The organism is Mesorhizobium sp. M1307 (genome assembly GCF_040318155.1).
Taxonomy (GTDB): domain Bacteria; phylum Pseudomonadota; class Alphaproteobacteria; order Rhizobiales; family Rhizobiaceae; genus Mesorhizobium.
The window spans coordinates 55,910-111,152 of the sequence record NZ_JAMYLR010000012.1 but is presented as its reverse complement, the minus strand read 5'-3'; the positions used below and the strand labels follow the sequence as shown (position 1 = coordinate 111,152).

At 62.0% G+C, this 55,243-nt stretch carries 56 protein-coding genes and 1 tRNA gene (2 of these 57 cut by a window edge); 33 read left to right on the top strand and 24 right to left on the bottom strand.

Annotated features, from left to right (window positions below; translation table 11 throughout):
• The 7 genes from NKH16_RS16645 to NKH16_RS16615 form a co-directional block, all read right to left on the bottom strand.
• Positions 1–395, bottom strand: partial view of an O-acetyl-ADP-ribose deacetylase gene (locus NKH16_RS16645; protein ID WP_352900468.1) — the 5' portion only. It extends 136 nt beyond the left edge of the window; 395 of the gene's 531 nt are visible here — the first part of the coding sequence; its start codon is at positions 393–395; its stop codon lies beyond the left edge, outside the window.
• Between the two features lies 1 nt (position 396).
• Positions 397–2,004 (bottom strand): carboxyl transferase domain-containing protein, encoded by a 1,608-nt coding sequence (locus NKH16_RS16640; RefSeq protein WP_352743258.1) that lies wholly within the window; start codon positions 2,002–2,004, stop codon positions 397–399.
• A 4-nt stretch (positions 2,005–2,008) separates the two neighbouring features.
• Entirely contained in the window at positions 2,009–2,392 is a 384-nt protein-coding gene (locus NKH16_RS16635; protein ID WP_023677795.1) for a type II toxin-antitoxin system VapC family toxin, read from the bottom strand.
• Positions 2,389–2,781 (bottom strand): AbrB/MazE/SpoVT family DNA-binding domain-containing protein, encoded by a 393-nt coding sequence (locus NKH16_RS16630; protein ID WP_352449021.1) that lies wholly within the window; start codon positions 2,779–2,781, stop codon positions 2,389–2,391. The genes NKH16_RS16635 and NKH16_RS16630 overlap by 4 nt, the downstream gene beginning before the upstream one ends.
• A gap of 82 nt (positions 2,782–2,863) precedes the next feature.
• Positions 2,864–4,027 carry an isovaleryl-CoA dehydrogenase gene (locus tag NKH16_RS16625; protein WP_352743260.1) on the bottom strand — a complete coding sequence of 388 codons (1,164 nt, stop codon included), beginning with the start codon at positions 4,025–4,027 and terminating at the stop codon, positions 2,864–2,866.
• Positions 4,028–4,075: 48 nt separating this feature from the next.
• The gene (locus NKH16_RS16620; protein ID WP_352743262.1) at positions 4,076–4,738 is read right to left on the bottom strand and encodes a TetR/AcrR family transcriptional regulator; all 663 of its coding nucleotides are present in this window, start codon (positions 4,736–4,738) and stop codon (positions 4,076–4,078) included.
• A gap of 148 nt (positions 4,739–4,886) precedes the next feature.
• Complete coding sequence (locus NKH16_RS16615) at positions 4,887–5,165, bottom strand: acylphosphatase (RefSeq protein ID WP_352449018.1); 279 nt, start codon at positions 5,163–5,165, stop codon at positions 4,887–4,889.
• A gap of 197 nt (positions 5,166–5,362) precedes the next feature.
• Between NKH16_RS16615 and NKH16_RS16610 the strand changes: the two genes are divergently transcribed.
• The gene (locus tag NKH16_RS16610) at positions 5,363–5,863 is read left to right on the top strand and encodes a MarR family winged helix-turn-helix transcriptional regulator (protein WP_352449017.1); all 501 of its coding nucleotides are present in this window, start codon (positions 5,363–5,365) and stop codon (positions 5,861–5,863) included.
• 32 nt (positions 5,864–5,895) lie between these two features.
• Here NKH16_RS16610 and NKH16_RS16605 read toward each other — a convergent pair whose 3' ends face one another.
• The gene (locus NKH16_RS16605) at positions 5,896–7,002 is read right to left on the bottom strand and encodes a pyridoxal phosphate-dependent aminotransferase (protein ID WP_352449016.1); all 1,107 of its coding nucleotides are present in this window, start codon (positions 7,000–7,002) and stop codon (positions 5,896–5,898) included.
• Between the two features lie 120 nt (positions 7,003–7,122).
• Between NKH16_RS16605 and NKH16_RS16600 the strand changes: the two genes are divergently transcribed.
• Entirely contained in the window at positions 7,123–8,775 is a 1,653-nt protein-coding gene (locus NKH16_RS16600; protein WP_352449015.1) for a tetratricopeptide repeat-containing sulfotransferase family protein, read from the top strand.
• An 80-nt stretch (positions 8,776–8,855) separates the two neighbouring features.
• Positions 8,856–10,508 (top strand): tetratricopeptide repeat-containing sulfotransferase family protein, encoded by a 1,653-nt coding sequence (locus tag NKH16_RS16595; RefSeq protein WP_352449014.1) that lies wholly within the window; start codon positions 8,856–8,858, stop codon positions 10,506–10,508.
• A 263-nt stretch (positions 10,509–10,771) separates the two neighbouring features.
• Here the strand turns inward: NKH16_RS16595 and NKH16_RS16590 are convergent, their stop codons facing one another.
• The 3 genes from NKH16_RS16590 to NKH16_RS16580 form a co-directional block, all read right to left on the bottom strand.
• Positions 10,772–11,923 carry a porin gene (locus NKH16_RS16590; protein WP_352449013.1) on the bottom strand — a complete coding sequence of 384 codons (1,152 nt, stop codon included), beginning with the start codon at positions 11,921–11,923 and terminating at the stop codon, positions 10,772–10,774.
• A 124-nt stretch (positions 11,924–12,047) separates the two neighbouring features.
• Complete coding sequence (locus NKH16_RS16585) at positions 12,048–12,173, bottom strand: hypothetical protein (protein WP_352449012.1); 126 nt, start codon at positions 12,171–12,173, stop codon at positions 12,048–12,050.
• Positions 12,174–12,360: 187 nt separating this feature from the next.
• Positions 12,361–12,451, bottom strand: a tRNA-Ser gene (locus NKH16_RS16580).
• A 449-nt stretch (positions 12,452–12,900) separates the two neighbouring features.
• Between NKH16_RS16580 and NKH16_RS16575 the strand changes: the two genes are divergently transcribed.
• Both NKH16_RS16575 and NKH16_RS16570 read left to right on the top strand, forming a co-directional pair.
• On the top strand, positions 12,901–14,097 hold the full coding sequence (locus NKH16_RS16575; protein WP_352449011.1) for a porin: 1,197 nt from the start codon (positions 12,901–12,903) through the stop codon (positions 14,095–14,097).
• A gap of 238 nt (positions 14,098–14,335) precedes the next feature.
• Positions 14,336–15,394 (top strand): tyrosine-type recombinase/integrase, encoded by a 1,059-nt coding sequence (locus NKH16_RS16570; protein WP_502895000.1) that lies wholly within the window; start codon positions 14,336–14,338, stop codon positions 15,392–15,394.
• A gap of 306 nt (positions 15,395–15,700) precedes the next feature.
• Here the strand turns inward: NKH16_RS16570 and NKH16_RS16565 are convergent, their stop codons facing one another.
• Positions 15,701–16,594 carry an alpha/beta fold hydrolase gene (locus NKH16_RS16565; RefSeq protein ID WP_352449010.1) on the bottom strand — a complete coding sequence of 298 codons (894 nt, stop codon included), beginning with the start codon at positions 16,592–16,594 and terminating at the stop codon, positions 15,701–15,703.
• Positions 16,595–16,824: 230 nt separating this feature from the next.
• Positions 16,825–18,864, bottom strand: a complete 2,040-nt coding sequence (locus NKH16_RS16560; protein ID WP_352877200.1) for a lytic transglycosylase domain-containing protein — start codon at positions 18,862–18,864, stop codon at positions 16,825–16,827.
• A gap of 328 nt (positions 18,865–19,192) precedes the next feature.
• Here NKH16_RS16560 and dapA point away from each other — a divergent pair, with 328 nt between their 5' ends.
• The 3 genes from dapA to NKH16_RS16545 all read left to right on the top strand — a co-directional run bounded on the left by dapA (position 19,193) and on the right by NKH16_RS16545 (position 21,414).
• Positions 19,193–20,074: a 4-hydroxy-tetrahydrodipicolinate synthase gene (gene dapA, locus NKH16_RS16555; protein WP_352449009.1), complete on the top strand. Its 882-nt coding sequence runs from the start codon at positions 19,193–19,195 to the stop codon at positions 20,072–20,074.
• A 25-nt stretch (positions 20,075–20,099) separates the two neighbouring features.
• The gene (gene smpB, locus NKH16_RS16550) at positions 20,100–20,579 is read left to right on the top strand and encodes an SsrA-binding protein SmpB (RefSeq protein WP_023768487.1); all 480 of its coding nucleotides are present in this window, start codon (positions 20,100–20,102) and stop codon (positions 20,577–20,579) included.
• Positions 20,580–20,685: 106 nt separating this feature from the next.
• Entirely contained in the window at positions 20,686–21,414 is a 729-nt protein-coding gene (locus NKH16_RS16545; RefSeq protein ID WP_352900457.1) for a glycoside hydrolase family 25 protein, read from the top strand.
• Positions 21,415–21,539: 125 nt separating this feature from the next.
• Here the strand turns inward: NKH16_RS16545 and NKH16_RS16540 are convergent, their stop codons facing one another.
• The 3 genes from NKH16_RS16540 to NKH16_RS16530 all read right to left on the bottom strand — a co-directional run bounded on the left by NKH16_RS16540 (position 21,540) and on the right by NKH16_RS16530 (position 23,326).
• On the bottom strand, positions 21,540–21,956 hold the full coding sequence (locus tag NKH16_RS16540; protein ID WP_352900455.1) for a hypothetical protein: 417 nt from the start codon (positions 21,954–21,956) through the stop codon (positions 21,540–21,542).
• A 114-nt stretch (positions 21,957–22,070) separates the two neighbouring features.
• The gene (locus tag NKH16_RS16535) at positions 22,071–22,748 is read right to left on the bottom strand and encodes a uracil-DNA glycosylase (RefSeq protein ID WP_352771598.1); all 678 of its coding nucleotides are present in this window, start codon (positions 22,746–22,748) and stop codon (positions 22,071–22,073) included.
• Positions 22,745–23,326 carry a LabA-like NYN domain-containing protein gene (locus tag NKH16_RS16530; RefSeq protein ID WP_023677774.1) on the bottom strand — a complete coding sequence of 194 codons (582 nt, stop codon included), beginning with the start codon at positions 23,324–23,326 and terminating at the stop codon, positions 22,745–22,747. The genes NKH16_RS16535 and NKH16_RS16530 overlap by 4 nt, the downstream gene beginning before the upstream one ends.
• Positions 23,327–23,604: 278 nt before the next feature.
• Between NKH16_RS16530 and rpoZ the strand changes: the two genes are divergently transcribed.
• The 19 genes from rpoZ to NKH16_RS16435 all read left to right on the top strand — a co-directional run bounded on the left by rpoZ (position 23,605) and on the right by NKH16_RS16435 (position 43,491).
• Positions 23,605–24,006, top strand: a complete 402-nt coding sequence (rpoZ, locus tag NKH16_RS16525) for a DNA-directed RNA polymerase subunit omega (RefSeq protein WP_023677773.1) — start codon at positions 23,605–23,607, stop codon at positions 24,004–24,006.
• Between the two features lie 111 nt (positions 24,007–24,117).
• Positions 24,118–26,346 carry a RelA/SpoT family protein gene (locus tag NKH16_RS16520; protein ID WP_023677772.1) on the top strand — a complete coding sequence of 743 codons (2,229 nt, stop codon included), beginning with the start codon at positions 24,118–24,120 and terminating at the stop codon, positions 26,344–26,346.
• Positions 26,347–26,478: 132 nt separating this feature from the next.
• Positions 26,479–27,057: an orotate phosphoribosyltransferase gene (gene pyrE / locus NKH16_RS16515; RefSeq protein ID WP_352771599.1), complete on the top strand. Its 579-nt coding sequence runs from the start codon at positions 26,479–26,481 to the stop codon at positions 27,055–27,057.
• Positions 27,058–27,099: 42 nt separating this feature from the next.
• A complete protein-coding gene (locus tag NKH16_RS16510) occupies positions 27,100–27,510 on the top strand; it encodes a VOC family protein (RefSeq protein ID WP_352900452.1) in 411 nt (136 codons plus the stop codon).
• Positions 27,511–27,741: 231 nt separating this feature from the next.
• Entirely contained in the window at positions 27,742–28,323 is a 582-nt protein-coding gene (locus NKH16_RS16505; protein WP_023677769.1) for a DUF2062 domain-containing protein, read from the top strand.
• A complete protein-coding gene (acpS, locus tag NKH16_RS16500) occupies positions 28,320–28,733 on the top strand; it encodes a holo-ACP synthase (protein ID WP_023719885.1) in 414 nt (137 codons plus the stop codon). The genes NKH16_RS16505 and acpS overlap by 4 nt, the downstream gene beginning before the upstream one ends.
• Before the next feature lie 77 nt (positions 28,734–28,810).
• Positions 28,811–29,560, top strand: a complete 750-nt coding sequence (gene lepB, locus NKH16_RS16495) for a signal peptidase I (protein ID WP_352449002.1) — start codon at positions 28,811–28,813, stop codon at positions 29,558–29,560.
• 4 nt (positions 29,561–29,564) lie between these two features.
• A complete protein-coding gene (gene rnc, locus NKH16_RS16490) occupies positions 29,565–30,290 on the top strand; it encodes a ribonuclease III (RefSeq protein WP_352449001.1) in 726 nt (241 codons plus the stop codon).
• Complete coding sequence (era, locus tag NKH16_RS16485) at positions 30,287–31,213, top strand: GTPase Era (protein WP_023677765.1); 927 nt, start codon at positions 30,287–30,289, stop codon at positions 31,211–31,213. The genes rnc and era overlap by 4 nt, the downstream gene beginning before the upstream one ends.
• A 367-nt stretch (positions 31,214–31,580) precedes the next feature.
• A complete protein-coding gene (locus NKH16_RS16480; RefSeq protein WP_352745038.1) occupies positions 31,581–32,285 on the top strand; it encodes an antitoxin Xre/MbcA/ParS-like domain-containing protein in 705 nt (234 codons plus the stop codon).
• Positions 32,286–32,644: 359 nt separating this feature from the next.
• Positions 32,645–33,733 carry a porin gene (locus NKH16_RS16475; protein ID WP_352745035.1) on the top strand — a complete coding sequence of 363 codons (1,089 nt, stop codon included), beginning with the start codon at positions 32,645–32,647 and terminating at the stop codon, positions 33,731–33,733.
• Between the two features lie 116 nt (positions 33,734–33,849).
• Positions 33,850–34,638, top strand: coding sequence for a DNA repair protein RecO (recO, locus tag NKH16_RS16470; RefSeq protein WP_352900446.1), 789 nt, complete (start codon positions 33,850–33,852; stop codon positions 34,636–34,638).
• Positions 34,635–34,910 (top strand): PaaI family thioesterase, encoded by a 276-nt coding sequence (locus tag NKH16_RS16465; protein WP_352448998.1) that lies wholly within the window; start codon positions 34,635–34,637, stop codon positions 34,908–34,910. Before recO ends, NKH16_RS16465 begins: the two co-directional genes overlap by 4 nt.
• Before the next feature lie 84 nt (positions 34,911–34,994).
• Positions 34,995–37,694 carry a DUF2339 domain-containing protein gene (locus NKH16_RS16460; protein WP_352900443.1) on the top strand — a complete coding sequence of 900 codons (2,700 nt, stop codon included), beginning with the start codon at positions 34,995–34,997 and terminating at the stop codon, positions 37,692–37,694.
• A gap of 1,419 nt (positions 37,695–39,113) precedes the next feature.
• Entirely contained in the window at positions 39,114–39,632 is a 519-nt protein-coding gene (locus NKH16_RS16455; RefSeq protein ID WP_352900440.1) for a sigma-70 family RNA polymerase sigma factor, read from the top strand.
• Positions 39,629–40,420, top strand: coding sequence for an anti-sigma factor family protein (locus NKH16_RS16450; protein ID WP_352900437.1), 792 nt, complete (start codon positions 39,629–39,631; stop codon positions 40,418–40,420). Before NKH16_RS16455 ends, NKH16_RS16450 begins: the two co-directional genes overlap by 4 nt.
• 209 nt (positions 40,421–40,629) lie before the next feature.
• On the top strand, positions 40,630–41,736 hold the full coding sequence (locus NKH16_RS16445) for a peptidase C39 family protein (protein ID WP_352471055.1): 1,107 nt from the start codon (positions 40,630–40,632) through the stop codon (positions 41,734–41,736).
• Positions 41,733–43,196, top strand: a complete 1,464-nt coding sequence (locus NKH16_RS16440) for a RimK family ATP-grasp domain-containing protein (protein WP_352900433.1) — start codon at positions 41,733–41,735, stop codon at positions 43,194–43,196. The genes NKH16_RS16445 and NKH16_RS16440 overlap by 4 nt, the downstream gene beginning before the upstream one ends.
• Before the next feature lie 22 nt (positions 43,197–43,218).
• Positions 43,219–43,491 carry a DUF3303 domain-containing protein gene (locus NKH16_RS16435; RefSeq protein ID WP_023719871.1) on the top strand — a complete coding sequence of 91 codons (273 nt, stop codon included), beginning with the start codon at positions 43,219–43,221 and terminating at the stop codon, positions 43,489–43,491.
• Positions 43,492–43,620: 129 nt separating this feature from the next.
• Here NKH16_RS16435 and NKH16_RS16430 read toward each other — a convergent pair whose 3' ends face one another.
• The 3 genes from NKH16_RS16430 to ygfZ form a co-directional block, all read right to left on the bottom strand.
• Positions 43,621–45,759: a putative bifunctional diguanylate cyclase/phosphodiesterase gene (locus tag NKH16_RS16430; protein WP_352900430.1), complete on the bottom strand. Its 2,139-nt coding sequence runs from the start codon at positions 45,757–45,759 to the stop codon at positions 43,621–43,623.
• A gap of 64 nt (positions 45,760–45,823) precedes the next feature.
• Positions 45,824–46,456, bottom strand: coding sequence for a YfbR-like 5'-deoxynucleotidase (locus NKH16_RS16425; RefSeq protein WP_352448990.1), 633 nt, complete (start codon positions 46,454–46,456; stop codon positions 45,824–45,826).
• On the bottom strand, positions 46,456–47,316 hold the full coding sequence (gene ygfZ / locus NKH16_RS16420; protein WP_352743296.1) for a CAF17-like 4Fe-4S cluster assembly/insertion protein YgfZ: 861 nt from the start codon (positions 47,314–47,316) through the stop codon (positions 46,456–46,458). Before ygfZ ends, NKH16_RS16425 begins: the two co-directional genes overlap by 1 nt.
• An 83-nt stretch (positions 47,317–47,399) precedes the next feature.
• Here ygfZ and NKH16_RS16415 point away from each other — a divergent pair, with 83 nt between their 5' ends.
• On the top strand, positions 47,400–48,731 hold the full coding sequence (locus NKH16_RS16415) for a dihydroorotase (RefSeq protein ID WP_352900427.1): 1,332 nt from the start codon (positions 47,400–47,402) through the stop codon (positions 48,729–48,731).
• A 32-nt stretch (positions 48,732–48,763) separates the two neighbouring features.
• Here the strand turns inward: NKH16_RS16415 and NKH16_RS16410 are convergent, their stop codons facing one another.
• The 4 genes from NKH16_RS16410 to NKH16_RS16395 form a co-directional block, all read right to left on the bottom strand.
• A complete protein-coding gene (locus tag NKH16_RS16410) occupies positions 48,764–49,567 on the bottom strand; it encodes a hypothetical protein (RefSeq protein WP_352745005.1) in 804 nt (267 codons plus the stop codon).
• A gap of 81 nt (positions 49,568–49,648) precedes the next feature.
• Positions 49,649–49,906 (bottom strand): hypothetical protein, encoded by a 258-nt coding sequence (locus NKH16_RS16405; protein ID WP_023677749.1) that lies wholly within the window; start codon positions 49,904–49,906, stop codon positions 49,649–49,651.
• Between the two features lie 373 nt (positions 49,907–50,279).
• Positions 50,280–50,657, bottom strand: a complete 378-nt coding sequence (locus NKH16_RS16400; RefSeq protein WP_352900424.1) for a TIGR02301 family protein — start codon at positions 50,655–50,657, stop codon at positions 50,280–50,282.
• A 48-nt stretch (positions 50,658–50,705) separates the two neighbouring features.
• Positions 50,706–51,131: an NUDIX hydrolase gene (locus NKH16_RS16395; RefSeq protein ID WP_352745002.1), complete on the bottom strand. Its 426-nt coding sequence runs from the start codon at positions 51,129–51,131 to the stop codon at positions 50,706–50,708.
• Positions 51,132–51,254: 123 nt separating this feature from the next.
• Between NKH16_RS16395 and NKH16_RS16390 the strand changes: the two genes are divergently transcribed.
• Positions 51,255–52,016: an SOS response-associated peptidase gene (locus tag NKH16_RS16390; protein ID WP_352744999.1), complete on the top strand. Its 762-nt coding sequence runs from the start codon at positions 51,255–51,257 to the stop codon at positions 52,014–52,016.
• Between the two features lie 56 nt (positions 52,017–52,072).
• On the opposite strand, the gene NKH16_RS16385 is transcribed toward NKH16_RS16390, so the two are convergent.
• On the bottom strand, positions 52,073–52,222 hold the full coding sequence (locus NKH16_RS16385; protein WP_023677745.1) for a hypothetical protein: 150 nt from the start codon (positions 52,220–52,222) through the stop codon (positions 52,073–52,075).
• Between the two features lie 412 nt (positions 52,223–52,634).
• Here NKH16_RS16385 and cysS point away from each other — a divergent pair, with 412 nt between their 5' ends.
• The 4 genes in view from cysS to NKH16_RS16365 are tightly spaced (at most 6 nt apart) and all read left to right on the top strand, a layout consistent with a single transcriptional unit that may run on beyond the window.
• A complete protein-coding gene (gene cysS / locus NKH16_RS16380) occupies positions 52,635–54,104 on the top strand; it encodes a cysteine--tRNA ligase (protein ID WP_352744996.1) in 1,470 nt (489 codons plus the stop codon).
• Positions 54,101–54,487 carry a VOC family protein gene (locus tag NKH16_RS16375; protein ID WP_352744993.1) on the top strand — a complete coding sequence of 129 codons (387 nt, stop codon included), beginning with the start codon at positions 54,101–54,103 and terminating at the stop codon, positions 54,485–54,487. The genes cysS and NKH16_RS16375 overlap by 4 nt, the downstream gene beginning before the upstream one ends.
• A gap of 6 nt (positions 54,488–54,493) precedes the next feature.
• The gene (locus NKH16_RS16370) at positions 54,494–54,985 is read left to right on the top strand and encodes a GFA family protein (RefSeq protein WP_023677742.1); all 492 of its coding nucleotides are present in this window, start codon (positions 54,494–54,496) and stop codon (positions 54,983–54,985) included.
• On the top strand, positions 54,982–55,243 hold the 5' portion of the coding sequence (locus NKH16_RS16365; protein ID WP_352744990.1) for a GFA family protein. The gene runs 215 nt beyond the window's last position; only the first 262 of its 477 coding nucleotides appear in the window; it begins with the start codon at positions 54,982–54,984; its stop codon lies off the right edge, out of view. Before NKH16_RS16370 ends, NKH16_RS16365 begins: the two co-directional genes overlap by 4 nt.

Here is a 55,243-nt window from a genome sequence, read left to right as displayed (position 1 = left end):
GCCTGATCCTTTGGGTAGCGGTAGACGCCGGTCGAGATCGCTGGAAACGCCACCGTCCGGCAGTCCTTTGCGGCGGCGATTTCGAGCGACCGGCGATAGCAGGAGGCGAGCAGTTCGGCTTCTCCTTTGCTGCCGCCTTGCCAGACCGGCCCGACCGTATGGATGATGTAGCGCGCGGGCAGCTTGTAGCCCTTGGTGATTTTTGCGTCTCCGACCTTGCAGCCATTCAAGGTCCGGCATTCTGCCAGAAGCTCGCGGCCGGCCGCGCGGTGAATGGCGCCGTCCACGCCACCGCCGCCGAGAAGCGAGGTATTGGCTGCGTTGACGATGGCATCGACCGCCAGCTTCGTGATGTCGCCCGTCTGAATATGAATCCTCTGGCCGATTTCGCTCATCTCACATCCTGAACACGCCGAATTTTGTCTCCTCGATCTCGGCGTTGAGCGCGGCCGAAAGGCTGAGCGCCAGCACCTCGCGGGTCTTGGCCGGATCGATGATGCCGTCGTCCCAGAGCCTTGCCGACGAATAGAGCGGGTGGCCTTCATGCTCGTACTTCATCAGGATTGGCTTCTTGAATTTCGCTTCCTCTTCGGCGCTCCACTCGCCACCCTTGCGCTCGATGCCTTCGCGCTTGACCACGGCCAGCACCGTTGCCGCCTGCTCGCCGCCCATCACCGAAATGCGGGCATTCGGCCACATCCACAGGAAGCGTGGCGAATAGGCGCGTCCGCACATGCCGTAATTGCCGGCACCGAACGAGCCGCCGATGATCACGGTCACCTTCGGCACCTTGGCCGTTGCGACCGCCATGACCAGCTTGGCGCCGTCCTTGGCGATGCCGCCGGCCTCGTATTTTCGCCCGACCATGAAGCCGGTGATGTTCTGCAGGAAAATCAGCGGGATCTTGCGCTGGCAGCACAGCTCGATGAAGTGCGCGCCCTTCAGCGCGCTTTCCGAAAACAGCACGCCATTGTTGGCGACGATGCCGACCGGCATGCCGCTGAGATGGGCGAAACCGGTGACCAGCGTGGTGCCATAATTCTGCTTGAACTCATCGAACTCGGAACCGTCGACGGTGCGGGCGATTACCTCGCGCACGTCGTAGGGCTGGCGCAGATCCGTCGGCACGATGCCGTAGAGTTCGTGTGGATCGTGAAGCGGCGGAATCGATTTCTGTAAGGCAAGGCTTACAGTCTTGTTCCGATTCAGGTTTTTGACGATACGCCGGCATATGGCCAGCGCATGCTCGTCGTCGAGCGCATAGTGGTCGGCAACGCCGGAAAGCCTTGTGTGCACGTCGGCGCCACCGAGGTCCTCGGCGGTGACGTCCTCGCCGGTGGCCGCCTTCACCAGCGGCGGCCCGCCGAGAAAGATGGTCGCCTGGTTGCGCACCATGATTGTCTCGTCCGACATCGCAGGCACATAGGCGCCGCCGGCCGTGCACGAACCCATGACGCAGGCGATCTGCGGAATGCCGGCGGCCGACATGTTGGCCTGGTTGTAGAAGATGCGGCCGAAATGATCGCGGTCGGGAAACACCTCGTCCTGGTTGGGCAGATTGGCGCCGCCGCTGTCGACCAGATAGACGCAAGGCAGATTGTTCTGCAATGCGATCTCCTGTGCACGCAGATGCTTCTTCACCGTCAGTGGATAATAGGTGCCGCCCTTCACCGTGGCGTCATTGACGACGACCATCACTTCGGTGCCTTCGACGCGGCCGATGCCGGCGATGAGGCCGGCCGAAGGGATGTCCTCGCCATACATCGACCATGCCGCGAACTGGCCGATTTCGAGGAAGGGCGAGCCTGTATCGAGCAATTGGGCTAGGCGTTGCCGCGGCAGGAGCTTGCCGCGGGAGACGTGCCGCTCACGCGCCTCTTCCGAGCCACCGCGCTCGATGGCGGCGGCTTTTTCAGCAATATCGGCGACCAGCGCCCGCATGCGCTCGGCATTGGTGCGGAAGGCATCGGAGGCGGACGACATCTGAGAGGTGAGGGGGGCCATGGCGCTACCGGATCAGCTCGATCTTGCAGCCGACATCGAGGTCGCCCCAATCGCGATCAGCGGTGACGGCAATGGCATTCTCGCGAATTGCCAGCGCCAGGCAAGCCCGATCGCCCAGCGACAAGCCGCGATGCCGCGTCAATTGGCGAAGCTGCCCGGCGGCGATGCCCATCGCGTCGTCGAAAACGGCGATCGGCATGCCGAGACTGGCGAGGTCGTCCGCGGCCTGTTCCATGCTGCGTCCCTTGTCGATCAGCTTGGCGATGATTTCGGCCGCATTGACTGAACTGCATTGTGCGTCCGGCGCGAACCCCAAAGCATTGTCAGTGCCTTGCTCGTTGAGCAGGATTGCGAGCGCCGCCGAACTGTCCATGACGTAGGGCTTCATTTCGTCCGCTTTCCCGTTGTCCCTTCGGCGTGAAGCCGGTCGAGACGCTTGTCGCTTCGACGCTGCTCTTCCCGTCGCTCTTTCAGAAATTCGTCGACGACGCTTTCACCGGGCTGTTTCAACGCTGACAATTCGGCCTGGACGCGTCGCAGATTCTGCAGCCACGATCTTACCCGCAGCTCGCCGTTTTCGACATGAAGGATCATGTCCTCGCCAGGCTTCACGCCCATCTCCTCGCGCATCGCGGCAGGAATGACGAAGCGCCCGCCCTCGCCAAGCTTGACACGCTCGCGTTTCGCCGGAGCACGAAGCTGTGGTTGGCGAGCGCCGGCATCGAACCGTGCTTGCGGATCTTCGTCAAATCCGGACTTTCCCGTTTTGCCAGCCATGGTCCGTCTCGCCCGTGTTGTGGCACATATTCCGAAGTGTGCCACATCGTGCGGCTTCTGGCAAAATCTCAAAAAGACGCCATCAGGCGCCCTCCACCATGATTTCCCGCCCGATCAGCCAGCGACGGATTTCGCTGGTGCCGGCACCGATCTCATAAAGCTTGGCGTCGCGCAAAAGCCGGCCGGTCGGGTAATCGTTGATGTAGCCGTTGCCGCCCAAAAGCTGGATCGCGTCGAGCGCCATCAGCGTCGCCTTTTCGGCGGCGAAGAGGATGCAGCCGGCGGCGTCCTTGCGGGCCGTCTCACCGCGATCGCAGGCGGCGGCCACGGCATAGACGTAGGCGCGCGCCGCGTTCATCGTCGCATACATGTCGGCGAGCTTGCCTTGCACCAGCTGGAATTCGCCGATCGGCTGACCGAACTGCCTGCGTTCATGCACGTAAGGGATCGCCACGTCGAGGCACGCTGCCATCAGCCCGACCGGGCCGCCGGCCAGCACGGCGCGTTCGTAGTCGAGGCCCGACATCAGCACCTCGACGCCGCGCCCTTCCTCGTGCAGCACATTATCGAACGGCACTTCGACATCCTCGAACACCAGCTCGCCGGTGTTCGAGCCGCGCATGCCAAGCTTGTCGAGCTTTTGCGCCACCGAAAAACCGGCAAAAGCCTTTTCGACGATGAAAGCGGTGATGCCGCGCGAATTGAGTTCCGGATCGGTCTTGGCGTAGACGACCAGCGTCTCGGCATCCGGCCCGTTGGTGATCCACATTTTGGTGCCGTTCAGCACATAGCGATCGTTGCGCTTTTCGGCGCGCAGGCGCAGCGACACCACATCAGAGCCGGCACCCGATTCCGACATCGCCAGTGCGCCGACTTTTTCGCCGCTGCAGAGCGAAGGCAGATACTTTTCCTTCTGCGCCTGCGTCGCCCAGCGGTTGATCTGGTTGACGCAGAGGTTGGAATGGGCGCCGTAGGAGAGGCCGACCGAGGCCGAGGCGCGCGAAATCTCCTCCATCGCCACGACATGGGCGAGGTAGCCCATGCCGCTGCCGCCGAAATCGGGATCGGCGGTGATGCCGAGCAGGCCGAGCCCGCCGAGCTCCGCCCACAGGTGTGCCGGGAATTCGTTCGAGCGATCAATCTCGGCGGCGATCGGTGCGATCTTTTCCTGGGCGAAGCGCCGCACCAGGTCGCGCAGCGCCTCGATGTCTTCGTCAAGCCCGAAGTTGAGCGTATGCGTGTACATGCCGTTCCTCCCGGCGCACGACCGCGAAAATCGGGATCATGCGCGAAATCAAAGTGCTGCAGCGTCCGTTGCGCGCTCGAATGGACGCACGGCGCCGTGGCTCGTCCTCGCGCCATCGCTCTTTGCTCCAACAAGGCGCATTGTCATTGCTAGATATGTAGCGGTGACTTCGGCGATCGACAGCCGTTCGCCCGGCCGGAACCAGACGATGACGCCGGTCATCATCTGGATCAGCGCCATGGCGGTGAGCCCGGTGTCTTCGATGCTGAATAACCCCGCTTCGACGCCGTCGCGCAGGATGGCGCGCAGCTCCTTCTCGTAGGCCGTGCGCATGCGCAGGATCTGCGTGAGTTTTTCATGCGACAGGCTGCGCAGCTCCATGTTCGAGACATGGGTGGAGTGGCGGCGTTCGATATGGAAAGCGATGTGGTTTTCGACATAAGCGGCAAGCCGCGCTGCCGGATCGGCGCCGACAGGGCGTGTTGCGCGCCACGCCTCGATCAAGCCTTCCATATGCTCACGCATCAGCATGAACAGAAGGTCCTGCTTGGTCGGGAAATAGCGGTACAGCGCCGCTGCCTGGACGCCGACCTCGGCCGCCAGCTGGCGCATCGACATCGCCTCGTAGCCGAGACGCGCAATCAGGCTGACCGCCGCCTCGCGGACCGCAGCTTCGGTCTTCTCTCCGTCGGAACCGGTCGTACGCGCCATGACAAGCCGCCTTTTCGCGGACAATAAAACAAACGTTCAATTAATTCAAGGACCGAGGCATGTCCGGGCAGGGCAATGGCTTCAGGTTTGCTCTATCTGCACCCTGGAGATTTGTGCGATGGAAGCGAATGAGCAGGATCATGCCTTGCTAGGCAACAATCCTGAAACCCGCGGACATATCGCGAACCTCGATCTCCTCGACGTCGACCTTCGAAACCGCTGCCCCCGGCGGCCCTTGCCAAAGCCGTTCGATCATTGTCGAGACCGCCGCACCGGTCCCTGCGATCAAGGCTGTCACCGAGCCGTCAACTTCGTTGCGCACCCACCCGGCAAGGCCAAGCGCCGACGCCTCGCGCCGCGCCCAGACCCGGTAGCTGACGCCTTGCACCTTGCCGTATATGCGTACCTGCACCGTACGATCGGTCATCGCGCTCTCCATCCTCTGAGTCGAGTCTGGCGCATCGCCGTGCAAATTCAACCGCGCAACGTGCATCGAAGGTCTCTCTCCGGTCGCTATCCGCCAGCTTCACGTGCGAGATAGGCGGCGTCTCCATTAATGATTGACTAAGTCAAATAATAGGCGATCATGGCCCTGACGGAGCGGTCCGTCAGAAGGAGGTCGACATGCCGGCCGATCGGAATGCCCTTGTCGCGGAGATACGTGGCTTCAATCGCTTCTACACGCGCCTGATCGGGCTGCTCAACCTGACCTTCACGCACAGCGCCTATACGCTGGGCGAGGCGCGGCTGCTGTTCGAATTGGGCGGCCGATCCCGCGCTGTCGCCAATAGCGGCGGTGAGGCAGGGTTTCTTGCACGGGCGTTCCACCTCGATCTCCGGCCGGCGGCCTCCGAAATCGCTGCCGAACTCCGGCTCGATCCGGCCTATGTCACACGCGTCCTGAGGAGGTTCGCCGCCGCTGGCCTGACCGAGACACGCTCTGACCCAGCCGATCGGCGCAGACGTATCCTGTCGCTGACCGCTCGCGGAAGTGCTGAGCTCGCCAGGCTTCAGGCTGCGGCGGATCGCGACCTCGCCCGGCTGACGGCCGGCCTCGCCGATGACGCGGCTGCCGAATTATCGGACACCTTGAAGCGCGTCATGCGCCTGCTCGGGGAGAAATAGCGGGCAGCACTGGAATCCCGGCGTTGCGCTCTTCAGTTCCCCCGCGCTGCCGCCAGTGCGCCAGGCAGTTCCTCGGCAAAGATGTCGAGCTCGTGGTCGAGGCCGACAGTGACCCGGATGCAGCGGTCGAGAACCGGCACCATCGGCTTGCGGATGAAGACGTCGCGTGACAACAGCGCCTGCAGCACTTTCAGTGCGAAGGCGCCGTCGCGGCCGCAGTCGATGGTGACGAAATTGGTCGCCGAAGCCAGCGGCTTCAGCCCGTTCGCTTCGGCTATTGCGGCGATACGCCCGCGGCCGGCGGCGACCCGCGCCACAACGCTATCCAGCCAGGCCTGATCGGCAAGCGCCTCGACACCGGCGATCTGCGCCATGCGGCTGACGCCATAGTGGTTGCGGATCTTCTCAAAGTCCCGAATCACCTGGGCCTCGGCCACCGCATAGCCGCAGCGTACGCCGGCCAGCCCATAGGCCTTGGAGAAGGTGCGCATGCGGATGACGTTCGGCCGCGCGACATCGATCGGCGGCAGCGCTGAGGCTGGCCCTAATTCGCCATAGGCTTCGTCGAGCACCAGCATTGTGGTCTCCGGCAAGGCTTCGATGAAGCGGCTGAGCTCGGCGGCTTCCCACCAGCTGCCCATCGGATTGTCCGGATTGGACAGGTACACCAGTGGCGCCTTTTCCCTGGCCACTGCCGCCAGCAGGCCGTCGAGGTTTTCCCGATCGTTCTCGTAGGGCACTGCGACCAGCCGGCCGCCGACGCCGGCAACATGAAAGTTGAAGGTCGGATAGGCGCCTAGCGAGGTCACCACCGCATCGCCCGGCGCCACATACATGCGCGCAACCAGGCTGAGCAGCCCGTCTATCCCTTCGCCGACGACGACGTTTTCGGCGCCGACACCGAGATGCCTAGCTACGGCTACCTTCAAATCGTGATTGTCAGGGTCGCAGTACATCCACATGTCGCCGGCAATCTCGGCCATACGGGCAACGACGCGCGGCGAAGGGCCAAAGCTGCTCTCGTTGGCGCCGATACGGGCGCGAAAGGCGCGGCCGCGGTCGCGCTCCTGCGCCTCAGGGCCGACAAACGGCACCGTGGAGGGAAGCGCGGCGATGAGCGGCGTAAGGGGAGGGCGCATGGCAAAGGCTCATTCGAAAAGGGGCCTTCTTGCTAGCCTGCCGGCTTGGCCTGCGCAAGTTCCGCGGCAGGCGGGAACGTCAGGCTGGATTCTCCCGGATCATTTTGCTAGCGAGACATCATGAGCAACCGACTGCCGCCCGCTTGGTCCAAGCACATAAAGTCCCGCCCGGCGCCGAACGTGCAACCGCCGAAAGCGAAACCGCCGTCGCGCGCGCAGGCCGACGATGCGCTGCTGCGACAGGCGTATGGCTTGCAGCAGGCCAAGCGGTTGGCCGAGGCTGAGGAACTGTGCCGTCGCGTGCTGGAGCGCACGCCCAACCATCCCTTGGCTTCGTACATCATGGGCACGCTATTCGTCGGGCTCGACGATGAAATGGCGCTGCGATATTTGGCCCGAGCCGTCGGCGAGGAGCCTCAAAACCCCTTTTATCACCTTAGTCTGGGTGAAGTTTATCTAAAAGTCAGCGAATATTCGCCCGCAATCAGGCATATTCAGCAAGCATTGAAGTTGAAGCCCGATTTGCTGGAGGCGCTTTGCGCATTGGGACGCGCTTACGTCGAATTCGACAAGGCTGACATGGCTGTCCCGGTTTACGAGAAAGCGCTCAAGATCAACCGTGATCATCCTCGCGTTCGGACAGGACTGGCCAGCGCACTCACCGGTCTCGGTCGCGTGGACGAAGCCGAAGTCTATCTGAAAGAAGCGATCGAACGTCGCATCGCGATGCCCGCTGCCTATAACGAGCTTGTGCATGCGCGCAAATTCACCGAAGAGCCGGCCGAACTTAAGTCCATTCTGCGCGAACTGGGCTACCCAAAACTTGACCCCGAAAGTGCGATGAGACTTCATCACGCAGCCGGCAAGGTGCTGAACGACCTTGGGCGCTACAAAGACGCGATAGATCATTTCAAGAAAGGCAAGCGGGCCGCAGGCTATAAGTTTGACCTGGAAGCCTATCGCCGCTGGGTCGACTCTACGATCGAACTCTTCAACCCGGACATGGTGGCTGCCAAGGCGGGTCATGGAAGCCCATCGGAAGTGCCCGTGTTTGTGTTGGGAATGCCCCGGTCGGGGACCACCCTGACCGAGCAGATTTGCGCGAGCCACCCGGATGTTCACGGCGCAGGAGAACTGAGCAAGCTAAGGCGAGCCGCAAATGCTACCGGCCTCACCAGGCTTTCGGCACGGGCTTTGGGCCAATCGATAGTGCCGATCACCCCTGACCTGTCCAAAATCCTGGCCGAGGAGCACCTGTCCTACCTTCGTGAGCGTGCGCCGACCGCACTTCGCGTCGTCGACAAAATGCCCCAGAATTTCGAACTGATCGGTCTCATAGGCCTTCTCTTTCCCAACGCGCGGATTATTCACTGTCGCCGCGACGCCATCGACAATTGCCTCTCATGTTTTTTCCTGAATTTCTCCAAGGGACACAGCTACATCGCCGACCTGCAGACGCTCGGGCTGTACTACCGTGAATACGATCGCCTGATGCGGCATTGGGACAAGGTTTTTCCAGGACGCATCTTCGAAAATCGCTACGAGACGCTGGTTGCGGATCAGGAGGCACAATCGCGCCGTCTTATCGATTATCTTGGATTGCCCTGGGACGATGCCTGCCTGCGCTTCTTCGACAAGGAGGGATCGGTCAACACGGCCAGTCGCTGGCAAGTCCGGCAGCCGATCTACAGGTCATCTGTCAAGCGCTGGAAAAACTATGAGGGCAAGATCCAGCCGCTGATCGACGCCTTGGGCGACCTAGCCGAACTTTGAACAAGGAGGGCGCCCGACAGGATAGGCCAGCCCTTCAGGCCAGGCTGGATTCTCCCGGACCATTTTGCTAGCGAGACATGATGAGCAACCGACTGCCGCCCGCTTGGTCCAAACACATAAAGTCCCGCTCGGCGCCGAAAGTGCAGCCGTCGAAAGTGAAATCGCCCTCGCGCGCGCAAGCTGACGACATGCTGCTGCGACAGGCGCTCGAACTTCAGCAAGCCAAGCGGCTCCCGGAGGCGGAGGAATTATGCCATCGCGTTCTCGCCCGCACGCCCAACCACCCGCTTTCGCTCTACATCCTCGGCACGTTGGGGCTCGGTATCGACGACGAGTTGGCTCTCAAATATTTTGCGCGGGCAGTAAGCCAGACGCCTCAGAATCCATATTTCCACCTTAGCCTGGGAGAGGCCGGTCTGAAGCTTGGCGACAGCTTGCTTGCGATCAGGCACCTGCAGCGCGCCTGCGAATTGAAACCCGATCTGGTGGAAGCGCTTTGCGGACTGGCGCGTGCCTACGTCAACTTCGACAAGGCCGAGATGGCTTTGCCCCTTTACGAGAAGGCGCTAAAGATCAACGGCGACCATCCCATGGTCCGGATTGGTCTGGCTGGTGCGCTCACCAGCCTCGGCCGCATGGACGAAGCCAGAGCCTATCTCGATCAGGCAATAGAACGTCGCGTCGATGTTGGGGCAGCCTACAATTACCTGGTCGACACGCAAAAGTTCACCGAAAAACCTGCCGAGCTCGACTCTATCCTGCGCGAACTCTCCAATCCCAGGCTCGAACCCGTTGCTGCATCGCAGCTCCACCACGCGGCAGGCAAAGTGCTGAACGATCTTCAGCGCTATGAAGAGGCGATAGACCACTTCAAGAGGGCGAAAAAGGCCGCTGGTCACGATTTCGACCTGGAGTACTACCGCCGAAGCGTCGATTCCATGATCGAGATATTCAGCCCATCACTATTGGAAGCCAAGGCTGGCCACGGCAGTCCGTCTGAAGTGCCTGTGTTTGTGCTGGGCATGCCCCGGTCGGGGACGACGCTGACGGAGCAGATCTGCGCGAGCCATCCGGATGTCCATGGCGCCGGGGAGCTTACGAAGCTGCGGCGAATCGCGAACTCGATGGGCTTTAGAACACTGTCGGATGAAGACCTGCGCAATTCGATTATGTCGATGACGAGGGATCAGTCGAGGGCGCTGGCCGAAGAATACCTGTCTTATCTGCGCCAGCACGCGCCTGCCGCGCCCCGCATCGTCGACAAGATGCCGCACAACTTCGAGTTTATCGGCGTCATTGGAATTCTCTTTCCCAACGCACGCATCATTCATTGCCGGCGCGATGCCATCGACAATTGCGTCTCCTGCTTCGTCTTGCATTTCACCAAGGACCACGGCTACAACGCCGACCTTGAGACACTCGGGTTGTACTACCGCGAATATGATCGCTTGATGCGGCACTGGGACAAGGTCTTTCCCGGACGTATTTTCGAAAGCCGCTATGAGACGCTGGTTGCGGATCAGGAGACGCAATCGCGCCGTCTCATCGATCATCTCGGCTTGCTTTGGGACGATTCCTGCCTGCGCTTTTTCGAGAGGAGCGGATCGGTCAATACCCCCAGCCGCTGGCAGGTCCGGCAGCCGATCTATAGTTCATCCGTCAAACGCTGGAAAAAGTATGAGAGCGCAATTCAGCCGCTGATTGACGCCTTGGGCGATCTGGCTGAAATTTGAACAAGTAGGATGCGCCCGATCGGCCGAGGTCGATCGTGACTTGCTGTCGAGATACATTGATCCGGTAGGCCAGCTCTTCAGATCGGCCCAAGTTTTTCTTTTGCACGAACAAGCGTGCGGAGCGAGCATTGCATTCGACCAGCCCTGCGATCGGCTGCTCAGCAGCAGCCTGCATTATGCATCGAGAGTTGACAGCTGCGTCGCGCCGATACGAAAAACCCGGCGGTTGCCCGCCGGGTTCAATCTCAATCTAGCTCGGACTGTTAGAATGAGCGCTGGAAGCGGAGCATGCCGCCGACGCTGTCCTTGTCGTCGGCATTGGTCCAGTTGCGATCGTAGGCTTTGTCAAACTGGCCGTCGCGGGCCCAATCGACTTCGGCAGTGATCGTGAGACCGGGAACGATATCGTAGGCAATGTTCGCGGCGACGCCGTAGTTTTTGTCATCGTCAGCCGACGCCTGGAGGTTGAACGAGGTCTTCTCGTTTATGGTGTAAGTGCCACCACCCCAGACTGCCCAGTTGCCGCCCCATTGCTTGTAGAAGTTGCGGTCGATGTTGTCGTCCGAACCGTAACCGGCCATGAGGAACAGTGTCAGGTTCTGTATCGGCGTAACGTCGACGCGAACCTTGCCGGCCCACTCCTCCCAGGTGCTGTCATAGGCGGCGACACCGGTGATCGAGCCCCAGCCCTGCGTGTATTTGATACCGCCGACGACATACGGGACATAGCTGTCGATGGAATCATTGCCGCTGTTGCTGTCTTGGAAAATGCCAGGATCCGCAGCGGCACTGCCCGAACCGGTTTCCAACGATGCCACGGCCGAGAAGCCGTTTCCGGCATCGAAGTAATACTGGACGACGTTGGTGTCGAAGCCGCCGTAGGGGACCAGCGTATCCTGAATGACGTTGCCGGCGTAGCCGATGAAGGTATCAAAGGCCGATTCGTCCTTGCCGACGCGCAGACCACCAAGCTGGACCCAGGCAAAGTTCAGCGAAACGCTCGTACCGCCGTTAAAGTTGTCATCAAGGTAATCGTTGTGGTTACCCCAGTTGAAGCGGGTCTCGGTGTAGGTCTTCAGGGTGCCGAGCTCGGTTTCCTGGCCGGTCCAGGTCTTCAGCGTGAAGCGGGCGTGCTTGTAGTAGGTATCCTGCGAGTCGCCGTCCTGCTGATCGGTGGTCTTTGCACCGTCGAATGAGCCGACGTCACCGATGCCGATGTCATAGCGGACATAACCGCCGATGCGCAGGCAGGTTTCGGTGCCGGGGATGTAGAAGTAGCCAGCGCCGTAGACGTCGCAAATCTTGACGTATTCAGCGGGTTCCGGCTCGGCGACAACGACGGCGTCGGCGGCGCGCGCACCGGAAACTGCGATCAGTGCCGCAGCGGAGCCGAGAAGAAGGCTCTTGATGTTCATTTTCTGACCTCCAGTCAGAATCGGGACGGTGGCCGGCGAAAAGCAGCTCGTTGGGTCCGTTTTTATTTATATTTCAAATAGATAGTCCTAAGGCCGTCAGTGAGGCCCTGTCGGCCAAAAACGTTTACTCGCAAAGGCCTTGGCCCGAACCGGTCTTGAAATATCGCTCGAGTTGCCGCGCGTTGGCCTCGGTTTCAACCCCGATGTAGGCCTTCAAGATTACAGGCAGATAAGCCTTAGTCGAAGTCACATAGCCTGATCGGTGCGAATCAAAACGGCGTCGAAGATCGTTGGTCGATCCGACATCGCCGTTACGGAGTTGCAGAAATTAGACGTACCACATGGTCCCCCTACGCTACTTCGTAGCTTCGGGCGACACCCTACGCCCAAAATGCGGTTTCGGGTGGCCTGCCACCCAAAGCCCGCAGGGCGTAGGGTGGCGGAGAGGATGGGATTCGAACCCACGAGAAGCTTTTGACCTCTACTCCCTTAGCAGGGGAGCGCCTTCGACCACTCGGCCACCTCTCCGTTGCGCCGGTGGATAAAGAAAAGCGCCGGCACAATCAACAAGCTGACGCTATTATCCTTGAAAAATCGACCCTTCGCCAAAGCGCCGCGCGGCGATATGGCGATTCTGCGGCAATTCCCCGGTTCGCGACTCGGGCCATGGTCACATTTCGGGCCGACCATCGCCGGAATCCGCCGTTTGCAACGGCTTGCGAAGGGCTGTTGGTTAACGGGAGCTTTCGGAGTGAGGCCAAATCGTGTCATTTGTGCAACAACGCTGGGGTATAGCGCCAACACAAACCTTTTGCCGGTACGATCGTGGTTGAACGCCGCCGTCTCATGGGTAATGTCGGGTTTGAAGGAGCGGCGCGGTGCGCATCTTTTTCGGTAGTGGGGATGGGGCAGGGAACGCTGTCCTTCAGCAAAGAATACCCAGACCCGTTTTTTAACTTTTGACTGGAGGTCAGAAAATGAACATCAAGAGCCTTCTTCTCGGCTCCGCTGCGGCACTGATCGCAGTTTCCGGTGCGCGCGCCGCCGACGCCGTCGTCGTCGCCGAGCCGGAACCCGCTGAATACGTCAAGATCTGCGACGTCTACGGCGCTGGCTACTACTACATCCCCGGCACCGAAATCTGCCTGCGCATCGGCGGCTATGTCCGCTATGACATCTCCGTGGGCCAGGCTGGCTCGTTCGACGGCGCCAGGTACCAGGACCTGTCGGATGCCTTGGATGGTGAAGACAACGTCAACGACGGCTATTACAAGCAGGCTCGCTTCACGTTGAGGACCTACACCGGCCAGGAAACCGAGATGGGCACCTTGAAGACCTACACCGAGACCCGCTTCAACTGGGGAACCGGTTATCAAGACGTGCCTGGGTTCGACGAGCACTTTTCCAGGTTTGGTAGCAGAGGCGTTTCGCTGAATTTCGCCTGGATCCAGCTCGGTGGTCTTCGCGTCGGTAAGGACGAAACAGCCTTCAACACGTTCACCGGCTACGCCGGCAACGTCATCCAGGATACGATCGTTCCCTACGGCGGCTTCGACACCAATGTCGTCCAGTACTACTTCGATGCCGGCAACGGCTTCTCGGCCGTGGCGTCGTTGGAAACCGGTGAAGGCTTTATCCTTAACAGCGCCAATACTGCCATCACTCTCGGTCACGACTCGGTCGACAGCTATGTTCCGTATCTCGTTGGCGGCGTGAAGTACACGCAGGGCTGGGGTTCCATCAGCGGTGTTGTTGCCTATGACAGCAGCCTGGAAGAATGGGCCGGCAAGGTTCGCCTCGACGTGACGCCGATGCAGAACCTGTCGCTGTTCCTGATGGCCGGCTACGGCTCTGACGACAATCTCCCGCGCAACTTCTACAAGCAGTGGGGCGGTAACTGGGCAGTCTGGGGTGGTGGCACCTACACCATCAACGAGAAGACCTCGTTCAACCTGCAGGCGTCGTATGACGAAGCCAAGGAAGCTGGCGTCGCGGCCAATATCGCCTACGATATCGTTCCCGGCATGACGATCACGGCCGAAGTGGACTGGGCTCATAACAGCCACCACATCGATAGCGACTCGCTGCCCGGTTATGAATACAACTGGACCGGCATCCCGGGCGACAAGAAAAACGCCGTTGGCGGCTTCCTCCGCTTCCAGCGCTCGTTCTAAGGGCTGGACTTAAGGCAAGTGAAATCCAGCCCGGGCGCCTTAACGCCCGGGCTGTTTTTGTTTTCGCGACTGGTCGCAAACAGAAGGAAAAGGGGGTTCGGTAGCTGAACAGGGTTGTGGAACGATGTCGTTGGGATCCGCCACTGGTGGATGAAATCGGCCACAACGCTTAAAACTCTTGAAAGGGCACCGCCAAGCAGGTAGGTCTAGGCCTATCCACTCGGGGGTGTGGCGAATAATGACGAACGATGCGATTCAAGAGGGAGGAACCTCTGATCATTTTTCGATGTTTTCTTCTCAAACTGCAAAAATAAAATACAGTTACAACAAGATACGAGAAGTAAAGTCGCACAGGATCGGAGAACTTTTTTCAGCATACCGGGACATACTTTGGGATGACGGGCGGCATAAATACAATGTCAGCTCCTTCATCGGCGAAATAGACGAGATCCTCCTTGGGGAGCGTTTCAGCGCCTTTGACCAAAGCACCCTCGACAATCTTATCGGCACCTTGCGCCAGCGCGGCAACAGCAACGCAACCATCAATCGGAAGATGGCTGCCCTCAGCAAACTGCTGCGCAAGGCTCACAAGATGGGAGATATCCACAGCCTGCCCGAGTTCCGCCGCCAGAAGGAGCGGGCGGGACGGATTCGTTTCCTCGAAAGGGACGAGGAGGCCCGGCTGTTCGCTGCCATCAAGAGCCGCAGCGAGGACGCTTATCGGCTTTCCGTCTTTCTCGTCGACACCGGTTGCCGCCTCGGCGAAGCGCTGGGTTTGATCTGGAACGATATCCAGGAGCACCGCGTCAGTTTCTGGATCACCAAATCCGGCCGCAGCCGCACCATTCCGATGACCGAGCGGGTAAAAGAGGTGATCAAGCTGCCGGCCACCGAGGGCCGCCGGCCCAAAGGCCCGTTCACCAAGCTCAGCCAGGCGCAGTTTCGCGCCATCTGGAACGATGCCAAGGCCGAAGTCGGGCTTGGCGCCGACGATCAGGTCGTGCCGCATATATTGCGCCATACTTGCGCCTCGCGTCTCGTCCAGGGCGGCATCGACATCAGGCGTGTGCAGATGTGGCTCGGTCACCAGACGCTGTCGATGACCATGCGCTACGCCCATCTGGCCACCAACGATCTCGATGGCTGCGTCACCGTGCTGGAAACGCCGCGGTGCAGTGGCGCGGACAGAGGCGGTGCAAGCGCTTTGTCTTCTCCACCTCCGGCGAGGCGAGAGCCAAAAAGCGAGCCGGCCGGAAGCAAGGCCCCAAAGCCCGCAAAGAGAAACGCCAAGTCCTGACGGATCTGACGTGAGACATCAGCCCGCTCAGGGTTGCGCTGCCCCTCATTGCCCTGCCGGGCATTTCTCCCCGTATAGCGACGGGGAGAAAGGCGTCCTTGCGAAAGAGTCGCTAATCCCCAGCGTTGCAGACACCTCCCTTCTCCCCGTCGCTATACGGGGAGAAGGTGCCGGCAGGCGGATGAGGGGCAGCGCCGACATCGATAAAAAGTATTTCACCGCTAATTCCAACGGAACTGTCAGCGGCCGTCGGAATGCTTTGACCGACGCAAAACCTGCGCGTGAATTACTTCGCTCGGTCGAGCTTTACTTCCTGCCACCCCGCCGCTCCGCCCGATCGAAAAAACCAGCGATCCTGCCCGGCAGGATCCCGGACTCCAAAAACGGTGCATGGCCCTGGCCGTCGGCGGTGATCGTCTCGATATCGGTATGGCGCGTCCGCATCTGCTCGAGCGTTTCGGCGGACAGCAGCTTCGAATTGGCGCCGCGTATGACGAGCATCGGGATGGCCGCCAGCGCGTCGAACTGTGGCCAAAGATCGGGCAGCGGCCGGCTGGGATCGAGCCCCGCCAGCGTCTCGACCAGTTTCGGATCGAAATCGGGCAGAAATCCCTCCTCGGTCTCGCGGTAGAGGGCTGATGCCATCCGCTCCCAATCCGCATCGGTCAGCGCCGCAAAATCCGCGCCATGGGTGCTGCGCAGGCCGCGGACCACCTCTGCGTACGTCTTCGGCCTGGGCGCGAGGTCGAGATAGGAGCGGATATGGGCGAGACCTTGCGCCTCGATCACCGGGCCGATGTCGTTGAAGACGATGGCCTTCAGCACGGCCGGCCGCATCGCCCCGAGCACATGGATGATCAGTCCGCCGCGCGACGTCCCAATGAAGGCTGCCTTCTCGATGTTCAGCGCCGCCAGCCCGGCAAGGATATCGCCCGCCTCGCTGCCGTTATTGTAATGGGCGATATCGGCATCGTAGGCGGACTGCCCGCGCCCGCGATAATCGAAGGCGACAACCCTGCGCTTCGCCTGCGTCGACAGATAAAGCGCCAATTCGTGAAAGTCACGGCAATTGCGGGTCAGGCCGGGCAGGCAAACGACTGGCCAGTGGCCGGAATTCGCTTCGCCGTAGATGCGGGCGTGCAGGGACAGCCCGTCCGGCGCGGCGTAGAAGAAATCGGAGAAGCCTTCGTCGTTTGGCATGTACACTCGATTCCGTGCTGCTGTCAGATCGTTGCGACTGCTACAGGCGAGGGCAGGGGCGGTCAAATTGGGGGCTCTTCCTTCTCTCCTTGTGGGAGAAGGTGGATCGGCGCGTTAGCGCCGAGACGGTTGGGGGTGTTGGACGGAGCGTTGTCGGAACCAAGCTGGAGCACCCCTCATCCGACCGAGCTTCGCTCGGCCACCTTCTCCCACAAGGAGAGAAGGAAAGGCTAACCCCGGCCGTTCACCAGATCTCCGACAATATCGTACTTGCCGGAGATACGCATCTTGTAGACCTCGTAATTCTCCATCACGCGCTGAACGTAACTTCTTGTTTCCGTATAGGGAATCCGCTCGATCCAGTCGACGACTGCATCGACGTCCTTGCCGCGCGGGTCGCCGTATTTCGTCACCCACTGGGCGGCGCGGGCGGGGCCGGCATTATAGCCGGCGAAGGTCAGCACGTAGGAGCCGTCGAAGCGGCCGAGCTGCTCGCCGAGAAAGGCGGCGCCCAGCGTTGCATTGTAGCCGGCATCAGTGGTCAGCCGGGCCTGCGAGAAAGTCATGCCGGCCTTCTTCGCCAATTGCTTGGCCGTGCCTGGCATCAGCTGCAGCAGTCCGCGTGCGCCGGCGCTGGAGACGGCGCCGATGTTGAACTCGCTTTCCTGGCGGGCAATCGCATAGGCCAGCGCCTTGCCCGAGCCGGAAATGTTGGCGGTGTCGGGAATGACGCCGAGCGGATGCGACAGCGCGCCGACGTCGATGCCACGTGCGCCGGCGATCTTGCCGACCTTCAGCGCCATGAAATGGTTGCCTTGTCTTTCCGCCAGCATCGCAAGCAGCGCCAGTTCGCCGGGGCTGCTCAACTGCCCGGCAAGGTCGCGGTAGAGGGTTTCGGCATAGCGGTCATAGCCTGCCTGCTGCAGCCGCTCGATGGCGCTGACCGCCTCGCGGGTGGCAAAATTCCGGCGGTCGGCGGCACTTGGCTGGGGGTAGACGATGTTGAGGGTCTGCCGGCCGACGCGCTCGCCGGCGAGCTGGCCGTAAAAGGTCGTGCCGTAGCTGGCGGCGCGGCTGAAATAATCCTTGGCACTGCCGGGACCGCCGAGTTCGGCGGCACGGCCGAGCCAGTAATAGGCGCGCGACAGCGACATCGGCCCTTGGGCGAGCTCCGCGATTTGCGCAAAATGCTTGGCGGCGGTGCTCGGGTCGTTGAGGCCGCGCAGCGCGTACCAGCCTGCATGGAATTCCGCCTCGGCAGCATTGGCGGGACTTTCGGCGGCATGCGCGGCGACTATTCTGTAGGCGGTCTTCATGTCGCCCTGGTCGACCAGCTCGCGCGACAGCACCCGGCGTTCGACCCACCAGGCGTCCGGATCGACCAGAGCGTCGCGGTCGCCCGGCGCCTTCAGCACCAGCGCGGCGGCATCGGAAAATTTCTGTTGCTTGCGCAGATATTCGGCTTCGGCAAACAGATAGCCGGCCGCCCGCTGCGCTGCCGGCACCGCCTTCAGCAGCTTGGCCGCGTTCTTGTCGCCTTTGGTGACTGCCGCCCAGGCATCGGCCAATTGCTGGGCGCCGGCGAGACCGGCGACGCGCAGCGCCGAAGCGACCCGATCGGCATAAAACATGCGCTCCATGCGGAAGCGATGGTCGGCGGCCGGGATCAGCGCGCCGAACTCGCGGATGACCGCCGCCTCGTCCGTGGCTTCGAGCTTTTCGGTGCGCCAGAATGGCGACAGCACCGAGCGCGCCGCCTTCGTATCGCCCAGCGCTACATAGGAGCGGGCAAGGATCACCACGCCCTCGAAGGTCAGCGGCTGGCTGCCGTCGAACGCCCGCACCACGACCTGTGGCGCGGGGTTCTCGCGATAGAGCGCGCGCTCGCTGTTCTTGCGCAAGGCGATCGTGCCCGGCCAGTTCGGCAGCATCTTCGCGGCATCGGCGATGTCGCCGCTCGGCACCTGGTCGTCGCCATAGAGCGCAATCGCCCAGGCAAGGATGTGCCGATCGAGCGATTTGGCCGGCAGCGCTTCGCGCACTTGGCGCGCGCGCTGAATGTCGTTTGCCGCCAGCGCATCGAGACCGCTCTTCAGCGCCGCGACCCTGGCGGATGGCGAAGGGGACTGCTGCAGTGCATCGTTCTGCGGCTCCGTCATCGGGATCGCCGACGTGACCTGCCCATCGACGCTGCCGCCGATCGCCGCGCCGGGGATCAGCACAACGATCGCGCCGAGAAGCGCGAAAAGATGAGGCCGCCTGGTCGGCATGGATTTGGTCTTTTCCTATTTCTTCGATGCTACAGCTGGCACAGATGAACTGCAGCCTATTCGTCTGTGATGAAGGGCCCGTAAAGAAAACCTTATCGAGGTCGTTCGAATTGCAATTGCTGGCGCAATGCTTGCCGGGCAACAATGTCGAGACTATGGTGCGCCGCTTCGCTTTCGGCTAGAAGGCGCGCACGACAAACACCTACAGCGCCGCGCGTCTTCTCAGACGCGCAAACGACGCTGTAGCAATTTAAATTTGGCGCATGATCCTTTCCGAAATCGACTGCGATTTTCGGGGTCATGCGCTAGTCCCAAGGAGTTGGACGACATGCTAAGAGGCTCGCTGACCGCGCTCGTCACACCGTTCGAAAAGAGCGGCCGTTTCGACGAGAAAGCCTTTCGCGCGTTCATCGCCTGGCAGATCGCCGAAGGCACGACGGGCGTGGTCCCGGTCGGCACCACCGGCGAGTCGCCGACGCTGTCGCATGACGAGCACCGCCAAGTCGTCAAGGTTTGCATCGAGGTCGCCAAGGGCCGGGTTCCGGTCGTCGCCGGCGCCGGCTCCAACAACACCGACGAGGCGGTCGGCCTGGTCCAGTATGCCGAGAAGGCGGGCGCCGACGCGGCCCTTGTCGTCACGCCTTATTACAACAGACCGACGCAGCGCGGCCTCTATGCGCATTTCGCCGCCGTCGCCAAGGCGACCAGCCTGCCGATCATCATCTACAACATTCCACCGCGCTCGGTGGTCGACATGAGCCCGGAGACAATGGGGCAATTGGTGCACGACTTCAAGAACATCGTCGGCGTCAAGGATGCCACCGGCAAGGTCGAGCGGGTTTCGGAGCAGCGCGCCACCTGCGGCAAGGATTTCATCCAGCTCTCCGGCGAAGACGCCTCGGCGCTCGGCTTCAACGCGCATGGCGGCGTCGGCTGTATTTCGGTGACGGCAAATGTCGCACCCAGGCTTTGCGCTGAATTCCAGGAGGCAACGCTTTCCGGTGACTGCGCTAAGGCGCTCGACCTGCAGGACCGTCTGTTGCCGCTGCACAAGGCGATTTTCATGGAGCCCGGCGTTTCCGGCGCGAAATATGCGCTGTCGAAGCTGGGCAAGGTCGAGAATGTGCTGCGCTCGCCGCTAATGACGGTCGAGCCGTCGACCGCCGAGAAGATCGACGCGGCGATGAAGCACGCCGGCTTGATAAACTAAGGATGAGGCGCCACCTCTCCGCATCATGAATCAAGTCAGAAAAGCCGATCCCAACAACAAGACCGTTGCGGAAAACCGCAAGGCGCGGTTTTCCTATGAGGTGCTCGACACGATCGAGGCCGGCCTGGTGCTGACCGGTACGGAAGTGAAATCGCTGCGCCAGGGCCAGGCCAATATCCAGGACAGCTACGCCTCGGTCGAGGGCGGCGAGATCTGGCTGATCAACTCCTATTTGCCGGAGTATCTGCAGGCCAACCGCTTCAACCATGAGCCGCGCCGCCGCCGCAAACTGCTGCTCAACAAGCGCGAGATGGCCAAGCTGGCGCAAAGCGTCGACCGCGAAGGCATGACGCTGGTGCCGCTGAAGATCTACTTCAACGACCAAGGCCGTGCCAAGCTGCTGCTCGCCGTTGGCCGCGGCAAGAAGCTGCACGACAAGCGCGAGACCGAAAAGCAGCGCGACTGGTCGCGCGAGAAGGGCCGGCTGCTGAAGGAGCGAGGGTGAGGAGCGGCCCGCGAAGCGGAGGAAAAGCCAGCGATTTGGCTTTTCGAGCGACGAACGCCCGGAGCCGTAGCGGCGGGCAGGGCGGACCAAAAGGGATAGGTCTCGTTTGAAAAACCGGATCGTCTTATGGGGCGCGGCCGGTCTGCTCGTGGCGGGCCTCGTTCTGGCCGGCGGCTATACCTACTTCCAGACGTTTTCTCCGGACCGCGGCAAATATCCGGTCAGGGGCATCGACGTCTCCCATCATCAGCGGCAGATCGACTGGCGGCGTGTTGCCGCCGACGATGTCGCCTTCGCCGTGATCAAGGCGACGGAAGGCGGCGACCATGTCGACGATGCCTTCGCCGCCAATTTGCACGCGGCCCGAGCCGCCGGCCTTGCCGTCGGTGCCTATCATTTCTTCACCTTCTGCAGGCCGGGTGCGGATCAGGCACGCAACTTCATCTCGGTGGTGCCGCGCGATCAGCCTTTGCTGCCGCCGGTGGTAGACATCGAGTTCGGCGGCAATTGCCCGCAGCGGCCAACCCCCGAACAGCTGAACGCCGAGCTTTCCGCCTTCCTCAGCCCGGTCGAGGCGGCGTTCGGCAAGACGGCGATCCTCTATGTGACCGACGAGGCGGCGCAAGCCTATGCCGGGCAGCTAGCCAGCCGCCCGCGCTGGCTGCGTTCGCTGGCGCTGCGGCCGGGCCATGACAACTGGATCTACTGGCAGTATCACAACCGGGGCCGCGTCGACGGCATCAGCGGCGACGTCGACCTGAATGTTCTCCAGGGCGGACCTGCGACGCTGGCCGCATTGTTTGCCGCAGCGCCTGAAGCGACAGCGTCGGATTGACGCTATTCCTGTCCACCAAAACACCCTCGATGGCCCGAAGACAGAGCGACGAAGCGTTCCCCGTGTGGCTATTCATATCGCAGGCGGCGCCGTGCTAAGTACATTTAATGCCGGAGCGCCCTTCATCAACCAATGACAGCAACGCCCCGCCTGCTGCGACGGACGGCGGCGACGCCCGCCTGGCATTTGTTTATGCGGAGGCGGTGCGTGGCCTCCAGCACCAGCAGGGCGTGGTTGAAAGTCTCAATACGCGCGCCGGCAATCTGATCTTCGCAACCGCGTTCGCGAGTTCTCTCCTCGGAGGCAGGGCGCTCCTGGATGGCGTGGGGCCTTGGGACTGGCTGGCGCTGACATTGCTTTTTCTTATCGGGCTGCTGGTCGCGATTATGGTGTGGCCGTATTATAACTATACGTTCCGTTTCGATCCAGAGAAGCTGCTCCAGGACTTCGTCGATCAGCACACTCCCGCAAACCCTGGACGGGATGCACCGAGCGCTTGCGCTGCGCATCAAATCCGACATGGCCAGCAATTGGCGGATCATCCAACGCCTGCGCGTCGCGCTGCAGCTTGCACTCTTTCTGTGGTTGCTGGATCTCCTGGCCTGGTTGTTCGCGATCGCCCGAATCTAGGGCTTGCCAGCGGGCCTCGTCCGACTCTATGTCTTCAGAAAAGCTTCTATCTGACTGAAGACGTTGACGAACATCGCTTCCGTCAACACGCCGGTATTGGTGTTGTAGCGCGAGCAATGATAGCTGGAAAACAGCGTGATGCCATTGGCCTGCTGCTGCCCACCATGCCGGAACGGATAGGCGGCAACGCGTTGGCCGAGCGCCCGCACGGTCGACTGGTGCGCGATCGAGCCAAGCGCCAGCACCGCGCGCAGATTTGAAAACCGTGCGATCGTCGGCACCAGGAACGTCCGGCAAGTCGCTATCTCGGCGCCAACCGGCTTGTTCTCCGGCGGCACGCAGCGCACCGCATTGGTGATCGCCGTACCGACAAGCTCCAGCCCGTCATCTGGTCGCGCTTTGAATTCGCCGCGCGCAAAGCCGTGCGCGATCAGCGTGTTGTAGAGCAGGTCGCCGGCAAAATCGCCGGTGAAGGGACGCCCCGTCCGGTTTGCCCCGCGCAGGCCCGGCGCCAGCCCGACGATCAGCAGACGCACTGCATCCTCGCCTTCCGGCGGCAAAAAGGTCGGCACCGGCGCGTTGAACCAGGACGGCTCGCGCCGCCGCCACTCGGCGATGAAGTCGTGCAACCGCGGGCAGAGCGGGCAATCGCGATCGGGTTCGGGGGAGACGACCAGGGGCGCGGTCAAGGCAACGACCGTCAATAGTCTTCCTCGTCGACTTCGGCCGGTTCGGGCCGGCGCACCGGCCGCTCCGACGGATCGCGGCCGACTTCATTCTTGAGCGTCATCAAGTCGATGAAATGGTCGGCCTGGCGGCGCAGATCGTCGGAGATCATCGGCGGCTGCGAAGCCATGGTCGAGACGATCGACACCTTGCGCCCGCGCCGCTGCAGCGCCTCGACCAGCGTGCGGAAATCGCCGTCGCCCGAAAAGATGACATAATGGTCGACGACATCGGCAAGCTCGAGCGCATCGACGGTCAGCTCGATATCCATATTGCCCTTAATCTTGCGCCGGCCGGTCGAGTCGGTGAATTCCTTGGCCGGTTTGGTCACCACCTTGAAGCCGTTATAGTCGAGCCAGTCGATCAGCGGCCGTATCGAGGAGTATTCCTGATCCTCGACCAGCGCGGTGTAGTAATAAGCGCGCAGCAGATAGCCGCGTTTCTGGAAGCTCGCCAGAAGTTTGCGGTAATCGATGTCAAAGCCCAGCGCGCGCGAGGTGGCGTAGAGATTGGCACCGTCGATAAAGAGAGCGATTTTTTCACGAGGATCGAACATGGAAAATGTCCTTTTTCGAAATAAGCGGTCGTCTAAATGGGTGGCGACTATCGGCCGGTCTGATAATAGACCTGTTGGCCTTCATCGTTCGAGATAACGCCAGTTTTACGGCAATCCAAGGCACCATGGCGCACCGCAAGCAATTGTGATCGGCGCTGTGTCGCCGCAGGCGGCCCGCGTCAGAGCTGCGCACCGCCATAAAAGCTTGTATTTTGGCGGCGTTCGGGTTATGGACCGCGCCTGTTTTCCATCAAATCCAGGCATGAAAGGGGCAACTCATGGCCCGCGTAACCGTTGAAGATTGCATCGACAAGGTCGACAACCGCTTCGAGCTGGTGCTCTTGGCCGGCCACCGCGCCCGTCAGATCAGCCAGGGCGCGCAGATCACCGTACCGCGCGACAACGACAAGAACCCGGTCGTTGCGCTCCGCGAAATCGCCGAAGAGACGCTGTCGCCGGATGACCTCAAGGAAGATCTCATCCATTCGCTGCAGAAGCATGTCGAGGTCGATGAGCCGGAAGCCGATGGCGAGGCGATTGCCGACCAGACCGGCAGCGCCGTTGCAGCCACCGATGCCGACGACGCCGAGGACAACGTCACCTTCGATCGCATGACCGAAGAAGACCTGTTGGCCGGCATCGAAGGCCTGGTGCCGCCGGAAAAAAGCGACGATTATTGATCTTAGCGACAACTGCCGACACTTTCGCGTCGGCAGTTTCGTGGCTATCTATGACATGCGCCGTACGCCAGTGCGGCGCATGATTCATTTCAGCATTGCGAGATCCCGCCCATGATGCGTCAGTATGAGCTTGTCGAGCGCGTGCAGCGCTACAAGCCTGACGTCAACGAGGCGCTGCTCAACAAGGCCTATGTTTACGCCATGCAGAAGCATGGCCACCAGAAACGCGCCTCCGGCGACCCGTATTTCTCGCATCCGCTCGAAGTCGCCGCCATCCTCACCGAAATGCACATGGACGAGGCGACGATCGCCGTTGCCTTGCTGCACGACACGATAGAGGACACCACGGCGACCAGGGCCGAGATCGACGAATTGTTCGGCCCGGAAATGGGCAAGCTGGTCGAGGGCCTGACCAAGCTGAAGAAGCTCGACCTCGTCTCGAAGAAGGCCGAGCAGGCGGAGAACCTGCGCAAGCTGTTGCTGGCGATCTCGGAAGACGTGCGCGTGCTTCTGGTCAAGCTCGCCGACCGCCTGCACAATATGCGCACCCTCGACCATGTGCCGGAAGCCAAGCGCCTGCGCATTGCCGAAGAGACGATGGACATCTATGCGCCGCTGGCCGGCCGCATGGGCATGCAAGGCATGCGCGAGGAGCTGGAGGAGATTGCCTTCCGCTTCATCAATCCGGAAGCCTACCGCGCCGTCACCGCACGGCTGGCCGAAATCTTCGAGCGCAACAAGGGCGTGCTGTCGGAGATCGAGAAGGCGCTCTCCACGCTGTTCGACAAATATTCGATCAAGGCCGAGGTCAAGAGCCGGCAGAAGAAGCCGTGGTCGGTATTCCGCAAGATGGAGGCCAAGGCACTGTCGTTCGAGCAGCTGTCCGACATTTTCGGCTTCCGCGTCGTTGTCGAGACGGTCGAGGACTGTTACCGCGCGCTCGGCGCCATCCACACCACCTGGTCGATGGTGCCCGGCCGCTTCAAAGATTACATCTCGACGCCGAAGCAGAACGACTACCGCTCGATCCACACCACCATCGTCGGCCCGTCGCGCCAGCGCGTCGAATTGCAGATCCGCACCTATCAAATGAACAAGATCGCCGAATACGGCGTCGCGGCTCATTCGATCTATAAGGATACCGGTGGCAAGATGAATGGTGCCGCCCATGCGATCTCGAAGGAAACCAATGCCTATGCCTGGCTGCGGCGCACCATCGAGCAGCTTGCCGAAGGCGACAATCCCGAGGACTTCCTCGAAAACACCAAGCTGGAACTGTTTCAGGACCAGGTATTCTGCTTCACGCCGAAGGGCATGCTGATCGCGCTGCCGCGCGGCGCCACGCCGATCGACTTTGCCTATGCCGTCCACACCGACGTCGGCGACACTTGCGTCGGCGCCAAGGTCAATGGCCGCATCATGCCGCTTATGACGGAGCTGAAGAACGGCGACGAGGTCGAGATCATCCGCTCGAAGGCGCAGGTCCCGCCGGCGGCGTGGGAATCGGTGGTCGTTACCGGCAAGGCACGCTCGGCCATCCGCCGCGCCACCAAGAATGCCATTCGCAAGCAATATTCGGGTCTCGGTATCCGCATTCTGGAGCGCGCCTTCGAACGCTCTGGCAAGACCTTCACCAAGGAAAGCCTGAAGCCGGTGCTGCACCGGCTGGCGCGCAAGGACATCGAGGATGTACTGGCCGCGGTCGGCCGAGGCGAACTTGCCTCCACCGATGTCATGAAGGCGGTGTTTCCCGACTACAAGGACGAGCGTGTCACGCTGGTCGCGCCCAAGCAGCGCGAGGAGGGCTGGTCGAAGATCCGCAACGCCGCCGGCATGCTGTTCCAGATTCCGGGCCGCGCCGCACGCAAGGACAAGAACCAGCCGCGCGACGACGCGGTGCCGATCCGCGGTGTGCGCGGCGATCTGCCGGTGCGCTTCGCGCCGGAGGGGGCAGTGCCAGGCGATCGCATCGTCGGCATCGTGCAGCCGGGAACCGGTATCACCATCTATCCGATCCAGTCGCCGGCGCTGCAGGCCTTTGACGACCAGCCCGAGCGCTGGATCGACGTGCGCTGGGATATTGACGAGCGCACCAAGGAACGGTTCCCGGCGCGCGTCTCGGTCACCGCCATCAACGCGCCGGGTTCGCTGGCCGACATTGCACAGGTCGTCGCATCCAACGACGCCAATATCCACACTCTGTCGATGGTGCGCACCGCGCCCGATTTCACCGAAATGCTGATCGATCTTGAAGTGTGGGACCTCAAGCACTTGAACCGGCTGCTGTCGCAGCTAAAGGACAATTCGAGCGTCAGCGATGCAAGGCGCGTGAATGGGTGAATAGTGAATAGTGAATAGTGAATAGTGAATAGTGAATAGTGAATAGTGAATAGTGAAAGAGGGTGCTCTCACTACCCTACTACCCTACTACCCTACTACCATTCACCATTCACCATGGACATGGAGTGAACGATGAACACCGATGAAGTGCTGGGCATTTTCCGCGAGGCCGGCGCCGTTCTCGAAGGGCATTTCATCCTGACGTCGGGCCTGCGCAGCCCGGTCTTCCTACAGAAGGCGCGCGTTTTCATGCATGCCGACAAGACCGAGCGCTTGTGCAAGGCGCTCGCCGAAAAGATCCGCACTGGCGTGCCCGGCAGGATCGACTACGTCGTCGGCCCGGCGATCGGCGGGCTGATCCCGGCCTACGAGACCTCGCGCCATCTTGGTGCGCCGGCGATCTGGGTCGAGCGGGAAGGGGGCGAATTCAGGCTGCGCCGCTTCGAGATCGCCAAGGGATCGCGCGTCGTCATTGTCGAGGACATCGTCACCACCGGCCTGTCGATCCGCGAGACCATCGACTGTCTGCGCGCACTTGGCGCCGATGTCGTTGCCGCTGCGTGCATCATCGACCGCTCGGCCGGCAAGACCGATGTCGGCGTGCCGCTGATCGCGCTCGCCGAATATGAAGTTCCGGCCTATCCGGCCGACAGGCTGCCGCCCGAGCTCGCCGCCATACCGGCGATCAAGCCGGGCAGCCGCAATATCTAATGCATGTCGCCCAAAAGTGTGCGGCGGTTTTGGGACAACGACATGCATAAAAACAAGTCAAGAGGCGCTTCCGTGATTGCCGGCATCGATCATTTCGTGCTGACGGTTCGTTCGGTGGACGATACCTGCGCCTTCTATCAGCGCGTGCTTGGCTTCAAGCGCCTCGACGAGCCGGACCGACCAACGGCGCTGCTGTTTGGAACGCAGAAGATCAATGTGCACGAGGTCGGGCACACCTTCGAGCCGAAGGCCAAGGCGCCGACGCAGGGCTCCGGAGATTTCTGCTTGATTGCCGCCCGGCCGCTCGCCGAGATATGTGCCAACCTCGCCGCCAATGGTGTGGTGATAGAGGTCGGCCCGGTCGAGCGTGTCGGCGCTCGGGGCGCGATGATGTCGGTCTATTTCCGCGATCCGGACGGCAATCTCGTCGAGGTCAGCGAATATCGATCCTAAGTGACGCTCCTTAAATTCGCCGCGATCATGCCCTGTTCAGAACGGCGACACCCAGGGCCGGCGCGACCGGCCACCGAGCGGATGCCGTCGGCCTCGTTGTTCTTCGGCCAGCGCATCGCTATATCAAAGTCGTAGTTGCTTTTCGGCGACCGCAGAGCGCAGCATGGGGCTGTCGCGCCCGGCTGGAGAAGCCGGCGTGAAGCTATTGACGGAACTAGGAACAGGAACAGAGTGCTTTTTCGACGGCGCAAGCCTGATGGTTTTTTCGAGCGGGTGCGTACTTATTTGTGGCCGCGCCGCTCGTTCTCGCGCTCGCTGCGGTATTTTTCCAAGCGCATCCTGCGGCTTAGGGCCACGCCGCATGCCGTGGCCGCCGGTGTTGCGGCGGGCGTATTCGCGTCGTTTTTCCCGCTTGGCTTTCACTTCATCATTGCTGCCATCCTGTGCTGGCTGATCGCCGGCAATCTGGTCGCGGCAGCACTCGGCACGGTCTTCGGCAACCCCCTGACCTTTCCGCTGCTATGGGCCGCCTCCTGGGAGGTCGGCAAGCTGATCCTGCATGAACACCTGCCGGCGCATGGCCCGCCCGCGCATCTCGGCGACATGCTGCATAATCTTTCCTTTGCGCAATTGTGGGGACCGGTGCTGAAGCCGATGACGATCGGCGCAATACCGCTCGGCCTGGTTTTCGGCCTGCTGTTTTACGGCATCACCCGCTGGGGCATGGTCACTTTCCACGAGCAGCGCCGCAAGCGGCTGGCCGAAAGAGCGGCAAAGGCTGGAAAAACCGGGCCGGAAGTTCCTGCCGAATGATTATCGGTATCGGCAGCGACCTCATCGACATCAGACGCATCGAGAAGTCGCTGGAACGCCATGGCCAACGCTTCATCCAGCGCATCTACACCGAGATCGAACAGGCGCGCTCCGAAAACCGCGCGGCGCGTGCGGCCTCCTACGCCAAGCGTTTCGCTGCCAAGGAAGCCTGCGCCAAGGCACTGGGTACCGGTCTGGCGCAGGGTGTGTTCTGGCGCGACATGGGGGTCGTCAACCTGGCCAGCGGCAAGCCGACCATGGCGCTGACCAATGGGGCGGCAGCGCGGCTGGACGAAATTCTGCCTGAAGGGCACCGCGCGGTGATCCACCTCACCATCACCGATGATTTTCCGCTCGCTCAAGCCTTTGTGATCATTGAAGCGTTGCCGGTCGAAGAAGCGCCACATTGATTGCATCTGACCACCGGCATGACGTTGCCCAGCGCGCGCCGAGACTCTATACCATCCAACGCACAATCGAGGACGACATGAGCGTGGCTGAAAAAACCCAGAAGAAATCCGGCGGACTTGGCGAAACCGTCAGCGTCATAGTCCAGGCCCTGCTGCTTGCGCTGGTCATCCGCACGCTCCTGTTCCAGCCGTTCTCGATCCCGTCCGGGTCGATGCGGCCGACTTTGCTCGAAGGCGACTATCTCTTCGTCACCAAGTGGTCCTACGGCTTCTCCCGCTATTCACTGCCGTTCGGGCCGAACATCTTTTCGGGCCGCATCTGGGGCTCAGAGCCGAAGCGCGGCGACGTGGTGGTGTTCAAGTTTCCGCCGGATCCTTCTGTCGATTATATCAAGCGCGTCGTCGGCCTGCCGGGCGACAAGATCCAGGTCAAGGATGGCCAGCTCTTCATCAACGATGTGGGTGTGCCGCGCGTCAAGGTCGGGCAGATCGACAACCACGACATCACCGAGGAGAACGGGCCGGTCGATGTCTATCGCGAGACGCTGCCGAACGGCGTCAGCTACGACACGCTCGACCTGACGCAGGCTTCGATCGGCGACAATACCAAAGAGTTCAAGGTGCCGCCCGGTCACTATTTCATGATGGGCGACAATCGCGACAACTCGTCGGACAGCCGCTTCACCGTCGGCTTCGTGCCGGACGAGAATTTGGTCGGCCGCGCCAACCTCATTTTCTTCTCGATCGGCGGCAGCGCCAGCCCGCTCGAAATCTGGAAATGGCCGTCACTGATGCGCGCCTCGCGCCTGTTCCATTTCGTCAATTAGGGCCATGGCGGCGACGAAACGGCTGACCGCCGATGCGCTCGCCGAGGCGCTCAGGGAGCGCACCGGCCACAGTTTTGGCGACCATCAGCGCCTGCAGCGGGCGCTGACCCATGCCAGCGCTCGCGGCAGTCACGCCGGCATCGACTACGAACGTTTCGAATTCCTGGGCGATCGCGTTCTCGGCCTTGTCGTTGCCGATATGCTGCTGGCGGCATTTCCCGACGCAGCCGAGGGTGAGCTGTCGCTGAGATTGAACGCTCTGGTCAACGCTGAAGCCCTGGCGGAAATTGCCGAGGAGATCGGCCTGCCGGAACTTATTCGCGCCGGTTCGGACGTACGCGGCCTCGACGGGCGCAAGCGCGTCAATCTGCGCGCCGATGCATTGGAATCGCTGATCGCCGTGCTCTATCTCGACGGAGGGTTGGAAGCGGCCCGTGCCTTCATCCACAAATACTGGCAGCCGCGCTCGCAAGCCATTGACGCCGCCCGTCGCGATGCGAAAACCGAACTCCAGGAATGGGCGCATCAGGCGGCAGGCGCAGTGCCGGTTTACATAATCGACAGCCGCGAGGGACCGGACCACGATCCGCTGTTCACCGTTAGTGTCAAGGTCGGCGCCTATCCGCCGGCGACCGGCAACGGGCGCTCCAAGCGCGAGGCGGAGCAGGCTGCAGCCGCGGCACTTCTGCAGCGGGAAGGCGTCTGGCTCAATCAAGGGAGTGCCGCATGACCGCCACCGAAGCTCCGGCAACAGAAGCTCCCGCTACCCGCTCCGGCTTCGTCGCGCTGATCGGCGCGCCCAATGCGGGGAAATCGACGCTGGTCAACCAATTGGTCGGCGCCAAGGTGTCGATCGTGACGCACAAAGTGCAGACCACGCGCGCTATCGTGCGCGGCATTGCCACCCACAACAACGCGCAGATCGTCTTCGTCGACACGCCGGGCATATTCAAGCCGAAGCGCCGGCTGGACACCGCGATGGTGACCACAGCGTGGGGCGGTGCCAAGGACGCCGATATCGTGCTTCTCTTGATCGATGCCGAGCGCGGCATCCGGGGCGATGCCGACGCCATCCTCGAGCGGCTGAAGGATGTCCGGCAGCCGATGGTGTTGATCCTCAACAAGGTCGATCGGGTCAAGCACGAGACGTTGCTGGCATTGTCGGCGGCAGCCAACGAAAGGGTGCCGTTCAAGCGCACCTTCATGGTTTCGGCGCTGACCGGGTCCGGCTGCAAGGACCTGCTCGACTATCTCGCCGAGACCTTGCCGGCCGGCCCCTGGTACTATCCGGAGGACCAGATCTCCGACCTGCCGATGCGCCAGCTCGCGGCCGAGATCACCCGCGAAAAGCTCTATCTCAGGCTGCATCAGGAACTGCCTTATTCCTCCCACATCGAGACCGAGAAATGGGAAGAGAAGAAGGACGGCTCGGTGCGCATCGACCAGACAATCTATGTCGAGCGTGACAGCCAGAAGAAGATCGTGCTCGGCCATAAGGGCGAGACGATCCGCGCCATCGGCCAGGCCGCGCGCATGGAAATCGCAGGCATACTCGAGCAGAAGGTGCACCTCTTCCTGTTCGTCAAGGTGCGCGAGAACTGGGGCGACGATCCCGAGCGCTACCGTGAAATGGGGCTCGAATTTCCGCACTGAGCCTGTTTGGGCGATCCGCAGAGCGGCCTGTTGGCCGCCTCAGGATTCTGAGCGGTCGCCGGGCTGCCCGCTTGGTCGACTTTGCATTTTGAACAACGGCCGAGTCATTCCGGGAGGCCATGCGTCGACCACGTCGTCGACCCGTTCCTCATTGGTACCGGCGCGACGGGAAATTCTGAGCGGTTTCTGAGAAATTTCCGATACTTCATGCAAAACAGGCCAGCTGACCGGCTGGAACTCCTGCCGATACTGCGATCGAGCATGGTTACCGTTTGTCGTCTCTCCGTCATACACCCTGCCTATAGGCTGTGCGAAAGACCCGCTTCCGAGCAAACCGGAACCGGCAGGCAAACAGCCAGATCAGGACATGACCGGGACTTGGAATCGCATCGACCCCATCCGTCAGATCGAGTTTGCAAACGCCGTCGCTGTTGAGATCGAGCGCGTGCTGGCGCGGCAAGGCAAGGTGACGAACAGCGATGCGGTCGTTGCAGCGGGCAGGGTCGCCGGCGCCGTTGCCGCCGCCGTCGCTTTGCTTGCGCCGACCGACATCAGTGCGATCGACACCATGCAGGAAAGATTACCCGGCATGGCGTCGCGTTTCGTGCGGATATTGGCAGCCGAAGCTGCGGAACGCCGTGCCCGGACGCATCTGTCGACGGCGCACGAAGGCCAAGGGGCAGACATCCAACGCCTGGCCGGAACGGGCGACCTCGACTCGATGCGGGTCGAGGACTGGGCCGGTCGGGTCGCCGGGTCGACGTTCCTGCAGCAAAATCTCGGCATATCGCGCTCGACCCTGCATCGCTGGCAGCGGAGCGGCACGGTCGTTGCGTTGCGCACCGGTGGCCGCAAACATGTATTTCCCCTAGCCCAGTTCATCGACGGCAGGCCGGCGCCGGGTATCAAGGAAGTGTTATCCGCGATGCCCGATCCACGGCATGCCTGGTCGTGGCTGATCGGCCCCGCGCCCGGCCTCGCCGGACGTACTCCCATTGAAATGCTCAAACGGGATCTGGTGGCGGAAGTCGTTCTTGCCGCACAGAACGCAGCGATGGCGAAGTCGCCTTGATCTCGCTGCCAACGTTAGAAGTCTATCCAAAAAAGAACACGTAAAAGGAATGTATGTCGGATTCGTATCGGCTTGCCGGCTAATGCCATAAGTATATTTTTGTACAATTGTGACAGGGTCTCGTTTATGACGGGGCAAATGTGAAGCAAATATGAAGTGATATTTGTGCAACATGGATTTATTCTGTTATACAAACATTGATTATTTTTGTAATCGTCATTGAGACTGGAATGCGGATGAGTATGTTCGCCGCCTGAGGAGGGGGTGCGGTGCGCGCCTTTTTCGACGTGGGTGAGGCGTTCAGCCGTTCAACCCATGAAACCAAAGCCATTTTTAACTTTGACTGGAGAGGTCAGAAAATGAATATCAAGAGCCTTCTTCTCGGCTCAGCCGCGGCATTCGTCGCGGTCTCCGGTGCGCGCGCCGCCGACGCTGTTGTGGTCGCCGAGCCGGAACCCGCCGAATACGTCAAGATCTGCGACGTCTACGGCGCCGGCTACTTCTACATTCCCGGCACCGAGACCTGCCTGCGCATCGGCGGCTATGTCCGCTATGACGCCAGCTTCGGCGACGCCGGCCGCGTTTTCGATGGCGCGACGACACATGACCTTATGGACGGTGACGAGCAGCAGACCTGGAACAAGAATGCCCGCTTCAATTTGAAGACGTGGACCGGCCAGGAAACCGAGCTAGGCACGTTGAAGACCTATACCGAGACCCGTTTCAACTTCGGCAACACCAAACACACCGTGAGCGGTGTTGATTTCAGCGTGCAGGACAACAAGGCGGTTACCCTGAACTTCGCCTGGATCCAGCTTGGAGGTTTCCGCGTCGGTAAGGATGAGACTGTCTATGATTCGTTCATCGGTTACGCCGGCAGCGTCGTCCAGGACACTATCATTCCTTACGGCACCAAGGACACCAACCTGATCAGTTACTATTTCGACGGCGGTAATGGCTTTACGGCAGTCGCCTCGGTCGAAACGGGCTCCGGCGCTGACCAGTCGATCGACAGCTACGTTCCGTTTGTCGTCGGCGGCGTGAAATACAAGGGCGACTGGGGTGCGATCGCCGCGGTCGGCGCCTATAACAGCACGTCGGAAGAATGGGCCGGCAAAGTTCGCCTCGACGTCAAGCCGATTACTGACCTGACCCTGTTCGTGATGGCGGGCTACGGCAGCGACGACAACGTCGCGAAGAACTTCTACAAGCCGTGGACTGGCAACTTTGCCGTCTGGGGCGGCGGCAGCTATGCCGTCAACAAGAAGACCTCTTTGAACGCCCAGGTCTCCTATACCGACGACCAAGACTTCGCCGTTGCGGCCAACGTCGCCTACACCCTCGTTCCTGGTTACACGATCACCGCCGAAGTCGATTATTACGACAATTTCGATGCCGACGATGCCGACGCAATCGGCGGCATCTTCCGCTTCCAGCGCTCGTTCTGATCAAACGACGATCTCGCAAAAAACGGCCCGTAGCGTATCGCTACGGGCCGTTTTGGTTTGGCGGCGGATAGTCGCTCATCTTGATTTCGCCATCCAACCGGTGACAAGCTCTCGTCATGGAATGGCACGACGAGGGAATCATTCTCGGCACCCGCAAGCATGGCGAAACCAGCGCCATTCTCGAGGTGATGACGTGCGCGCATGGCCGCCATCTCGGTCTCGTGCGCGGCGGCCGTTCGCGCAAGCAGCAGCCGGTCTTGCAGCCGGGCAATCGCGTCGACCTGTTGTGGCGGGCGCGGCTCGACGAGCATCTCGGCACCTTCCAGGTCGAGGCTATCGAGATGAACGCCGCCCGGCTGATGGACAGCGCCGTTGCCGTCTACGGCCTGCAGACGATGGCCGCGCATTTGCGTCTTCTGCCTGAGCGTGACGCCCATGGCGGCCTTTACGAGACGCTTGCGGTGATGATCGCTCATCTCGACGATGCCGATGCCGCCGGCGAGCTGGTGGCCCGCTTCGAGCTGCTGGTACTCGACGAACTCGGTTTCGGCCTCGATCTCAGCCAGTGTGCGGCGACCGGCACCAGGCAGGACCTTGCCTATGTCTCGCCGAAATCCGGCCGCGCCGTGTCGCGCGCGGCGGGCGCGCCGTGGCGCGACAAGATGCTGGCGCTGCCTGCCTTCCTGCAGCGCGGCTCCGGGCTGCGCGCCGATCCGGCGGCGATCGAGGACGCCTTCCGGCTGACCGGCTTCTTTTTGACCCGCCATGTCTACGAACCGCGCGGCATCGAGCCTCCCGGCGCCCGCGCCGGGTTTCTCGCCGCCTTGCGCAGGCATCATTCACCCGGCCGTGAATCCGGCAAGGCAAGCGCCGGGGAAGCCGCCACCGGGGAAACCACCAGATGAGCGAAGTTGAACCTGATCCCGAAAACGTTTCGCCGCTCGGCCTTGGCACCATTTCGCAGGTGGGCGAGGCCTATGCGACGGCCGAGTTCAAAGTGAATTTGACGCGGCCGATCACGCCAAGGACGGGCGAGGTGGTGTGCGACGGCAAAGTGGTGCACAAGGGCCGCACGCTGACGGTTTCGGAAGCGGCGCTGAAGGACGCCAACGGCAAGCTCCTGGCTTTCGGCACCGAAACATGCTCGATCTTTCCGGCCAATCTGGCGGCACGTTGAATGGACCGGCCGTTTGGCCGCCGCATTTGAATGTCACTGAACATTGAATGTCAGTGACAACTGGCCTGGTTTGGGGGAACCGCCATGTTTGAAAGCCTGATTGGCCTCGTCGCCATCATCGTGCTGTTCGTCATCATTTCACGCCAGCAGAGCCGCATCGGCCTGATCGAGCGCGAGCTTGGCGCCTTGCGCAGCCTTGTGCTTTCGGGCACGCCTGCGCTGCCGCCGCAAGCCAAGGAACCGGCTGCAAACGACAGCAAACCGGCGGATGCCGCAATCCCGCTTGCGGCCGCAGCCGACATGGCCGTATCGCCACGGACCGCAGCGGTCGTGTCAGCTACAGAGGCCGATGCCGATACAACAACGGCGCCGTCCGCGCCGGAGTCGGCGCAACCGGCGGCAGCGGCGAAGGCAGCTCGCCAGTCCGACGTCGAAACGGCGCTCGGTACCCGCTGGGCGGTCTGGGTCGGCGGCATCGCGCTGGCGCTGGGTGGCTTGTTTCTGATCCGCTACACCATCGAGGCCGGCATTTTCGGGCCACGCGTGCGGCTTGTCATGGCGGCGGCACTCGGGCTGGTGCTGGTCGCCGGCGGCGAGTTCATCCGGCGCACCGGCTTCAGGGTGCCGGTGCAAGGTGCCGCCGGTGCCTATATCCCGGCGATCCTGACGGCGGCCGGCGCTTTCATCCTGTTCGGTACCGTCTACGCCGCGTACAGCGTTTACGGCTTCATCGGCCCGACGCTCGCTTTCACGCTGCTCGGCGCCATCGGGGTGGCGACGATCGCGGCAAGCCTGGTCCACGGTCAGGCGCTGGCCGGCGTCGGTCTGCTCGGTGCCATGGTGACGCCGCTGCTGGTCGCCTCGCAGGCGCCCAATCCGTGGGCGCTGTTCGGCTATCTGGCGATCGTGCTCGCCGCCACCTGCGTCATTGCCCGCATCCGCGACTGGAGGCTTTTGATGGCCGCAGCCTTCGTCGCCACGGGCATCTGGACCATCTTCTACATGACCGACGCGCCGGGGGCGAACCTTGCCGTCATCCTCTTTATCGACGGGGTGACACTGGCCGTGCTCGCCTTCGTCTGGCTTGGCCGCCGCGACGAAGCGGTCGCCGGCAGCGGCTTCGACTGGCCGTCGATCGCGCCGGGCTTCTTTGTCGGCCTTTCGGCGCTGGCCCTGTTTGTCGATCCGGCCTTCGCCGCCATCCGCGGTGCATTGCCGGGGGCCGCCCTTGTCGCAGCCCTGGTGGCGGTGGCGCTCTACCGGCCGCGGGCGCTTGCACTGCTGCACGCCGCCGGGCTGGCGACGGTACTGGTCTATCTCGGCATCATTCCGCCGACCACGATCGCTTCTGATTTTTCGGGTGGCGCTCTTGGCGTCGACGGCATGCCGGTTGTGGCGTCCGATGCCTTGATGCTCAGGGTCGGCATCGCGCTCGGCCTGGTCTTCATCGGCGCCGGCTTTTGGGCGGCGCGCCGTTTTGCGGCCGCTGGCTGGCTGCGCGCCGCCGCATGGGCGGCCTGGAGCGCTGTCGCGCCACTGGTCATCCTGCTGGCGCTCTGGTCTGCCTTCGGCAATCTCGACCGTGACCTTGCTTATGCGGCGGTCGCAGCCGTTTTGGTCGGCGTCTTCGTCGCCGGCGGCGAATGGATAGCGCGCGGCGAAGCGCCGCCGCTGACCGGCGGCGCTGCCGTCTCCTTCGCGCTCGGCGGGGCGGCGATTGCCGGCCTGCTGATGCTGCACATGGCCTTTGGTTCCGGCTGGACAACCATCCTGCTCGGAGCAGCCGCCGTCGTGCCGGCGCTGGCGACGCGCTGGCGCAGCTATCCGGTGCTTGGCTGGATTTCCGTTGGCGCGGTGATTGCAGTGCTCGGCCGCGCTGCCTTCGACCCGACCATCGTCGGTGCCGAGTTCCTGTCGAAGACGCCGGTGTTCAACTGGCTGCTGCTTGGATATGGCGTGCCGGCGCTCGCTTTCGGTTTTGCTGCCTGGCAGCTTGCCCGAACCACCAACGGCCGACCGCGCCTCGCAATGGAGGCCGGCGCCGCGCTGTTCGCCCTGCTCACCGTCGCCATGCTGGTGCGCCATGCCATGCATGGCGGCGTCATCGATACCGCTGCTGCGACGCTTGCCGAACAGGCGATCTACACGCTGATCGCGATCGGTGGCGGTGCCATCCTGGTCGCCATCGACATGCGCTCGCCAAGCTCGGTGCTGCGCTACGGCTCGATTGCAGCGGGCGTGGTCTCGGTCGCGTTCATCGTCCTCCAGCATTTTCTGGCGCTGAACCCGTTGCTGACGGATGAATCGACCGGCAGCATTCCGGTGTTCAACCTTCTGTTGCTCGCCTACCTCTTGCCGGCGGTTGCGGCAGGCGCACTGGCGCTCTATACCCGCGACAAGCGGCCGAAATGGTATGCGGCCATGCTGGCGGTTATGGCGGCGGTGCTCGCCTTCGCCTATGCGACGCTGTCGGTCAGGAGGCTGTTCAAGGGTGAGTTCATCGGCCTGTGGAGCGGCCTCGGCCAGCTCGAGACCTATACCTATTCGGCACTGTGGCTGGTCATCGGCGTGGTGCTGCTCACCGCCGGTGTCTGGCTGAAGTCGCAGGTGCTGCGCATAGCGTCGGCGGCGCTGATCTCGGTCGCCGTGCTCAAGGTCTTCGTCTTCGACATGTCCGAACTGGAAGGTGTGTTACGGGCGCTGTCCTTCATCGGCCTCGGCGCGGTGCTCATCGGCATCGGCTTGTTTTATCAGCGGCTGCTGACAAGGGCGAGGGAGGCCTAAGGGATCAGGGGAGATCGCTGGAGTCACGGCCTTCCTCAATTTTCCAAGGATGCAGAAAAGGCGCTGTCGCCGAAGCTGCCAATCTCCCCACTTGTGGGGGAGATGCCCGGCAGGGCAGAGGGGGGCGCGAAGGAACGCGGCCTCAAAGGCGAACAGGGCGAAGCGAATTCGCATTTTTTGCCGGTCGCAACGTATTTTGTTCTTGCTTTGTGCCGGCAGCTATGCTACTAATTTAGTTATGGTGCCAATTGGCTCCAACGACCCGCCCGCCGAGGCGGGTTTTTTGTGTGTGCCGAGCATGATCGACCGGCTCGGAGGTGCAAGTCCTCTACCCAGCCTGATGGCGGCGAAGGGTTATCGAAGCACAAGGGCGTCGTCGTGAGTCGGGGTCTGAAGGAAGTGTGGAGCAAAACCGCGACCCGATGGACAAGAACCGGATATGAGGCCTACCCGGCCGGACGAGCGGGCAACTGACCGCGAAGTCCAAGGTCATCAAGGGCCGGGGTGGTAAATCTGGCGGGTGTGCGGGGAAGGCGGTCGATCTTACCTCGGGAGATCTGTGCCGTGTCCGGGATTCCGGACTGGGCCCGCCGTGAGGCGCGCCGATCGCGGTGCAGAAGTCAGCAGAGGGCATAATAGTCGCCGGGCTTGCCGCGGAGGCGAAGGCTCGAACGGTTTGGAAGGACGAGTAGGACGGAGTTCTCGCATTGGCCATGCGGCGGAAAATCCAGCTGGAGCTGGCCTTCCCTGAAGCCTGAAGTGGGAGCGGGTGAAGCCCGCACCGTCTCGGGGCAGGGACCGAAGCCAGTGCGGCGAACGCCGTTTCCGAAAGCCCGGCGGCCATGGCTCCTGCCAAAGCCACATAACCAGCCGAACCGCCCTGTACGGACCCGTATGCTGGGTAGTGTGGGAGGGGAGGAACCGCAAGGTTCACCCATCCCGATTCTGGCTCCTTTCGATCAAACGTTGCGTGATCTGCCGATGGCAATGTCGGCGGGACAGCGCCCTGGACAGTGCCCCCCTCTGTCCTGCCGGACATCTCCCCCACTTGGGGGGAGATCGCTGTTATTACTGCCTTCGCCAATTTTCCAGGGATGCAGAAAAGGCGCTGTCGCCGAAACCGCCAATCTCCCCCCTTGCGGCGGCAGGCCAGAGGGTGTGCGAAGGAACTCGACGGCTCGATTCTGGATCGCTGCGCCTTCCGGCACGTGCCAAGGCGGGATATCGGGTCTTTGTCGCGTCGCTCGCGATGGGAGGGATTCTGTTTGCCTCTCAATCCTGCCGGGAATAAACCTGCCGCTGGCAGCGTTATTCAGATGCTTGGGTGACCGGGGCGGCGGACCGCTTCGCGCTGGCCGCTTGCGCCGCGCCGCGAAGGCGCGTTCAATCACCACGGACAGGGCTCCAGAACCAGCGGTCATGGACGAAAAGAAGGCAGCAATCCTTGGTGAAATACCGCGTCTGCGCCGCTATGCACGCTCGCTGTTGCGCGACCGCGATTCCGCCGACGATCTCGTCCAGGATTGTCTCGAGCGGGCACTTGTGCGGCTCGACAATTGGCAGACAGGAGAAAGCCCCAGGAGATGGCTGTTTACGATCATGCATCATTTATTCATCGACCAGATGCGCAAGGTGAACCGGCGCGGCGAGGCAGCGATGCTGCCGCTCGAGGCGAGCGAGGCGCAGGCAGCACCCGCCGAGCAGGTCGAGAGCATCGCCTCGCGCGAGATCGTCGAGGCTCTGCAGGCGATCAGCCCAGACCGGCGGGCGGCACTTGTGACGGTCGCCATCGAAGGGTTTTCCTATGCCGAAGCCGCCAACATCCTTGGAGTCCCCGCCGGCACCTTGATGTCGCGAATCGCGCGCGGGCGTGAGGAACTGCGCGCGCTGCTGGATGATACCGCGCGCCGCCGCTCCATAAGGATCGTCGAGAAATGAGCCGGCGCGATTTCTCCGAACGCGACATCCACATGGCCCTCGATGGCGAGTTGCCGGGCGACGAGCGGACGGCCTATGAGGCATGGCTCGAGGCCAATGCCGAGATGAAGGCCAAGAGCGCACGCTACGCCGCCGACCGGGCAGCATTGCGCGCAGCCTTTAACGGCGTGCTGGACGAACCCGTCCCGGTGCGGCTGAGCAAGGTGGTGCTTGGCGAGGCGCCAGCGGTCAGAGCGTCGCCGTCGCGCTCGCGTTGGTGGCTTGCGGCCGCCGCTGCCGCCATCCTGGTGATTGGCGGCGCTGGCGGCTACCTTGTCGGCATCGGCCGCCTCGGCCTGGAAAACACGGCCGAAGACCAACTTGCCGAAGAGGCGATTGCCGCCCACGTCATCTATGCCGCTGAAAAGCGGCATGCTGTGGAAGTGCCGGCAAGCGACAAGGATCATTTGCAGAGCTGGCTGTCTAACCAGGTGGGTTTGAAGCTGGTCGCGCCGGATCTGGCGGCGCAGGGATTCCAACTGGTCGGTGGCCGGCTGCTGCCTGCCGGCCAGGGCAAGGCCGCGATGCTGCTTTACGAGGATGACAAGGGCGAGCGCATTTCGCTCTTCGTAATCGCCGAATCGGCGGCCAAGGCCAAGGGCACCTATGGGGAGGAAGATGGTCCTGAGGCCGTCTACTGGCTGGACAAGGGTTATGGCTGCGCCGTCGTCGGATCGCTGCCGCGCGAGCAGCTGGCCGCAGTGGCCAAGAGCGCCTATGGCCAGCTTCTGGCGGGCTTGAAAAGCTGAGCAGGATCTCGTTTTTCCGGAGCCGCGCCGATGCCGAAACACGAAGGTCGTTTCAAAGCCTTTGCGCGACCTGCCTGCCTTGAAAACTGTCACAATTCGGCCCTAATCGAGGTGCGATAGCGCTTGCTGAATGCTGGCACTTCGGCTGGTGTGACCGATGTTTAGACTAGGGCAGTTTCCACAACCCAATCGAGGTTTTCTGAGCCCGCATGCCTGCCGAGATTCGCAAGGCCCGCGCGTCCGACGTCGATGACCTCGCCGCCATCGAAAAAGCTGTTTTCTCGAGCGACCGCATTTCTCGCCGCTCTTTTCGCCAACTGATCGAACGCGACACCGCCGAACTGCTGGTTGGCGAGAACGATGGCCACGTCGCCGGCTATGCGGTCGTGCTGTTTCGCAAGGGCAGCGGCGTCGCACGACTCTATTCGATCGCCGTCGGTCCATTTTTCGGCGGCCGCGGCGTTGGCCGCCTGCTGCTGGAACAGGCTGAAGCCGCCGCTTTCGAGCATGGCCGCATGATGCTTCGTTTGGAAGTCCGCGAGGACAACCCGCGCGCCATCCAGATCTACGAGCAGAGCGGCTACCGCAAGATCGGTCGTGAACCGGACTACTACGAGGATGGCGCCACGGCGCTGCGCTATGAAAAGACCTTGCGCGGCGACATTCCGGTCGCCACCGAAGTGCCGTTTTATCAGCAGACTTGCGAATTCACCTGCGGACCATGCTGCCTGATGATGGCGATGGCTAACTTCGACCCCGGATTCGTGCCGGATCCGGTGATGGAAATCAGGCTGTGGCGTGAGGCGACGACCGTTTTCATGATGTCGGGGCCGGGCGGCTGCGAACCGTTCGGGCTGGCCGTCGCCGGTTATGAGAGCGGTCTTGCTGCTGAGATCTATGTCTCCTTCTACGGCGCGCTGTTCCTGCAGTCGGTGCGCAGCGAGGACAAGCGCCGGGTGATGGAGCTGGCGCAGGTCGACTTTCGCCGCCGCGCGGAACTTTACGGCATCCCGGTGAATTACCGTTCATTCGGGCTTGACGACATTCGCACCGCGATCGCAGAGGGAAAACTGGTGCTGGTCCTGATCAGCGGCTTCCTGATGTTCGGCAAGAAGGTTCCGCACTGGGTATTGGCCATCGGTGACGACGGCGATCATATCCTGATCCACGACCCCTGGGTCGAGGACGAGCGGCAGGAGACGATCCTCGATGCTGCCAACATTCCCGTGCCTTACGGCATCTTCATGAACATGGCGCAATTCGGCCGCGACGGATTGCGCGCCGCCATCACTCTCGGAAAGCGCGACAGCCAATGACCTGGGTCATCCTTACCGGCCGGCAGAACGATCTCGACCAGGTGGCGACGCCGCACAAGATCATCACCAATCGCGACTACCTTGCCCATCCGGCACTGTTTCGCGGTCAGCGGCCGAAGGTCATCAACCTGTCGAACAATTATGGCTACCAGAGCCGCGGCTATTACGCGTCGCTGCTTGCCGGTTCGCGCGGCCATAAGGTCATCCCGACGGTCGAAACGATGATCGACCTGTCAGAACGCAAGCTCTACGAGCACGCGTTGCCGGAACTCGAACTCGCACTCAACAAGTGCCGCAAGGATCTGGGCGGCGCTTTCCCGCAGAAGGTCTGCATCTTCTTCGGCATCGGACCATCCAGGATCTGGGACCGCTTCGCAAAACTTCTGTTCGACTGGTTCCGTGCCCCGGCGCTCGAGCTCCACATCAGGGACAGCGCCGAATGGGCCTCGATCCGCAAGATTGGCTTCCATCCCCTGGCCAGGATGACCGAGGACGAGGAAACGCACTTTCTCCAGTGCCTGGAGACCTACACCAACCGCGAGTGGCGCGACACCAAGGGCCGCACTCCGGCGCGCTACACTTTCGCAACGCTGGTCGATCCGCATGAGGAACTGCCGCCGTCGGAGATTTCGTCGCTGCGCCACTGGGCCAAGATCGCTGAAAAGATGGGCGTCGAAATCGAGCCGATCACCAAGCGGGATCTGGCCAAGCTCGCCAACTACGATGCGCTGTTCATCCGCGAGACCACTTCGATCTCCAACCACACCTACCGCTTTGCCCGCCGCGCCCAGCAGGAAGGCATGCCGGTCATCGACGATCCGCTGTCGATGATCCGCTGCACCAACAAGGTCTATCTCAACGAGCTGATGACCTACAACAAGGTACCGGTGCCGCCGACGGTGATGATAGCCGGCCCTTCGGATCTGGAACTTGCGGCGCAGACGCTGGGCTTCCCGCTGGTGCTGAAGATCCCGGACTCCTCGTTTTCGCGCGGCGTCAAGAAATGCGGCACCTTCGAAGAGTTGAAGACGCTCGCAACCGAATGGCTGGAGGATTCCGACCTCCTGATCGCGCAAAAATTCATTCCGACGGAATATGACTGGCGCGTCGGTGTCCTCGGCGGCCAGCCCTTGTTCGCCGTCCATTATCTGATGGCCAAGAAACATTGGCAGATCGTCAATCATAAGGCCAACGGCAAGCCCGACCAGGGCGGCATCAAGACCTTCACCCTGAAGGAAGCACCGGCCCATGTCGTCGAGACGGCGGTGAGCGCGGCGCGCTGCATTGGCGACGGCCTCTACGGCGTCGACCTCAAGGAAACCAGGGACGGCGTCTTCGTCATCGAGGTCAACGACAACCCCAACCTCGACCACGGCTGGGAGGACTCCGGCGAAAAAGACGAGGTCTGGGTGCGGCTGACGCAGTGGTTCCTGGAGCGGCTGGACCGGCCGGGGCGATAATATCCGAACTGAGGGGAAAAAGATGCTGTTCTTCGTAACCGAAGATTTTCGCGGCTGCGACCGCAAGGAGATCTACCGCCGTTTCCGCGACCAGGGCCGCCTGAAGCCGGACGCGCTTCTCGTGCACCACAGCTGGATCGCAGCGGATATGAGCCGCTGCTTCCTGCTGGTGGAGGCCGATGACGTCACGCTCCTGCAGCGGTGGGTCATCGAATGGGCGGATCTGGTCGAATTCGAGATCGTTCCCGTGGCGACGAACAAGGATATGGTGGAGGCATTGAGCGGACATCTCTGACCCGTTGGGAACCTCCTGGTTCGCCACACCTGAATGCCGCCTTCTCCTATCAAGGAATTAACACGCGGATCGAGCGTCATCTCAAGGAGATCTGAGCCGGTTGCCCGCGCTTCCGCGAGACTGTCGCACTTAGCCGGACTGCCGGATCGTCGCGCTCGACTTCAGCAGCCGATTAATGTCCGACGCCTTTGACGGCACCCCGATCAAATAGCCCTGGGCCTCGACACAACCCTCCTTTTGGAGGAATTCAAGCTGCGCGTCGGTCTCGACCCCTTCGGCGGTGACGGTGATGCCCAGCTGTGCGCCAAGCCCGATGATGGTGCGCACGATCGCCGCGGTATCGCGACTGTCGATGTCACGGGTGAAAGAGCGATCGATCTTGATCTTGTCGACGGGAAAGCGCCTGAGGTAGCCCAGCGACGAATAGCCGGTGCCGAAATCGTCCAGCGCGATGCGGACGCCCAGATCGCGTAGCTGCCTGAGTGTCTTGAGCACCAGATCGCTCTCGTCCATCAGCACGGTTTCGGTGATTTCCAGTTCAAGCCGGTTGGCCGGCACGCCCGAGAACGCCAGGGCCGAGATAACGCTGCGGGCAAAGGTACCGCTTTTGATCTGCACGGCGGAGACATTGACTGCGATGCGCCAAGCCGCCCAGCCTGCCGCGGTCGTGCAGGCTTTTCGCAGCGCCCATTCTCCAAGCGGCACGATCAGCCCGGTCTCCTCGGCGGCCGGAATGAAGTCGTCCGGCCGTACCAGGCCGCGCACCGGCGAACGCCAGCGCATCAAGGCTTCGGCACCGACGATTTCGCCGGAGGCGATGTTCATGATCGGCTGGAAATCCAGCTCGAATTCCCGGCGCGACAGCGCTGCCCTGAGATCGATTTCGAGCGCCCGGCGTGCCCGCACCATCGCGTCCATGGCTGGTTCGAAGAAGCGGTACAGGTTGCGCCCTTCGCTCTTTGCCCGATAGAGCGCCATATCGGCATTTTTCAGCAAAGTGTCGGCGTCCTTGCCGTCATTCGGAAACAGCGCGATGCCGAGACTGATGCCGACACGCATGTCGTGTCTTTTGTCGCGAAACGGCTTTCCGATGATCTCGACGATGCGTTTGGCCAGCTTTTCCGCGTCGCCCGGGCTTTTGAGATTGAACTGGATGATGACGAATTCGTCGCCGCCGAAGCGGGAGACAACGTCCGTTTCATTGCGCAGGCACCGTTGCAGCCGTTCGGCCACGCATTTCAGCAGCCAGTCGCCGGAAGGATGGCCCCAAGTGTCGTTGACCGCCTTGAAGTGATCGAGGTCGAGCGAGAATATCGCCAGCGATCCGTCTCTCGTGTCGCTCAGGGCTTGGTCGAGCCGTTCGCGAAGCATCGAGCGATTGGGCAGGTTGGTCAGTGTGTCGTGGTGCGCAAGATGGGTCATGCGCTCTTCCACACGCCTGCGCTCGGTGACGTCGTCGAACGTCGCGACCCAGCCGCCGCCGCTCATCGGCCGCCGCGCAACCAGCAGCGTTCTGCCGTCAGCGAGATGGCGATGCGTTACGTGTGTTTTCCCCGCCCGCAGGCAGGCTTCGATTTGCGAGATTTCGCTGTCGGGGTCGAGCTTTGTATAAATGCCCAGTTCCAGCAGCCGCTTGAACGCATCATGATGACTCATGCCAAGCGGGAAGTCGGCCGGCCTGACATGATAAAGTTCCAGGAAACGTTCGTTGCGCACGATCAGCTTGCCATCCGCATCGTACATCAAAAGGCCTTGCGACATGTTGGCAAGTGCCGCGTCGAAACGGCGGTGCTGCTCCTTCAACTCCTGCTCGGCGCGCCGTTGGTCGGTGATGTCCTCGTAGATCGATACCCAACCGCCTGACGCCAGCGGCCGGTGCGAAATGTTGACGATACGCCCGTCTGCAAGCGTTTCCTCATAGGTGGAAGGTTTTGCCTGGTCGATATAGGGCTTGCGGATGGCATAGAGTTGCTCAGCGCTTTGCGAGGCGATGCCGATATCCACGCTGTGCTGGAGGATGTCGAAAAACCGGATGCCGGGCCGCACCACTTCGGCGTCGAGGCGAAAGATGCTGATGTAGTTCCTGTTGCAGATGATCATCCGTTCATCGGCATCGAACATGCACAGGCCATGCGACATGTTCTCGACCGCTGCCGAAAAACGCTCGTTCTGTTCGCGTAGCTCGTCTTCAATAGGTTGCGGCTGACCAACGCCTTTGGCCCTCCGTCGGCGGACGGACGAACCAGCCTTGATACCGGCGACGGGCATGAGGCAAGCCTATGGACCATGGTTAACCATGGCACTGTTGTCCCTGCCGGTTAATTTACCGTTTTCAGCCGGCTGGAACGGCAGTCTGGCGTCGCGACTTTTCGATCGTCGCAAAGCGTTTGAGAAAGGCATTCTGCGCCCAAGTCACCGAGCGCGGCGTGACGTCGAAGCGCTCGGCGTTGAAGCCGCGCGGCCGCCCGAAGAACTCCGTCGCCTCTGCCGTCGAAAAACCCGCAAGCAGCGTTGCTTCGAAATAAGCGGCGATCTGATCCGCTCGCTTGATCTCCTTGCGCAGTCCCGCGTCGAGTTCGGCCGGCAGTGAAAAGCGCAGATGGATGGCGCGCTGCAGCCTGATCTCGCAATCTCTGTAGCTGCCGCCCATCACGGATTTGAACGGCGAGATCATGTCGCCGATGACATATTCCGGCGCGTCGTGCAGCAGCGCCGCCAACCGCGCGTCGGCGTCGGCATCCGGCATCAGCTCGCCGACAAGCGTTTCGACCAGCAGCGAATGCTGGGCGACAGAAAAGGCGTGCTCGCCTCTGGTCTGGCCGTTCCAGCGTGCGACGCGGGCAAGGCCATGGGCAATATCGGAGATCTCGATGTCGAGCGGCGAGGGATCGAGCAGATCGAGCCGTCGGCCGGACAGCATGCGCTGCCAGGCGCGCGGCGGCGCCCCGGCGCGATCGGCAGCCATCAGGCATCCTCCGCGCCGATGGCTTCCTGCGGAAAGCTGAATTTCGCCCAGGACGGGATAGCGAGCGACACGGCGACGTCCTCCGCCAGGACCGGCAGGCCGGCGTCGAGCGCTGCCTTGACCCGGTCGATGCGGGCAATGGCAAGGCCTGTCCTGGCCGCGGTCGAGCCAAGCGTGCCGACCGGTCGCCCCTCCACGGTCAACTCTGCGCGCGAAGTGGGCAGGGTGCGTTCGGCCGAGACAATCAACACCCGACGCCTGGCAGTGCCGCGATGCTGCATGCGCGAGACGACCTCCTGGCCGACGTAGCAGCCTTTCTTGAAGCCGACACCGCCGATCTCGTCGAGCAGCACGTCATGCGGAAAAGCGTCGCCGAGCTGGTAGTCCGCACCGCTTTCGGCAATGCCATGGGCGATGCGAAAGGCTTGCCATGCGGCAAGGTCGCCGCCATCTGCGGTGTGATCGTAGAAGCGCTTGACGGCAGTATCGACAAACCGCGCATCAGCAAACGGTGCTGATTCAAATTGCGAAGTGGTTGAATCGCTTCCCCATGCGACGGCCACAACCGGCTGATCCAGCTTGGCAATTTCGACTTTGGCGCGCAATTTGTAGAGCGTCAGCCGTCGCATGAAATCATCGGCGGTCTCGGTACGGCATTCAAGTCGGAAAGCATTTTCGCCGGCGCGCGAGATCAGGAAGTCGAAAAGGATCTTGCCTTGCGGCGTTAGCAGCGCGCCGGGCTTTGCTTCGCTGCTGCCGAGCACGTCGAGGTCGGTGGTCAGGATGTTCTGTAAAAAGTGCTCGGCATCCGGCCCGGACACGGAAACGAGTGCGCGATCTCTGAGCGAGGCAAAGGGCATGGTAGGAAAACGAGCCTGATCTTGCAAAACTATCGGCCATTACGTAAGCCGCTGACACTTCCCCCGCAAGAGACCGGATCCGTATGGCCCCCATCTACGATCTCATCCTGACAGGCGGCACCGTGGTCAATCACGACGGCCAGGGTTTTCGCGACGTCGGCATCAATGGTGGGCGCATCGCTGCCATCGGCGACCTCCGCGAGGCGTCGGCCGGTGAGACGATCGACTGCCGTGGGCTGCACATCCTGCCGGGCGTCGTCGACAGCCAGGTGCATTTCCGCGAGCCGGGCCTGGAGCACAAGGAAGATCTGGAGACGGGCTCGCGGGCAGCGGTGCTCGGCGGCGTCACCGCCGTCTTCGAGATGCCGAACACCAATCCGCTGACCACCAGTGAGGCAACCCTTGCCGACAAGGTGCGGCGTGCCACCGGCCGCATGCATTGCGACTTTGCCTTCTGGGTCGGCGGGACCCGCGACAATGCAAAAGACGCTGGCGATCTCGAGCGGCTGCCTGGTGCGGCCGGCATAAAAGTTTTCATGGGCTCGTCCACCGGCGACCTGCTGGTCGAGGACGACGAAGGCGTTGCCTCGATCCTGAGGAACACACGCCGCCGCTCCGCCTTTCACTCCGAGGACGAGTTCCGGCTGCGCGAGCGGCTTGGCGAGCGCATCGCGGGCGATCCGTCCTCACATCCGGTGTGGCGCGACGAGATCGCTGCGTTGCGCTGCACCGAGCGCCTTGTGCGAATCGCGCGCCAGGTCCGCGCCCGGATCCATGTGCTGCACATCTCGACCGCCGAGGAGATAGGCTTCCTCGAACAGCATAAGGATGTCGCGACTTGCGAGGCGACGCCGCATCATCTGACGCTGAGCGCCGATGACTATGCGCAGTTGGGCACCCTGATCCAGATGAACCCGCCGGTGCGCGCCACGCGCCATCGCGACGGGGTCTGGTACGGCGTTGCGCAAGGCATCGTTGATGTGCTCGGCTCCGACCATGCGCCGCACACGCTGGCCGAGAAGGCAAAGCCTTATCCGGCATCGCCGTCCGGCATGACCGGGGTGCAGACTTTGGTGCCGATCATGTTGGATCATGTCAACGCCGGCCGGCTGACGTTGCAGCGCTTTGTCGATCTGACCAGCCACGGCCCGCAACGCATATTCGGCATCGCCAGGAAAGGCCGCATTGCCGCCGGCTACGATGCCGATCTGACCATCGTCGATCTGAAGCGCCGCGAGACCATCGCCAACGCCCAGCAAGGCTCCAAGGCCGGCTGGACGCCTTATGACGGCAGGCAGGTGACCGGCTGGCCGGTCGGCACCATCGTGCGCGGCCGGCGCGTGATGTGGGAAGGCGAGATCGTCACGCCGGGCCAGGGTAGGGCGGTGGAGTTTTCCGAGGCGTTGGCGGGCTAAGCTCCTGTCTCCAAGAGACCATGCTTAGCCACTTAATCGCCGGCGACGAAGAACGTCCATTGTCCGGTCGGCGTGATGCCGACGCGGTAGAAAATGTAGGCACCGAACTGCTTCATGTCGTCATAGTCGCTGGCGGTGACGATCTTGAACAGCTCGACCCGTTGTCTGGCGTCGAGCTTGTCCAGCGGCAGGGCGAAGAAATAGGGCCAGACATAGAGATCCTGCGGCGTGCCGGCATCGACATGGACAAAACCGGCACTGAGCACTTCTTCCAGGATGGCGAGGATCTCCTGGCCTTCCGTATCGCCCGAAAGGCCCTTCAGGAAGGCGATCGGGTCGCCCTCCATGTCGCCCAGCGACAATTGGGTCATCGTGTCTCCCGTGCCGATCAGCGGCCGAAGCTTTTCGATGTCGCCGCTTTTGCACGCCTCGACTATCAGATCGTGCATGCGCCTGACCGGTTCCGGCAACTTGGCGAGGTCGTAGACGACTTCGGGCACAGGCGCGTCGGGATCGACATGCGGATTGGCCACGCCGCCATCATTGGCCGGCCCTTTCGGTTCGGTTTGTTCCGGCTCGTCGGATGGCGTCGGCTGGCTGGCCGGTGGTGGCGTCGTGCCGAGCGGGCCGGGCATCGGCACGGTACTTCCGGGCGGCGACATGTCACCGTCGGGTGGCGGCGTGACCGGTGAGGGAAGGTCTTCGCGCTTGATCTCGCTGAGGGCGTGAGCGGGACTGCTCGCAAGAAACAGTGCAGAAGGAATCATGGCGCAGGAAGCGGTGAGCCAAATGCTGAGGACCAGGCCGTGCGGCTTGCCTGATATCGAAAAATTCACCGCCTGCTACTCCCTGGTTCCAGGCCCGTCCATGTGCCCGGACATGATGTCCGGCGGCGCGCCGTCGTCAAAGAACCGGGGTCAGTGCCGCAGTCTTTCGGGCTCGAAGGCCCCGGCAATCACCTTTTCACGCATGCGATCGAGCAGGGCAAGCGCCGAGGTCTCGCCATTGGTGCGCAGCATTTCGCCGAATGCCGTTTCGAGGGCTGCCTCGGCGATGATTTCCGGCTCGATCCCGGCCGACAATCCTTCTGCCCAGGCTTCGCTGTGGCTTTCCACGGCGGTCAGGCGCTTTTCTTCCCTGACCAGCGCGTCGATGTCGTTGACGCCATGTTCCATTGCGATTTCCACCCTTTCAAGCGGTGATCCGTTGGACAGGGATCAAGCTTGAGTTGTCCCTTTTACACGCAGGCGCAGTAAGTATTTGTAAATACGACATTTTTTTGGTCGTCTTCTACAAATTCCGTCGCGTCCAGCAAACCTGCGTCCGATCCGTTTCAAACTTAGCCGATTAGGCCGGCCAAGGGGACGGAAACCTTCAGTTTGAGTTAATTTCACATTCGCGCGCTAACGTTTCGTTAACATAGTTGCAAAAGTGCAACATCAGGTTTGCACCAAGACCTCACCCGAGGCAAGCGGAGAAGTGTCGAACGCGTCCGCCGCCCACAGCGCCGCGGTTGATGCCGGTTTGCCGGAACGGCAGCTGCCGTCGTCAGTTTCCGTAGCGCGAAGCGATGTCGCGAGACAGCGTCTCGCCTTCCTTCATGTAGCGGCTGATGGCTTCCGTGGCCGAGGCGGTGCATTGCGTATAAGTACCGCCGAACGACCGGTAGCCGCGGTTGAAGCTGGCGATGAAGCGGGCGCGCCGCTCCGGGTTCGGATTTTCCGATGCGATCAGTTTTTCCATCTCGGCTCGCCACCGATCGCCCTTCTCGCCACACAGATTACGCAGGAAATGCAGCGAGCCGAGCACTTCCGCCAGCCGCATCAGCCCGGGCTCGAACGGTGCTTCGGCGGCAATCGCCGGGCGCGCACCGACAACCACACTGACGGCGAGGCATGCGGCGAGAAACGAAGACGTGCGGTTCATGAGTCCTTGTGCTGAAACAATTTGTCGCCTGCAAGGCGATTCTCTGGCTCAGGTCTCGCCGTCTTTGTTGGGACCGAGTAGATCGTCGGCAATTTCAAACACCGCATCGGCGAGCGGCATCGCTGTCATTTCGGCCAGCGTATAGAAAGCCGCGGTTTCGGCGTCGTCGCTGGCCACCGCCTCGCCGCCAGCATAATTGGCCCCAAACACCGTCAGCCAGTAGTCGACCGGATGCCCGTCGCCGCTGCCGTCGATGTGGATTTCCCGCAGCGGCCGGTAGCTGCGCGCCTGCAATCCGGTCTCTTCCAGCAATTCGCGCCGTGCTGCCTGTTCCAGCGTCTCGCCGGCTTCGACCTTGCCGCCGGGAAAGGCATGGAGGCCTTGCGAGGGCGGCCTGGCCCGCTTGACCAGCAGCACCGTGTTCTCGCGCACGACGCAGACCGAGACTGCCGGAATGATCTTGCGTGCTTCCATGGGCTTCGGATCGCTCGATTGGCATAGCCCGTTGTGGACCGGCCGTCGGCGAACAGCTTTAGCGGTTGCGAAAGGCGGGTTCCATGGCCACTTTCACATGCCACCAATTCGAGAGCTGAATTCATGTGCGGACGCTTTGCTTTGACGGCCACTCCGGACCAGACCGCCGCCTTTCTCAGCCTGGCGGAACTTGAGGAGTTTCCGGCCCGCTACAACATCGCGCCGACGCAGCCGGTGCTGATGGCGCTCGCCGGATTGCCGCAGGCGCCGGGCTCGAACCTGCCCGACCGCCGCTCGATGCTGGTGCGCTGGGGCTTGATCCCGGCCTGGGTCAAGGATACGCGTAACTTCCCGCTGCTGTTCAACGCGCGTTCTGAGGGGGCTTCGGAAAAGGCGTCGTTTCGCGCTGCCATGCGCCATCGCCGCGCCCTAGTACCGGCTACGGGATTCTACGAATGGCACCAAACCGGTGGCAGAAGAGGGCAGCCCTATTGGGTGCGGCCAAGGCGTGGCGGGCTTGTCGCCTTCGCCGGGCTGATTGAGACCTATGCCGAGCCGGGCGGCTCGGAAATGGACACCGGCGCCATTCTGACCGCCCACGCCAATGCCGACACTGCCCATATCCACGACCGCATGCCGGTGGTGATCCATCCCGAAGATTTCGCGCGCTGGCTGGATTGCCGCACGCTCGAGCCGCGCGACGTGGCCGATCTGCTGAGACCCGCCCAGCCCGATTTCTTCGAAGCGATCCCGATTTCCGACCTCGTCAACAAGGTCGCCAATACCGGGCCGGAGATTCAGGAGAAGGGCGTCGTCGAGCCTGAGCCCGACAAGGTCAAGCGCCAGAAGTCCGGCGCGAACGACAGTCAGATGAGTTTATTTTAGCAAAAGCTACTATTACTGGTTCGCCGTGAGCGCCTCAATCTTTCCCGACGGCATTCTCAGGCAGCGCGCGGCGAAACGATTTTTTGCGCCGGCTTCTTCTTCTTCGCGGTGTGCAGAAGAGCTGCGACGATTGCTGCCGGGCCGATCGCCCGGTAATGGCTGGCGAGCGCCGGTTGCTTGGCGCGGTTGGATTCTTGCTTAGGCATTGTTCTCTTCCCTGGTAACGTCGTCGTGTCTGCGTTTGCTGGCCGAATCCGACCAAATCGTGACGCTTGCTGATCTAGCCGGCGAATGTTTCATCACAGTGCCGACCTGTTTAATAAAATGTTTCAGTGGCTCAATTCCTGTGAGCCAACGATATTTTTGGCGAAGGTAGCGACTTGACGGCAACACCGGGCAAGGCGATAAAGCCGGCCATGAGAACGTCTTTCGCCATTTGTGGCATTTGCATTATTGGCTAGCCTCGCGCTGGTCCTGGACGTTTTCGCCTCATCTCCTCCCAGATTGGACAAACGCCCCGGCCAGCAGGCTGGAGCCGATTCGCGCCTCGGCGTAACCGACTCCATCCAGGCACGATCCCAAAAGGTCATGCCAAAGTAACGCACCGGGAACGCACGTATGTCTGACGCATCGAAGAGCCTGCGCCTCTACAACACGCTAACGCGGAGCAAGGAGGATTTCTTCCCGATCGATCCGCGCAACGTGCGCATGTATGTCTGCGGCCCGACGGTCTACGACTTCGCCCATATCGGCAATGCGCGGCCGGTGATCGTCTTCGACGTGCTGTTCCGTTTGCTGCGCCATCTCTACGGGCAAGCGCACGTCACTTACGTCCGCAACATTACGGATGTCGACGACAAGATCAACGCCCGCGCGCTGCGCGATTTCGGCGGCGAAATTGCATCGGGCAAGCTGTCGCTGAACGAAGCGATCAGGCGGGTCACCGAAAAGACCGCCGGTCAGTTCCACAAGGACGTTGCGGCGCTCGGTTGCCTGGAACCGACGGTCGAGCCGCGCGCCACCGAGTTCGTCGAGCCCAGGCCCGACGGCAAGGTCGACATGATCTTCTTGATTCAACGCTTGATCGAACGCGGCCATGCCTATGTCGCGGCTGGAGAAGTCTTGTTCGACACCGCTTCCATGCCGGATTATGGGCAGTTGTCGAAGCGCAATCTCGATGAGCAGCAGGCCGGCGCCCGCGTCGCCGTCGATGAGCACAAGAAGAAGCCGCAGGATTTCGTGCTGTGGAAATTGTCTTCGCCCGAGGAACCGGGCTGGGACAGCCCGTGGGGCAGGGGTCGGCCCGGTTGGCACATCGAGTGCTCGGCGATGTCGGCCGCCTATCTCGGCGAGGTGTTCGACATCCATGGCGGTGGTATCGACCTGATCTTTCCGCACCACGAGAACGAGATCGCGCAATCGCGTTGCGCCCACGGCACCGAAACGATGGCCAAGATTTGGATGCACAACGGTTTCCTGCAGGTCGAGGGCCAGAAGATGTCCAAGAGCCTGGGCAATTTCTATTCGATCACCGAATTGCTGGAGACGGATACCTTTGGCGGCCGCAAATGGCCGGGCGAGGTGCTCAGGCTGGCGATGCTGATGACGCACTATCGCGAGCCGATCGACTTTTCCGTGCGCAAGCTGGAAGAGGCGGAGAATACGCTGCGCAAATGGAAGCGGGCGGCCGATCTGGCGCCGCCGACGGCAAAGCCGGTGCCGGCGGATGTGATCGAAGCGCTGTCGGATGACCTTGCCACCTATGCCGCATTCCAGTTGCTGACGCAGTTGGCTGGTGATGCTGTTGATTTCAACGCAGGTAGCGGCAACGCAGCCGCCGAAGACAACGATGCTGCCGCTTCACTGAAGGCATCGCTTCTGTTCCTCGGCTTCGACATCGCAACAGCCAAGGTGGATGAAGACGCCATTGCCAAGGCGATCGCCAAACGCCTCGCGCTGATCGCCGCCAAGAACTGGGCCGAGGCCGACCGCATCCGCGACGAGTTGCTGACGCAAGGCATCCAGTTGAAGGACGGCAAGGACCCCGTCACCGGCGAACGCATCACCACCTGGGAGGTAAAAAGATGATCGATCATCTCGGCATCACCGTTTCGGATTTCGACGCGTCGAAGGCTTTTTACGACAGGGCGATAGCGCCGCTCGGCGCCTCGCTGCTTTACATGGTGCCGCAGGAATTTACCGGCGGCGCCAAGGTCGGCGGCTACGGCCGCGACCGGCCGGTGTTTTGGCTGCATGCCGGCAAGGACAAGCCGAAGGATCATCAGCATGTCGCCTTCACCGCTCGCAGCCGCGCCGAGGTCGATGCCTTTCACGCCGCGGCGATTGCCGCCGGCGGCAAGGACAATGGCGGGCCGGGCCTGCGCCCGCACTACCATCCGAACTATTATGGCGCCTTTGTTTTCGATCCCGACGGCAACAATGTCGAGGCGGTTTGCCATGCGCCGGAGTAGTGCGCGATGAGCCTCGACAACAGACCGGTCTATACAGGCGGCTGCCAGTGCGGCGCGGTGCGCTTTCGCGTCGAAGGAGCGCTCGGCGATGCTTCCGTCTGCCATTGCCGCATGTGCCAGAAGGCGAGCGGCAATTTCTACCTGCCGCTGGTCTCGGTGCGCGGCGCAAGGCTGGACTGGACGCGCGGTGAGCCCAAACGCTTCCGCTCGTCCAACGCGGCTTTGCGCGGTTTCTGCGCCGAATGCGGCACGCCGCTGACCTTCGAAGCGCCCGACGGGGTGGCCCTCGCCATCGCCACATTCGACCACCCCGAGGAGATCGCCCCGACCATCCAATGGGGTGTCGAAGCCAAGCTCCCGTACGTGGATCACGTCCACGAATTGCCAGGTGAGGAAACGATGGCCGACGTCTCGTCGGCCTCCTATCTCGCCGATCTCGTCTCCTACCAACATCCCGACCACGACACCGAACAATGGCCGCCGGAGGAAAAATCATGACCGAAACCATTCGTACCGGCGGCTGCCAGTGCGGCGCCGTGCGCTTTCGCATCCACGGGGCGCTCGGCCGCCCGTCCATTTGTCATTGCCGCATGTGCCAGAAACAGTTCGGGTCGTTTTTCGGCGCGCTGGTGACAGTGCCGAGCGACGGGGTCGAATGGGTGCGCGAGGAGCCGAGTTACTTTCAGTCGTCGGTCAACATCGATCGCGGCTTCTGCGCCCGCTGCGGCACACCGCTGACCTACCGCCAGCCCGGCG

What these genes read in the sequence shown, in the direction of transcription:
- NKH16_RS16640 (WP_352743258.1), bottom strand. Translation starts at nt 2,004, where the DNA reads ATGGCCCCCCTCACCTCTCAGATGTCGTCCGCCTCCGATGCCTTCCGC.
- NKH16_RS16635 (WP_023677795.1), bottom strand. Translation starts at nt 2,392, where the DNA reads ATGAAGCCCTACGTCATGGACAGTTCGGCGGCGCTCGCAATCCTGCTC.
- NKH16_RS16630 (WP_352449021.1), bottom strand. Translation starts at nt 2,781, where the DNA reads ATGGCTGGCAAAACGGGAAAGTCCGGATTTGACGAAGATCCGCAAGCA.
- NKH16_RS16625 (WP_352743260.1), bottom strand. Translation starts at nt 4,027, where the DNA reads ATGTACACGCATACGCTCAACTTCGGGCTTGACGAAGACATCGAGGCG.
- NKH16_RS16620 (WP_352743262.1), bottom strand. Translation starts at nt 4,738, where the DNA reads ATGGCGCGTACGACCGGTTCCGACGGAGAGAAGACCGAAGCTGCGGTC.
- NKH16_RS16615 (WP_352449018.1), bottom strand. Translation starts at nt 5,165, where the DNA reads ATGACCGATCGTACGGTGCAGGTACGCATATACGGCAAGGTGCAAGGC.
- NKH16_RS16610 (WP_352449017.1), top strand. Translation starts at nt 5,363, where the DNA reads ATGCCGGCCGATCGGAATGCCCTTGTCGCGGAGATACGTGGCTTCAAT.
- NKH16_RS16605 (WP_352449016.1), bottom strand. Translation starts at nt 7,002, where the DNA reads ATGCGCCCTCCCCTTACGCCGCTCATCGCCGCGCTTCCCTCCACGGTG.
- NKH16_RS16600 (WP_352449015.1), top strand. Translation starts at nt 7,123, where the DNA reads ATGAGCAACCGACTGCCGCCCGCTTGGTCCAAGCACATAAAGTCCCGC.
- NKH16_RS16595 (WP_352449014.1), top strand. Translation starts at nt 8,856, where the DNA reads ATGAGCAACCGACTGCCGCCCGCTTGGTCCAAACACATAAAGTCCCGC.
- NKH16_RS16590 (WP_352449013.1), bottom strand. Translation starts at nt 11,923, where the DNA reads ATGAACATCAAGAGCCTTCTTCTCGGCTCCGCTGCGGCACTGATCGCA.
- NKH16_RS16575 (WP_352449011.1), top strand. Translation starts at nt 12,901, where the DNA reads ATGAACATCAAGAGCCTTCTTCTCGGCTCCGCTGCGGCACTGATCGCA.
- NKH16_RS16570 (WP_502895000.1), top strand. Translation starts at nt 14,336, where the DNA reads ATGACGAACGATGCGATTCAAGAGGGAGGAACCTCTGATCATTTTTCG.
- NKH16_RS16565 (WP_352449010.1), bottom strand. Translation starts at nt 16,594, where the DNA reads ATGCCAAACGACGAAGGCTTCTCCGATTTCTTCTACGCCGCGCCGGAC.
- NKH16_RS16560 (WP_352877200.1), bottom strand. Translation starts at nt 18,864, where the DNA reads ATGCCGACCAGGCGGCCTCATCTTTTCGCGCTTCTCGGCGCGATCGTT.
- dapA (WP_352449009.1), top strand. Translation starts at nt 19,193, where the DNA reads ATGCTAAGAGGCTCGCTGACCGCGCTCGTCACACCGTTCGAAAAGAGC.
- smpB (WP_023768487.1), top strand. Translation starts at nt 20,100, where the DNA reads ATGAATCAAGTCAGAAAAGCCGATCCCAACAACAAGACCGTTGCGGAA.
- NKH16_RS16540 (WP_352900455.1), bottom strand. Translation starts at nt 21,956, where the DNA reads ATGATCCGCCAATTGCTGGCCATGTCGGATTTGATGCGCAGCGCAAGC.
- NKH16_RS16530 (WP_023677774.1), bottom strand. Translation starts at nt 23,326, where the DNA reads ATGTTCGATCCTCGTGAAAAAATCGCTCTCTTTATCGACGGTGCCAAT.
- rpoZ (WP_023677773.1), top strand. Translation starts at nt 23,605, where the DNA reads ATGGCCCGCGTAACCGTTGAAGATTGCATCGACAAGGTCGACAACCGC.
- NKH16_RS16520 (WP_023677772.1), top strand. Translation starts at nt 24,118, where the DNA reads ATGATGCGTCAGTATGAGCTTGTCGAGCGCGTGCAGCGCTACAAGCCT.
- pyrE (WP_352771599.1), top strand. Translation starts at nt 26,479, where the DNA reads ATGAACACCGATGAAGTGCTGGGCATTTTCCGCGAGGCCGGCGCCGTT.
- NKH16_RS16510 (WP_352900452.1), top strand. Translation starts at nt 27,100, where the DNA reads ATGCATAAAAACAAGTCAAGAGGCGCTTCCGTGATTGCCGGCATCGAT.
- acpS (WP_023719885.1), top strand. Translation starts at nt 28,320, where the DNA reads ATGATTATCGGTATCGGCAGCGACCTCATCGACATCAGACGCATCGAG.
- lepB (WP_352449002.1), top strand. Translation starts at nt 28,811, where the DNA reads ATGAGCGTGGCTGAAAAAACCCAGAAGAAATCCGGCGGACTTGGCGAA.
- rnc (WP_352449001.1), top strand. Translation starts at nt 29,565, where the DNA reads ATGGCGGCGACGAAACGGCTGACCGCCGATGCGCTCGCCGAGGCGCTC.
- era (WP_023677765.1), top strand. Translation starts at nt 30,287, where the DNA reads ATGACCGCCACCGAAGCTCCGGCAACAGAAGCTCCCGCTACCCGCTCC.
- NKH16_RS16480 (WP_352745038.1), top strand. Translation starts at nt 31,581, where the DNA reads ATGACCGGGACTTGGAATCGCATCGACCCCATCCGTCAGATCGAGTTT.
- NKH16_RS16475 (WP_352745035.1), top strand. Translation starts at nt 32,645, where the DNA reads ATGAATATCAAGAGCCTTCTTCTCGGCTCAGCCGCGGCATTCGTCGCG.
- recO (WP_352900446.1), top strand. Translation starts at nt 33,850, where the DNA reads ATGGAATGGCACGACGAGGGAATCATTCTCGGCACCCGCAAGCATGGC.
- NKH16_RS16465 (WP_352448998.1), top strand. Translation starts at nt 34,635, where the DNA reads ATGAGCGAAGTTGAACCTGATCCCGAAAACGTTTCGCCGCTCGGCCTT.
- NKH16_RS16460 (WP_352900443.1), top strand. Translation starts at nt 34,995, where the DNA reads ATGTTTGAAAGCCTGATTGGCCTCGTCGCCATCATCGTGCTGTTCGTC.
- NKH16_RS16455 (WP_352900440.1), top strand. Translation starts at nt 39,114, where the DNA reads ATGGACGAAAAGAAGGCAGCAATCCTTGGTGAAATACCGCGTCTGCGC.
- NKH16_RS16450 (WP_352900437.1), top strand. Translation starts at nt 39,629, where the DNA reads ATGAGCCGGCGCGATTTCTCCGAACGCGACATCCACATGGCCCTCGAT.
- NKH16_RS16445 (WP_352471055.1), top strand. Translation starts at nt 40,630, where the DNA reads ATGCCTGCCGAGATTCGCAAGGCCCGCGCGTCCGACGTCGATGACCTC.
- NKH16_RS16440 (WP_352900433.1), top strand. Translation starts at nt 41,733, where the DNA reads ATGACCTGGGTCATCCTTACCGGCCGGCAGAACGATCTCGACCAGGTG.
- NKH16_RS16435 (WP_023719871.1), top strand. Translation starts at nt 43,219, where the DNA reads ATGCTGTTCTTCGTAACCGAAGATTTTCGCGGCTGCGACCGCAAGGAG.
- NKH16_RS16430 (WP_352900430.1), bottom strand. Translation starts at nt 45,759, where the DNA reads ATGCCCGTCGCCGGTATCAAGGCTGGTTCGTCCGTCCGCCGACGGAGG.
- NKH16_RS16425 (WP_352448990.1), bottom strand. Translation starts at nt 46,456, where the DNA reads ATGGCTGCCGATCGCGCCGGGGCGCCGCCGCGCGCCTGGCAGCGCATG.
- ygfZ (WP_352743296.1), bottom strand. Translation starts at nt 47,316, where the DNA reads ATGCCCTTTGCCTCGCTCAGAGATCGCGCACTCGTTTCCGTGTCCGGG.
- NKH16_RS16415 (WP_352900427.1), top strand. Translation starts at nt 47,400, where the DNA reads ATGGCCCCCATCTACGATCTCATCCTGACAGGCGGCACCGTGGTCAAT.
- NKH16_RS16405 (WP_023677749.1), bottom strand. Translation starts at nt 49,906, where the DNA reads ATGGAACATGGCGTCAACGACATCGACGCGCTGGTCAGGGAAGAAAAG.
- NKH16_RS16400 (WP_352900424.1), bottom strand. Translation starts at nt 50,657, where the DNA reads ATGAACCGCACGTCTTCGTTTCTCGCCGCATGCCTCGCCGTCAGTGTG.
- NKH16_RS16395 (WP_352745002.1), bottom strand. Translation starts at nt 51,131, where the DNA reads ATGGAAGCACGCAAGATCATTCCGGCAGTCTCGGTCTGCGTCGTGCGC.
- NKH16_RS16390 (WP_352744999.1), top strand. Translation starts at nt 51,255, where the DNA reads ATGTGCGGACGCTTTGCTTTGACGGCCACTCCGGACCAGACCGCCGCC.
- NKH16_RS16385 (WP_023677745.1), bottom strand. Translation starts at nt 52,222, where the DNA reads ATGCCTAAGCAAGAATCCAACCGCGCCAAGCAACCGGCGCTCGCCAGC.
- cysS (WP_352744996.1), top strand. Translation starts at nt 52,635, where the DNA reads ATGTCTGACGCATCGAAGAGCCTGCGCCTCTACAACACGCTAACGCGG.
- NKH16_RS16375 (WP_352744993.1), top strand. Translation starts at nt 54,101, where the DNA reads ATGATCGATCATCTCGGCATCACCGTTTCGGATTTCGACGCGTCGAAG.
- NKH16_RS16370 (WP_023677742.1), top strand. Translation starts at nt 54,494, where the DNA reads ATGAGCCTCGACAACAGACCGGTCTATACAGGCGGCTGCCAGTGCGGC.